Genomic DNA, 51241 nt, shown 5'->3' on the forward strand with positions numbered 1-51241 from the left:
TCGCCGGCCATGGCGTTGGGCAGCTTGCAGGGGTTTTCCGGGTTGGCGCAGCCCAGTTCGATGGCGGTGGGGGTGCGGCTGCCTTCGTTGTAGCCGGCGTAGGCATTCCAGCTGCGCGACGGGGTGAAGGTGACGCCGACGGCCGGGTTGAAGCGGTTGAAGCTGTGGTTGCCGTCCAGGGAGTCGGAGCCGCCGCCGGGGTTCAGGTTGTCGCGATTCTTGACCGTAGTGCGGTTGTAGCGCCCGGACATGGTGGCGTGCCAGTAGTCGTTGAGCGACAGGGTGTCGGTGGCAAACACGCTGACCGTGCGGGTGCGGCCATTGAGGCTGACACGGGAGTCCAGTGCGGTTTCGCCGGCACCGGCGTTCTGGCTGCCGTCGGCCCAGGCGTCGACCGGCGTCACGCTGCGGTCGGCGTTGATGTAGCCGTACTGGCCGGACTGCTGGAAGTGCAGGTTGCTTTGATCGTAGCCTGCACCGACGATGAACAGGTTCTTGCGGCCGGCCAGTTCCCCCGCCACCGACGCCTGGCCCGACATACCGAAGTTTTCCTGGTCGGTACGGGAGCGGTTGATCAGACCGGTGCACTTCTCGTTGGGCTCGTCGGCCAGCAGGGCGTTGGCGAGACAACGCCAGTAGGGAAAGGGCGTGTTCGCGGCATTGGCACCGCTGGTCGGAAAGCCGCTGTAGCCGGCGGCCGTCAGGGCGTTGCGTTCGCTCAGGCTGGGCTGGTAAACGGAGTTTTCCAGGGCGTTCTCGTTGATGTCGCCGTTGTAGGTGGAGCTGGTGATCTTGCGATAGTAGATGTTGCCCGACAGCAGGGTCTGGTCGTTGAGGCTGTGCTTGCCGGTCAGGTTGAGGAACATCGACCGGTTCTTGGTGATGTCGGGCTGGGTGTAGATGCTGCTGTAGTCCTGCTCCAGCAGGCGCTTCTCCTGCAGGCCGTTGCCGTTCATCTTGTTGTCGGCGTAGGCCACGCTCAGGTCGAGGTCGGTGCGGGCGTCCTGCCAGCCGAACTTGCCGAACACCTGGCGCACGTCAGACGGTGAATTGGTGCGCCAGCCGTTCTCGTGGAACTGGTTGGCGGTGACGAACCATTCCAGCCCCTGGTCGTTGAAGCCACCGTGTTCAAACTCCACCGCCCGCCGCCCGTAAGAGCCGGCGCTGGCCTGCACCGACGTGCCGGCGTGGGTGCGCCCTTCCTTGGTCTGGATGGCCAGAGCCCCGCCCAGGGTGTTGAGCCCGAACAAGGGGTTGGAGCCCGGCATCATGTTCATGGATGCAATCGCCGAGCGGGGGATCAGATCCCAGCTCACCACGTCACCGAAGGGCTGGTTGATGCGCACCCCGTCAAAGTACACCGACAGGCCCTGGGGCGTGCCGAGCAGCGGCGAGGCGGTGTAGCCCCGGTAGTTCACATCAGCCTGGAAGGGGTTGCCCTGCGTCTCGTTGATATGCACGCCGTTCAGGCGGCGGTTCATGAAGGCGGAGATGTCCAGCGCCATGCTGTCGTCGATCTCCCGGGCGCTGAAGGACTGAACCGGTGCCGCAATGTGGCTGACCGGCTGCTCGAGACCCGGCAGAGGTGTCTGGCCGATCACCGTGACGGTGGGGGCCACGCTCTGCACGCTGTCGGCTGCGTTGGCGCTGGTGGCAAAGGCGGCAGCCAGTGCCAGCACCAGGGGACGCACGCGGGGATGGGACGAGGGGGAAGGATGGCGTTGCATGAAGGGCAGTCTCCATATTCTTTTTGGTGGAACGCAGACTACCGGCACCTTCCCCCTTCGACCATGGGAGAAATTCCCGACCTTGCTCCCCTACCCCGCCAGTACCGTGCCTCGGTGCCTGGTGGCGCCGTTGCAGAGCCCGGCAAATTCCGTTGACGCGTCGCAGCACAGTCAATAAAATGCGAATTGTTCGCATTTGTATTCGCGCGGTGCCGGCCCGGCCGCGCAGCGGTGCCACTCTCAGCCAGCCAGCCACTTGCCAGCCAGCGCATGTTGCAAGCCAGCCAGGAACACACCTTCACTGGATGGAGATCGACATGAATCTTGCCCTCACTGCGCAGGGCCCCGCCGGGGTGGATCTGCCTGCACCCTTTCTGGTTCAGCAGCGGGCCGGCGCGGCCGCCGGGGGCACACGCCGCACCGCTGTCGGTGTCGGCGTCGCAACCCTGCTCCATGCGGGAATGCTGGCGGCCATCGTGCACACCATATCCCAGGGCAGCCCGCCGGTGGTCATTCCCCCGCAGCCCCTGATGACGGTCAGCCTGGTGACGCCCGAGCCCCAGAAGCCGGCCCCGACACCCCGTCAGGAGCCGGTAAAGGCACCCGAGAAGAAGCTCAAGCCGACCGTCCAGCCCAAGGCCCCCGCTCCGCAGGTTCGCCAGAACACGCCGCCAGTGCTCACTTCGGCGGCCACCACGACCAATCCGGTGGAAGCCACAGCGCCGGCTGCACCCCCAGCGCCGGTTGCCGCGCCGGCGCCCAGCCCGGCCCGCGAGGCCCCGGTGGCCGTGGTCGCCCCGCGTTTCGACGCAGCCTACCTCTCCAACCCCATCCCGGAATATCCCCGCCTGTCGCGGCGCATGGGTGAGGAAGGCCGGGTGATGCTGCGGGTGCACGTCGGTGCCGATGGCAAGCCCCTCGAGGTGACCATCGCCAAGAGCAGCGGCTTCGCCCGCCTCGACGAGGTTGCCCGCGACACGGTGCTGCGCAGCTGGCGCTTCGTCCCGGCCCGCCAGGGCGATCAGGCGGTGGCCGGCACTGTCCGCGTCCCCATTGATTTCTCGCTGAATTCCTGACCCGTTTTCCCTTCTCCCTTCTCCCTTCTCACCTTCCCATCAGGCTCATCCCCGCAAAGGAACTCTCATGAACGAAAACACTTTCAGCATCGGCCAGATCTGGGCCCAGGGGGATGGCGTCTCCCACGCGGTGGCGATCATTCTGGTCGTCATGTCCCTCGCCTCCTGGTCGGTCATCCTGGTCAAGGCCTGGGGGCTGATGCAGCTGCGTCGCATGAGCGCCGGGGCAAAGAAGTTCTGGCACACCACCAGTTTTGACGAAGGCATGGCTGCCCTCGAACCCCAGCAGGCCGACAACCCCTTCCGGGATCTGGCCAGCCGCAGCACCGAGGCCGTCACCCACCACGTCAATCACCAGAACGAACTGCACGGCGTGCTCAACCTCAACGACTGGGTCACCAGCACCATGCGCCAGTCCATCGACGACACCACCAGCCGCATGCAGTCCGGCCTGTCCATCCTCGCCTCGGTCGGTTCGACGGCGCCCTTCATCGGTCTCTTCGGAACGGTCTGGGGCATCTACCACGCCCTCATCGGTATTGGCGCCGCTGGTCAGGCCACCCTCGACAAGGTCGCCGGCCCGGTGGGTGAATCCCTGGTGATGACTGCGGGCGGCCTGGCCGTGGCGATCCCGGCGGTGCTGGGTTACAACGCCCTGGTGCGTGGCAACAAGGAGATCCTGGCCCGCCTCAAGCACTTCGCCCATGATCTGCACGCCTACCTGGTGACCGGCGGCAAGGTTCGCAAGAACCCGGCCAGCGTCCATCCCCTGCCGGCCCGGAAGGAAGCGCAATGAGCTTCCAGAGCAGCGACTTCGACGACGACGGAGATGTGATGTCGGAGATCAACATGACGCCCCTGGTGGACGTCATGCTGGTTCTGCTGATCATCTTCATCATCACCGTGCCGGTGATAAATCATGCGGTCAAGCTGGACCTGCCCAAGGCCAGCAGCCAGAAGGAAGAGATCAAACCGGAGAAGATCAACCTTTCCATCAATGCCGATGGTGGCCTGAGCTGGAACGGTGAGAGCGTGGCCCTCGACGCCCTGGATGCCCGCCTGGGCACCACGGCCGCCCTGCAGCCCCAGCCCGAGCTGCACCTCCGGGTGGACAAGCACGCCGAGTACGACCATGTGGCCCAACTGCTGTCGGCGGCGAGCCGGCATGGCCTGGGCAAGGTGGCCTTCGTGACGGAACCGGCAAAGAACTGAAGCCCGGGTCAGGTGACCGTCAATGGCCGGAGGACGCATCAGCAACGATGCATCCTCCGGCCATTTTCATTGCGCCCGTGGTCAGTGTTCGGCGCCCACCGAACGCTCTCCGGCCCACAGGGACACCCGGTTGCGGCCGTTCTGCTTGGATTGGTAGAGGGCGTTGTCGGCCTGGTCGATCAGTTCGGCCGGGTCTTTTGCGCCGAGGCGGATGGAGGCGACACCGAAGCTGGAAGTGATGCGGATGCCCGGAATGTCGCGCACCGCCGCGCCGGCGTGCTGCTCGATGGCCAGCCGCAGCCGCTCGGCCACGTCCAGCGCCTGCTCGGGGGTGGAGCCGGGCAGCATGATGCAGAACTCCTCGCCGCCGTAGCGGCACAGCATGTCCACCTCGCGCAGCTCGGAGCCCAGGCACTTGGCCACCGACTTGATCACCTGGTCGCCCACCGCATGGCCGTAGCGGTCGTTGAATGACTTGAAGTGGTCGATGTCGCTCATGATGCAGCACACCTCCTCTCCGTTCTCTTTCAGCTGGGCGTAGAGCGGGTCGGCGCTGCCGAAGAAGGCACGGCGGTTGAGGCAGCCGGTCATCGGGTCGCGGGTGGCCAGACGATGGAGCTCCTCGTTCTGGCGCCGGATCTCTTCCCGGGAGCTCTCCAGGTCGGTCAGGGTGACAAGCAACTGGTCGTTGATGCGATGAAGCATCGTGACATCGGAAAAGCTCACCAGGCACCCCCGCAGCCGGCCGTGACCATCGAGAACCGGCGAGCAGCCGACGATGGTGCGAACTGGCTCCTCTTCACCGGGGCGGGCGATCTCCAGGGTTTCGTCGCTGATATTGGTTCGGGAGGCCATGGCCCGGGACCAGGGGAATTCACCCGGTGCCACATGAAAGCCCCCCACCAGCCATTCCATTTCAACCACGGGCTTGCCGGTGATCTCTTCCTGAGCCTGGGGGTGAAGATTGCGAAATGCCCGATTGGCCAGCACCACCCTGCTCTGCTTGTCCAGGATCAGCACACCCTCGGCCAGGGTGTCGAAGGCTGTACGCACCCGGTCGGGAATGGCGGTGGACGGATCGAGGTACTCCAGCACCCGCCGCATGTAGAGATAGAAGGCCAGAAAGGTCCCCAGGCCTATCGTGCCCAGGGCCACCAGGGGGGGATAGCTGAGCCATCCGGCCAGGGTTTCGGGCAGCACAGGACGGAAGCTCAGCTCGACCTCGCCCCAGGGCTTGCCGTCGGAGAGGACGGGTACGCGGACCTGGGTCAGGGTGGATGAGCCGTCCTCCGGCGGTTGCCAGTAGCGCTCGTGCTCCCCGGCGCGGGCAACGATGCCGCCACCGTGCTGTCGCACCGCGAGGGAACGCAGCTCCTTGTTGCGGCTCAGCACCTCCCCGAGGGTCTGCTGCAGGGTCGGGACATCTCCCGCCTGCAGCAATGCGGCCGACTGCACGGCCAGACCTTCGCTGATCTGCTGGCGGATCTCCCGGGCCAGATCCGCCCGGTCGGGGATCAGGCCAAAGACCATGTCGACCACCATCAGCATGGACAGCACCAGGGCCACGAGGCCCAGGGCAATCCGGGAGATGGGGTTGAGGGTGGGAAACGGAATCTTCATCGAGCCAGCCCTTCTCTCTCCTGGTCGAACAAGTCGGCCACGCCGATCTCGTCCCGGGTCATCTCGTCGTCCATCTGGCGGCCCCAGTCCCGTTCATCCTCGTCTTCGGGGCCCAGCACCGGCAAGGGGTCGAAGGTGCGCCAGGCCGGTGCCACCATGAGCAGGCCGGCCACCAGCCCACCAGCCCGGGTCGCCCACCACACGGCCCCCACCGACAGGACGATGCCGGAGAGCTCCACCGCCCGCAGCGCCATCTGGACGTCGGCGTAGGGCTCGGCAAGGGGCGCCTGCTTGGTGCGATCCGTATCGATGCGGGAGCTGGCGGAGGTGCCGCCGCTTGCCGGGTCCTGGCCACTGAGCATGAATTCCATCAAGGCGCCGTCCGGGCTGGCACCCAGGGTGAGGGTGATCTGGGCCTGAGTGAAGCGCACCAGGGATGCCAGGGGGTAGCGACGGTTGGGGCCCGCGCCGTCCGCCGCATCATTGCGCTGCAGCCCGTTGCCGCCCTCCCCGTCTGCCGGATTGTCCATCAGGGTCAGGGGCGTACCGCCAGGGCCGGGTGAGGCCGGCTTGGGCAGTGTCGTTGCAGAGGGTGCCGGCGTTTTGGGCGTGTTGAGCACGGGGCCGGGCACGGGCGCCGCGGCGGGCAACTCCCCGGTGTCAATCGAGCCGGCGGGTGTGAAGCCCACGGTGACAGCCATTTCATTGCCGGTCGTCTGCCCGTCGCTGACCTGCAGCACCACCACCGGCTTGTCGGCAAAGGCGTTGTGGCGGAAGACGACATGGCCGGCCAGCAGGTCGGCCTGGGAGAAGGCGGAGGCCAGCTGGCCGGGGGCCGAACTCAGCTCGAAGTGTCCGTTCTCCGTGCGGACGACGGTATAACGCAGATCGCCTTGGGCAGAGTCCACGTCCGTGGCCTGGATGGCATCGCCTCCCAGGGTCACGTTGCCGCCCGAACTGACCTGAAAGGTGGCCTTCACCAGGCTTGGCGCATCATTGACAGGGGTGACGGTGAGTTTGACCCGTACCGCTTCCCCGGTCTCCTGGCCATTCGTCGGGCGGTAGCTGAAGCTGTCGGTGCCGTTCCAGTCGGCATTGGGGGTGTAGCGGAAGCTGCCATCGGCGGTCAGTTCCAGTCGCCCGTTGGCCGGCCCCTCCACCAGCTCGGCGCTCAGGCGCATGCCGTCGGGGTCGGTGTCGTTGGCCAATACCCCGCCCTGCGCAATCTGGAGGCTGTTGTCTTCGTCCAGGGTGTAGGCGTCTTCCACGCCCACCGGGGTGTCGCTGACCGGTGTGACGTTGATGCTCAGGGTGTGGGTTCCGGCTTCGGTATCCACGCCTCCGTTTGCCGTCCCGCCGTCGTCCCGCACCCGGAAGCCCAGGGATGCGAAGGCCGTTCCGTTTTCGTCGGCCGGCGGGGTGTATCGCAGTTGCCCGGATGCGATGTCGGTCGCTGCGATCCACTGGCCCGCAGCGACCGCCTGACCATTCAGGCTGAGCACACCACGGGAAGGCAGGCCCACGATCTGCACGGCGGCCAGGCGGTTGGTGTTGTTGTCGCCCGGGTCGGAGAAGCCGAAGTCGCTGGTGCTGAAGGTGTGGCTGTCGTCCTCGTCCAGAACAATGCTGCCATTGCTGCCCTGGGGGGCCTCGTTGAGCGCCGTGACCTGGATAGTCAGGCTCTGCGTGGTGTTCAGTGTGCCGTCCGATACCTGGACGATCACGTCGTAGACGTTGTTCCTGCCCGCATCCGCCGGCCGCTCGAAGTCGGGCGGCGTTACGAAGCGCAGCACACCGCTGGCCCCGTCGATCACGAACCGGGCAGCATCTGCACCACCGACGATGCTGAAGCTCAAGGTCTGTGCCGGCTGGTCGGCGTCGGTGGCCGTTACGGTCATCACGGCGGTGGTGTTCTCGGCGACGTTGGCCGTGTTGCTGCTGGTGATCAGTGGGGGGCTGTCGTTGGACGAATACACCGTTACGGAGATGGCCTGGGTGTCGGTGCTGCCCTGGTCGTCGGCGACCTGCACGATCACGTCATAGATGTTGTCGCCACCGGCGTCGGTGGGCGCCTCGAAGTCGGGGGCCGTGATGAAGCTGAGCGCGCCGGTGCTGGCGTCGATCTGGAAGTGGGCGGCGTCGGCACCGCCGACGATGCTGTAGGTGAGCGTCTGCGCGGGCTGGTCGGCGTCCGTGGCGGTGACGGTCATCACCGCCGTGGTGTTCTCGGCGACATTGGCGGTATTGCTGCTGGTGATGACCGGGGCGCTGTCGTTGGCGGAGGTCACCGTGACGGCGATGGCCTGGGTATCGGTGCTGCCCTGGTCGTCGGCGACCTGCACGATCAGGTTGTAGATGTTGTCGCTGCCGCTATCCGTAGGCGCCTCGAAATCAGGCGCAGTGATGAAGCTGAGTACGCCGGTGCTGGCGTCGATCTGGAAGTGGGCGGCGTCGGAGCCGCCGACGATGCTGTAAGTCAGGGTTTGCGCGGGCTGGTCGGCGTCGGTTGCGGTGACGGTCATCACGACCGTGCTGTTCTCGGCCACGCTGGCGGTGTTGCTGCTGGTGATGACGGGCGCGCTGTCATTGACCGACGTGACTGTTACGGCGATGGCCTGGGTGTCTGTGCTGCCCTGGCCGTCGGCGACCTGCACGATCACGTTGTAGACGTTATTGCCGCCGCTATCCGTGGGGGCTTCAAAGTCGGGAGCGCTCAGGAAACTGAGGGCGCCGGTCGCGCTGTCGATCTGGAAATGGGCGGCGTCGGCACCGCCGACGATGCTGTAGCTCAGCGTCTGGGCGGGCTGGTCGGCGTCGGTCGCCGTCACGGTGATCACGGCCGTGGTGTTTTCGACCACGCTGACAGCGTTGCTGCTGGTGATGACGGGCGCGCTGTCATTGACCGAGGTCACCGTCACGGCGATGGCCTGGGTGTCGGTTCCGCCTTGACCGTCGGCAACCTGCACAATCACGTCGTAGACGTTGTTGCCACCGGCGTCGGTGGGTGCCTCGAAGTCGGGGGCCGTGAGGAAGCTGAGGACGCCGGTCGTGCTGTTGATCTGGAAGTGGGCGGCGTCGGCACCGCCGATGATGCTGTAGCTCAGGGCCTGGGCAGGCTGGTCGGCATCCGTCGCCGTCACGGTCATGACGACGGTGGTGTTTTCGGCCACGTTGGCGGTGCTGCTGCTGGTAATGACGGGGGCACTGTCGTTGACCGGAGTGACCGTCACGGCGATGGTCTGGGTGTCGGTTCCTCCCTGACCGTCGGCAACCTGGACGATCAGGTCGTAGACGTTGTTGCCGCCGCTATCCGTGGGCGCTTCGAAATCAGGCGCGGTCAGGAAGCTGAGCACGCCTGTGCTGGCATTGATCTGGAAGTGGGAGGCGTCGGCACCGCCGACGATGCTGTAGCTCAAGGTCTGGGCCGGCTGGTCGGCGTCGGTGGCGGTAACGGTCGTTACGGCCGTGGTGTTCTCGGCGACGCTGATCGATGCTGTCGCGCCGCCGCCATCGCTGCTGATCTCGGGGGCGTTGTCGTTGGACGGAGTAATGGTGACGGAGAGGCTCTGGGTGCTGGTGAGGCCGGCGCCGTCGGCAACCTGCACGGTGACTTCATAGGTGTTGTCGGCGTTGGCGTCGCCCGGCGCCTCGAAATCGGGTGGTGTGTCAAAACTCAGCACGCCGCTTGCCGCGTCGATACTGAAGAGCGCGCCATCGACGCCGCCGACGATGGCGTAGCTGAGGGTCTGGGCGGGCTGATCGGCGTCGGTGGCGGTCACCGTGGTGACCACGAGTGTGTTCTCAGCAAGGTTGATGGCGGCGCTTGCCCCACCGCCATTGCTGGTGATCTGCGGTGCATTGTCGTTGGCCGGGGTGACACTGACCGACAGCGCCTGGGTGTCCACGCCACCACTGCCATCCGATACCTGGACGATCACCTCATAGACATTGTTGCCATCCGCATCCGTCGGGGCTTCGAAGTCGGGCGCGCTGACAAAACGCAGCACGCCGGTGTTGCTGTCGATGGTGAATTTTCCGCTGTCGTTGCCCCCCGCGATGCTGAACACCGCCACGGGCCCGTCGGGGTCCGAGACCGTCACGGTGGTGACGAAGCTCGCATTCTCCTCGACGCTCTGGGCCGCCGTTGCGCCGCCACCATCGGAGGTGATCAGCGGCGCATCATTGGCCGGGATGGGGGTGACCGTTCCGCTGGCGATGGCGCTGCTGCCGCCGTCGCCGTCCTCCACGTAGGCCAGCAGGTTGCGCACGGTGCCCGAGGGCGCATCGGAGACGTTCTGGTAGGTGATGTTGCGTGCCACGGACTGGACCGCAGCCTGGGTGGCGCTGGCGTTGAAGCTCACGACGAAGGGCACGGCGCCGTTCTGCCCGCCGCTCCAGCTGCCGATCTGCACGCCGCCGAAACTCACCGTATTGCCGCTCACTCCGACCTGCCCGGCGCCGGAGCCCTCGTTGCGGAGGGCGATGCGGTCTTCGGTCTGCCCGCCGGACGAGAAATAAACCACCAGCCGGCCTCCGTCGAAGTCGGCGGAATCGGGGTCGGTCACGCTTGCCGTCGGGGCAAGGATGACTGCGCCAGCGTTCTCGGCGTAATCCAGGTTGCCGGACAGGAAGCTGAAGGCCGGATCGTCGTTGACGTTGGTGACGCTCACGCTGATGGCCTGGCTGTCGGTGCCCCCGAGGCCATCGCTGGCGCGCACGATCACCTCGTAGAGGTTGTCGCCGTTGGCGTCGGCCGGGGTTTCGAAATCGGGTGCCGCCGCAAACTCCAGCAGACCGGAGCTGGCGTTGATCGTGAAGTGGGCGGCGTCGCTGCCACCGACGATGCTGTAGGTGATCGTCTGGGCAGCCCCGTCCGGATCGACGGCCGTTACCGTCGTCACCACTGTCGTACCTTCGGCCACGGAGACTGCCGCGCTGCTTCCGCCGCCATCACTGGTGATCACCGGGGGGTTGGTGGGGATGCTGGCGGAGAACTCGGAGGTCTCGATGAAGTTGCTCGACGCGTCCAGGCGGGTGGCGGTGGATGAAATCCAGTACTGGCTGCCCGCCGGCAGGGCGCCCGCATAGGTCGGGCTGAAGCTAGCGTTGCCGCTGGCGTCGGTGAGAACGTCGACGAAGCCGATGTAGCTGCGCCCCTCTCCGTAGCCGGAGGCGTGGGGGCCGGGGTTGGCAAAGAACTCGATGCGGAAACGCGTGTTGGCCAGACTGTTGAGGGTGCCGGACAGGGCGATGTCGCTGCCAGTGAGCAACGCCGACAGCAGCTCCGGCGTGTTCTGCAGGTTGTTGGCGCCCACGTCTGCGTCGCCCGGATCATTGGCGGTGACCCCGTCGCCCTCCAGGTCGATGCCCAGGGCACCGCTGCCATAGATCGAATTGCCGATGATGACGACGCCGGTGGCCCCATCGGACAGGCTCACCCCCGGAAGCAGTGCTCCGGTGTTGGCGATGACGTTGCCTTCGCCCGGGTTGGCGCCCCCGATCATGACGTTGGAGGCCTGGGAGACATGGATGCCCTGTTTGGCGTTGCCGTTGGCACTCACACCATCGGCGGCTACGCCAATCCAGTTGCCGCGCACCACGGTTCCGGTGGTGGTGAAGCCGTAGATTCCGATGCCTTGCATGGCGTTGCCGGAGATGATGTTGCGACCGCCCGGCGTGGCATCACCGATGACGGTATTGGTCGCCCCACCCCACACCTGGATGCCCTCCTCTCCGTTGGCAACGATGGTGTTGCCGTAGATGAAGTTGCCGTCGCTCGCCGTTTCCACCAGCACGCCGTCACCGGCGTTACCCGAGATCAGGTTGCCTCCGCCGGCGCTCAGGCTGCCGATGGTGTTGCCCGCTACGCCCTCCAGCTCCACGCCGCGCCCGGCATTGCCGATGTTGGCGGTGCCGGCCGCGTTGGTGCCGATGTAGTTTCCCGAGACGGTGTTGAAGTCGGTGTAGGTGCTGTAGATCCGCACACCCGAGCCGGCGTTGCCGGAAATGACGTTGCGCTCGGCCGGGGTGGTGCCACCGATGAGGTTGTTGCGCGCCGAGGCGGTTACCGACACCCCGTCACCGCCGTTGCCCAGGTTGAGGGTGCCGGTGCGGTCAAGGCCGATGTAGTTGCCCTGGACGACGTTATTGGTAGCGGTTGCGCCGCTCAGCACCAGGCCCCCGCCGGTGTTGCCGGAGATGATGTTGCGATCCGCCGCCGAGGTGCCGCCGACGAGGTTGTTGCCCGATTCCGAGATGAACAGGCCGATGCCGTTGCCTGCCGCGGTCCCGCCGCTCAGGTCGGTACCGAGGTAGTTGCCGGCGATGGTGATGGTGGAAACCTGGTTGACGTGGATGCCGTAGAGGCTGAAGTTGCCGATGGCCAGCCCGCGCACACTGCTGCCACTGCTGCCCGCGCTGAATTCCAGGCCCGCCGCCCCGGCGCCGACCGAAGCGCCGTCGAGCATGACCAGGGGCGTGCCGGCGTAGCCCGTCTGGGAGGTGCCTTCGATATGGATGACGGAATTGATGGCCGGCAGCACAGTACTCAGGTGAATGATCTGCGGCCCTGTGTCGATGGCGAAGGTGATGGTGTCGGTGCCTGCCGAATTGTTGGCGGCGAGGATGGCCTCACGCAGGGAGATCTTGCCGTCGCCCCCCTTGTCGGCGAGCAGCGCGGTGATGCTGGAGGTGTCGCCATCGGCGAGGTCGGCGGCGGTGGTGACGACCAGCTCATTGACCACGTCGTTGATGGTGACCGTGAGGGCCTGGGTGTCCGTCAGGCTGCCGTCGCTGGCCTGGACGATGACCTGGTAGACGTTATCTGCATCGGCGTCGAGGGGCGTCTCGTAGTCGGCGGCCGAGATGAACTGCAGGACGCCGGTGGTCGGGTTGATGGCAAAGAGGGCTGCGTCGGCCCCGCCGGCGATGCTGTAGCTCAGGGTGCTGGACGGGATGTCGGCGTCGGTGGCTGTCACCGTGGTCACTGCGGTGCTGTTCTCCGTCATGGAGATCGACGCGCTGCTCCCGCCGCCATTGCTGGTGATCACCGGTGCGTTGTCATTGACCCCGGTGATGGTGATGGCAAAGCTGGCTGCCGAGACGCTGCCGGCACCGTCATCCACGGTGAACGAGAAGCTGTCAGCGGTGTTTTCGCCGCCACCGTGGGTGTAGGTGAGCAGGTTGTTGTCCACGTCCGCCTGGGTGAATGTCCCCCCTGCCCCCAGCGCCACGCCGTTGCGGTACAGCGTGCCCACCGTGGGGGCACTGCCCAGGGTGTAGACCAGCTGGGCGGCGGTGTTGTCCACATCGGTGGTGCGCAGCATGGTGCTGGTGACGAGATTGCCCACCGAACCTTCGGCAAAGGTGGCGCCGGTATTGGTGACGAGGGTCTGCTCGTCATTGACGGCGCTCACGGTCAGGGCGGCGGTATCGGTGGCGCTCGAAAAGGCGGTGGCGCCGCCATTGGTACTGGTGTCGGCCAGCCCTCCGTTACTGCCGCTGGTCCTGTCCCAGGCCCGGAAGCTGAGGGCGTTGGCGATGCTGCCGTTGAAATTGCTGCTCGGGGCAAAGTACACCCGGGTTTGGGTATCGGCGGCGAGCAGGCGTGCGCTGGCCGTCGAGGGTGTGCCGAGGGCGTTCCAGGTGCTGCCGCCATTGATCGTGTAATACCAGGTGCCGGAGGCGGCATTGGCGCCGACCAGCGCCAGGCCGGTACTGGCTCCGGCATCGGGGTCCGAAACGTTGTCCCAGCCACCACCGCCGGCTGCATCCACGAGGGCGGATACCAGAGTGCCGACGGCCCCCACCGGCGCGCCGGCGTCTTCGGCGACCGGTGTCAGGGTGACCGCCGGCGTGGCATTGAGGACCGGCGCCTCATTGACGTTGCTGACGGTGACGGCAATGGCCTGGGTGCTGGAGAGGGAGCCGTCCGAAACCCGGACGATCAGGTCGTAGATGTTGTTGGCGTCGAAGTCGCCTGGCGCTTCAAAGTTGGGGGCCGTGACGAAACTGAGTACGCCGCTGCTGCTGCCGATCGAGAAGCGCGCGGCATCGTTGCCGCCGGAGATGCTGTAAGTCAGTGTCTGGATGGGCAGATCGGCATCGCTGGCGGTGACGGTGGTGACCGCGGTGGTGTTCTCCGCAATGCTGATGTTTGCCGTTGCACCGCCGCCGTTGCTGGTGATGACCGGGGTGTTGTCATTGAGCGGGGTGACGGTGACCGAAATTGCCTGGGTGTCGGTGTTGATGCCATCCGACACCTGCACGGTCACGTCATAGACGTTGTTGGCGCCGGCGTCGGTGGGCGATTCATAGTTGGGGGCGGCCACGAAACTGAGCTGCCCGGTGCTGCTGTTGAGGGCAAAGCGGGCCGAGTCCGCACCACCGATGATGGTGTAGGTGAGCGTGGGGGCGGGCAGATCGGCGTCGGTGGCGGTCACCGTGGTGACCGCGAGGGTGTTCTCGGCCAGGCTGATGGCCGCCGTTGCGCCGCCTCCGTCACTGGTGATCACCGGTGTGTTGTCATTCACCGGCGTCACCGTGACGGCGATGGCCTGGGTGTCGCTCAGGAAGCCGTCACTGACCTGGACGATCACGTCGTAGACGTTGTTGGTACCCGTATCGGTGGGCACCTCATAGTTGGGGGCGGTGACGAAGCGCAGGACGCCGGTGCTGGCGTTGATGCTGAACTTGCCCGAGTCTGCCCCGCCGACGATGCTGTAGCTCAGTTCTGCGGCGGAGCTGTCCACGTCGCTTGCGGTCACCGTGGTCACTGCCGTGGTGTTCTCGGCAACGTTGATGCTGGCGGTCGCACCACCGCCGTTGCTGGTGATGGTGGGTGCGACCGGCGCGGTGTACGAAATGATCAGGTAGGGCCGCAGGCTGACCGTGGCGTACTCCGACGAGGCAAAGGTCCAGTTGTCGGCACCGGGGCTGGCCGAGGCCAGCAGCCAGCCCTGGTTGGCGCCATTGTCGGCCCACACCTGCACCGAGCTGGCCAGCCCGTTGATGGTGTTCCAGCCGGACACGCCGGCGCTGAAGGTGTTCAGGGGCGAACTGGCGGCCTCGGTGCCGTTCATCTGCACACCTGAGGTCAGGCTGTCCCAGGTCGAGGCCTCCGACCACGCCCCGAGCATGGTGTACAGGGACACGGTGTCGGCAGCGTCCCGGTTGATGACGTAGAAAGACAGGGAGGCTGAATTGATGGTGGCGCCGAAGGGGATCTGCCCTGCCCCGTTGCCAAACATGCTGTCGAAGCGCAGCAGGCCCTGATTGACCGGTGAGCCGTCGTCCACGATCACCGTGGTGGCGTTGCCGAAGCTGCTGCCGGTGGCCCCGTCGCTGACATAGGTGTCGACGGTGCCGGTATAGCCGGCCACATCCTGCTGGAAGCGTACCGCCCCCACCTGAATGGCAATGCTGTCGCTGTCGCTGAGGACTCCGCCGTTGCCGGTGTTGCCCAGGTCGCTGGTGGCGATGCTCAGGCTGGCGGCGCCGTTGTAGCCGGCGGTGGGGGCATACACCAGGCCGTCCAGGGCCGCGTTGATGTCGGCCAGGCTGCCGGTGAAGGTCATCGCGCTGTCCGCCGTGCCGTCGCCGGCGGTGAAGCCCAGGCCGGTGATGCGGCTCAGGCTGAGCGTGCCGTTGTTGACGCTCAGGCTGACCTGCAGGTTGCTGCTGCCCGCATCGACGTCGCTGACCGAGATGAGGTTGCCGTTGGCCGACGAGAAAGCCAGGGACGTGCTGATCGGGGTGCTCTGGGGGCCCGGCAAGGTGTGGATGGGCGCGTCGTTCTGGGCCACGACGGCGATGGTGATGGTGGCCGGATCGCTGGTCCAGCCGGTGCCGTCGGAGAGCGTCAGGCGCAGGGTGCGGCTCAGGGTGGAGGGGGCTTCACTGGTGTCCCGGTAGGTCACCGCCCTTACCAGGGCCTGGGTGGCGGCCACGCTGGCGTTGGCATTGAGGGTCACTGTGAGCGGCGTACTGCCGTTGCCGAACACGCCGCTGAAGGTGCCGATGATGCCCCCTCCGTAGGTGACGTTGGCGCCGGACACACCGATCTGCCCCGCACCGACCCCGTCGTTGCGGATACCCAGCTCATCCGTCGCCGTGCCGTTGGCGGTCAGCTGAACGATGAGCTGGCCACCATTGAAGACGGTGGTGTTGGGGTCCGTCACCGTGGCCCCGGCATCGGACAGGCCGGCGGCGTTCTCCACGTAGGTGGCGCTGCCGGTGGACAGGGTCAGCACCGGCGGAAAGCCGTAGGTGTAGTGCTGCATGAAGACGCCGTCACCATCGCCGCTGCCGTTGCCCTGCCAGGCGATCACCATTCGGCCGTTCTGGTTGGAGATGATGCTTGGCGAATACTGGTCGCCCGTGGTGGTGGTGTTGACCCGCGTTTCGGCGGTGACGGGGTTGCCCGATGCGTCATAGAGACGCATGTATACCCCCTCCAGGTTGCCGTCCTGGGCCGTGCTTTGCCAGGTGACCGCAAAGCTGCCACCACCGGTCATGGTTACCACCGGGTTCTGCTGGGCGTTGGCTGTGGTGGTGTTGATGCGGAACTCCCCCCCCTGGGCGACGCCGCTGCTGTCGTAACGCTGGCCGTAGATCCCCTGGAGGCTGCCATCCTGGGCGTTGCTTTCCCAGGTGATGACGAAGTTGCCACTGCTGTCCATGGCAACGGTGGGAAGGTTCTGGTTGTCCGCCGTAGTGGTGTTGACGTGGAACTCGCCGCCCTGGGCCACGCCGCTGGCGTTGTAGCGCTGGGCGTAGATGCCGTCGGTGGCGCCTTCCTGACCATAGCTTTGCCAGGCAATGACGAAATTGCCCGCCGAGTCCATGGCGATGCTGGGCTCCATCTGGTCGAAATTGAGGGTCGTGTTAACCACGAACTCGGCCCCCTGGGCCACACCGCTGGCGTTGTAGCGGGTGGCCAGCACCCCCCAACTGCTGTTGCCCGACGCCCATGCCTGGTAGGTGACCACGAAGTTGCCGTTGGCGTCCATGGCCACCGCGGGTTCGCGCTGGTCGTCGGTGGTCAGGGTGTTGACGCGGAACTCGCTTCCCTGGGCCACGCCGCTGGCGTTGTAGCGCTGGGCGTAGATGCCGTAGTTGCTGCCGTCCTGCCCCATGCTCTCCCACACCACGACAAAATTGCCGTTGGCCGCCATGGCCACCTGGGGGTTGCGCTGGTTGTCGAAGGTGTAGGTATTGACCCGGAAGGCGTTGCTCAGCGCCGTTCCGTTCACGTCGTAGCGCCGGGCGTAGATGCCCTGGCCGCTGCTGTCGGCACCGGATCCGTCGATCCACACCACGACGTAATTGCCGCTGCTGTCCATGCCCAGCGTCTTGCTCGACCAGTGATTGCCCTGGCTGCCGCCGGTATTCTGATTGACCAGGGTTTCACCACCCTGGGTGACGACGCCGAGCACGCCGCCCCATTCGGCCTGCAGGCTGGCGGAGGCGAAGGGCTGGGCTTCGATGCCGCCGGTCTGGCGTTCGAGGTCCCAGTCACCACCGAGCTGCGCGCTCCCGGTGGTGTCGATACTGGCGGCCACGTCGGCGCCGGTCAGCTGGCTCAAGGTGGTGACCAGGGCTTCGCCGTCGCTCCCGGCAGCCACATCACAGCCGTAGAGCAGCAGGTCCCCGCCAGCGACGATGGCATCCCCCCAGCCGGCAATCTCCTCGGCCCGGCGCAGCAGCACGTCCATGTCCAGCCGGCTCGCGCCGAGCTCGATCAGGCCCTCGCTGCCATGCCCCACCAGGTGCACCGCGGCCACATCGTGATGCCCGGCCAGCGCATCGGAGATCCTGGCAATGCCGTCCTCGTCCTGGTCGATCAGGATGATTTCCAGATCCCGACCCGCCTGGCGCTGGGCTTCCAGGTCATCCAGCAGGAGTTGCAGATCCGGGGTCCGGGTATCCACGAACACCAGTTCGACACCGCCGCCATCTACCGTCGCGCCGTCACTGTTCTGTTCGAAGCCCACCAGGGCCGAGGCAAGCGCAGGGGACGGAAGCGGGTCCGCAGAATAGAGAATGCGCTGCTCGAAGGTCTCGATCAGCGCCCGGCGTCGGTGATGGCTGTCCATGGCATCAGGGGCGCGGCTTTGGTCGTACCGGACTGAGCGTCGCCTCCAGGCGCAGGCCGCCCTGCAGGCGGCGTTCGGCTGCGGGTGCGGGCTGGGCCGGCTCGGCAAACGTGATCCGGCAGCGCAGACCGGCCGGCAGCCGGTTGTTGGGATTGGGCAGGTGCAGGCGCACCCGGAAGGTGTTGCTGGCCGCATCCACCACCTTGTCCACCAAGGTCACGGCCGCCTCCTGGGGGGGCGTGTTGGGCAGATCCGGTGCGACGCTGGCCAGATCCCCGGTCTGGATGGTGCCGAAGCGTGCGGCCGGAACAATCACCTCGACCCGCAGCGGGTCGATGCGGGCGATCTTGAAGATCGGCTTTTCCTCGACGCGCTCGCCCTGGGCGAGGTAACGCTCAACCACCACGCCATCGAAGGGACTGCGGATGCTGCGCAGCCCGACCTGGGCCTGGGCGACGCCCAGTTCGCGCCCCCACACCCGCTGCTGCTCCCGGGCCTGCTGGTATTTCTGCTCGTTGACCTGCAACTCCGTGCGGGCCTGGTCGAGGGCCTGCTGGGCGAGGAAGTTGCGCGCCACCAGATCTTCGGCACGCTTCAGCTTCTGGCGGGCAAAGTCCCGGTTCGCCTCGGCGGAATTGAGATCCGCCTCGGCCATGGCGCGGGTCCGGGCCACCTCGGCGGTGGCGCGTTCCACGTCGCTGCGCAGCATGGCCAGCACCTGGCCCTTGCGCACGACATCGCCCCGATCGACGCGCAGGCCCTCCAGCACCCCGATGACCGGGCTGCCCAGATCGGCCACCCGGTCCGGTTCGATCAGACATCCGAGGGCCGGCGCCGGGGAGCTCGACGGCGCGGCGACAGCCAGCCCCGTGCAGCTCCATATCACCCAGGCCGCAAACCATCTGTTCATAGCTTCATTCTCCGGGACCGCCGAACGAGAGCCCTCGCTCCCATTGACGATCCGCCTCCAAAAGCGCTCGGCGAGCCCGCCTTTCCCGGCGGCTCTGCCTCCATTGGTTCAGGCCCAGCAGCGCATCAAGCAGCCACGGCCCCAGTCCGATCCGTCCGTCCTTCCCCTGCCCCGCCCAGCGAGTCAGGGCCAGCAGCCCGGACACTTCGCCGACCCGCGGCGTGTCCAGGCTGATCCAGCGCTCCGCACTCCCCGGGTCGCCCTGGCGGGCGCTGCGCCCCTCGAGCTGGCGATCAATACGCCGGGATGCGGTGAACTGGCAGTTCAGCACATGCAAACCCCCTGCGGCTGCCACACCGGCAGCCAGGGGAATATCCGTTCCGCGCCCTGCCATATTGGTCGCCACAGTGACCTGCCCGGGCTCACCGGAGAGCGCCACAATGGCCGCTTCGCGCGCGTCATGGCGGGCATTCAGCAGGCTGTGGGGGATGCCCGCTACCGTCAGGCAGGCAGACAGGCTCTCGGACTCCGCAACCGACGCCGTCCCGATCAGAACCGGGCGACCTGCGGCATGACATTCGGAAACCCTCTCGGTGACGGCACCCCACAAGGTACGACGCGTGTCATATATACGGCAGGCAAGGGACTTCCTTGAGTTCGGCCGCCGCGATGGAACGCACACCACATCCAGCCCGTAGATTTCCCGCAGCTCTCCCCGCACCTCGTGCAGGGTGCCGCTCATGCCGCCGAGGCGGTGGTAGCGGGGGAAAAAGCGTTGATAAGTGATCTGGGCCAGGGTTTCGGTATCCGGCGTGGGTCGGCAGCCTTCCTTCAGCTCCACAAAGGTGTGCAACCCCCGGGACCACACCCGGCCCGGTGCAGCGCGGCCACTCACGTCGTCCACGATCTCCACCTGCCCGTCCCGGACCAGATAGTGCACGTCCCGGAGGTAGACATGCCGGGCGGCCAGGGCGGTGCATACCACCTCCTCGCGCAGGCGACGGGAGCGCCAGCGCCCGCCCAGCGCAGCGCACAGCGCCGCCAGCCGGGCGCTCCCGGCGGATGTCAGGTTGACGCGCATGGCCGCCGGGACGGGGGTGAAATCCTGCCCGGCCACGAGCTCGCCGGCCAGGGCCCAGGCCTGCCAGGTGAGCGCCCGGGCAGCGCCACCGCGTACCTGGCGGGAGAGGATCAAGGGGGTCATGGCCTCGTCGATCAGCAGGCTGTCCGCCTCATCGATCAGGGCCATGCACAAGCCCCTCAGCAGGGCTTCGCCGCGGTGCTGGGATGCGTTGCGGCGTTGCAGGTCGGCCCGCACGAAGCCCCGCCGCTGCCCGTCCCGCAGGTAATCGAAAACCACTTCCCGGGCGGTCACGTAGCAGATCGGTGCGGCATAGGCGGCGCGGCGCTCGGCCTCGCTCATCGGGCTGGTGACAAAACCGGCGTGCAGGCCGAGGCAGGTGTACAGGGGGGCAAGCAGGGTGGCGTCGCGTTCCACCAGGTAGTCGTTTGCCGTGAGCACGTGCACGGGCGTTCCGGCCAGGGCCCCGACGCTGGCCGCCAGGGCCGCCGCCAGGGTCTTGCCTTCGCCCGTCGCCATCTCGGCCAGGCGGTTGTCGAGCATGATCAGCGCGGCGTGGATCTGGGTATCGTAAGCCTGCAGGCCGAGCCCCCGGCGGGCCGCCTCGGCCGCCGCGGCCAGGGCTTCAACCGTGCGTCGGGGTGTCAGGCCGTCACGGCCGATGTGGGCCCGCAGGCTGCGCAAGCGGGTGGTGTAGGCATTGTCATCGAGGCCCTGCCAGTCATCCATGGCCCGGCGCACCGCGGATACCTGGCGCGGGTAGGGAGCCCGGGCCCAGGGCCAGCGGATCGGCGGCGGCTCCCGCCGTTCCGGATAGGTACCCCAGACCAGCCCGGGCAGAGGCATGCGTGAGCTCAGGTGGATGTTCATGAACTGGGGTGGAACTGTCGCAGGAAGAGCTGCCTGAGGCGCCGACCCCACTGCATCGCGAGGGGGGCCGAGCCGTGTTCGAAGCGCACCCAGGCCCTGCCCCCTGCCCGCTCGAGCACGGTATCGTCGACACCGATATCGAAGATGAAGACCGGTGCAACGGCCTGCTGATGATCCTTGTCAGCGGGATCCACGGCGATGTCCCCGCCGGCGTGTTCACCAAGCGCCGCGCTGGGCAGCTTCTCCGTGGCAGCCGGTACCGCCCGCAACAGGTGCCCGGCGCGGGGCTCACCCGGCGCCTCGGCCAGTTGCACCGAGACGGCTCGGGTTTCACCGCGGACCAGTGCGGCCTCGTCCTGTTCCACGGCCACCCGCACCGTCGCTGCCTCCCCCGTGAGGATGTGGCCGAGCAAGGCGCCGCGGGGCACGAACGCGCCTTGCACGTCCGCCTGCCGGGGCATCACCAGGCGCCCGGAGACACCAGCGCGCAGCACCAGCAGGCTTTGCAGCTCTTCGACACGGTGCAGCTGGGCGCGCAGGCGTGCCACCTCCTCTTCGACATTGCGTGCCTTGACCGGGTCCCGCAGCATGGCCTGGTAGAGGTCCACGTCGAGGGCTTCGAGCTGGCTGCGCAGCTTGAGCGCCTCGGCCACCAGGCGGCTGTCGGACATGCGCACCAGAACCTGCCCGGCCACCACCTGTTCGCCATGGGCGGCATCCAGATGCTCGATGAAGCCATCGGTGCCAGTGCGGAGCTGTGCCTGTTCGGGCACCCACACCACGCCACGGCCTACCGTGGAAAATGGCAGCGGCACCAGACAGAACAGGGCCAGGGCGCCGACGCTCAGGGCCATCGCCCCCGTCAGGGCACGCTGGCGCACCGGTGTCGGCAATGCCATGGCGAGCAGACGGCGCCAGAAGCGGTAGACCGGCCACACCAGCAGCGCAAAGGCGAGGCCGGCACCGGCGATCAGTCCAAGGGGCATTGACCAGCTGCCGATCCAGGCCACGATCGCGATCGACAGGCCGAGCCGATAGATGGCCGAAGCCGGCGCGTAGAGGTAGAGCCAGAAGCGCTCCCCCCTCCCCGGCTCCGGCGAGGCGAACTCGGCCAGGCCCAGGCGCCGGTTGAAGATCACATAACGCCACCAGGCCTGGCTGCGGGGAGCCAGATTGGGCAGATCGAGCACATCGCAGAGCACGTAATAGCCGTCGAAGCGCAGCAGCGGATTGCCGTTGAAGGCCAGGGTGGATATGCCGCAGATGAAGGCCACCACCAGGGCCAGATCCCGCACCGCGCCGGACTCGACGAGCACCCACAGAATGACGGCCAGGGCCGCGATGACCAGCTCCACCAGGATCCCCACCCCGCTGACCATCAGGCGCTGACTGGCGTAACGGAAGGCTGAAGCCGCGGAGGCATCGACGAAGGGTGCCGGCATCAGCAGCAGCAGGCTCACGCCCATCTGGTGGACTTCGCCGCCCAGGCGCCGGATGGCCAGGCCGTGCCCGAGCTCGTGGACGGCCTTGATGAAGGGGTAGGCCAGCCAGGCCATCAGCAGGAAGCGTGGTGTGCCCATCCAGGTGCGCACCTGCAGGGACAGCTCCGAAAAGTTCATCGCTGCCGTGGTCACGCCCATCAGGATCAGCAGCATCCAGAAGATCAGCACCGGCCACGAAAACAAGAGGCGCAGCCAAGGATCGAAGCGCTGCAACAAGGAGGTGGGGTCACCGAGCCGGACCCGGAAAGACAGGGGGTTGATCGCCAGACGACGCTGCTGGCGCTGGAGCTGCTCTTCCCGGTGGAAGATGGCTTCCACATCCGGGGTCAGCTCGCACTGGATCAGGCCCCGCTGATTGAGCTGGACCAGCAGACGCACGATCTCGTCCTGGGTCAGGGCCGAGTCGGGGGCATGGGCCAGCAGGGCCTCGCTGATCTGATCGGCCGTATGCAGCCCGTCGCAGCGCCCGACAAAGGCGTAGGCAGCGGCATTCATGCGATGAAAGCGCCCGCTGACCGGATCGGCCAGAACGTGCCAGACCTCGTTGCGATAGATCTGGCGTGTCACCCGCACCTGGGCCCGCAGCCGGGGGTGAAGGCCGGCGACCCGGTACCACTGGCTGCTGAAGACGCTGCCGCTCATGCTAGCTGCCCCACAGGCCCCAGGCTTTGAGGCGCAACCAGTCGGTCAGGCGGTGGGTCCACGCCCACAGCAGCGGCGCTTCTCCCACCGAGATGCGGGCCACGCCGCGCAGGCCCGGGCGCAGGCTGTCGGGCTGCTCGTCCAGGGCGGCCTCCACCTCGAAGACGTTTTTTCCCTCTACCGGGCTGGCCAGCGGGGTGATCCGGCTTATCCGCAGGGGCAAGGTATCCCAGGGCAGGGCCGACAGCGCCAGGCTGCCTTGCTGGGCCACCCGGATCCGGGAGATGTCCCGCTCATCCACTTCAACGATGACCCGAAAGCGATCCTTCGGGGCGATGGTCAGCAACACATCACCCCGCTGGACCGGTGCCCCGAGGGACTGGCTCAGGTCGCCGCGGATCACGATTCCGTCAAACGGGGCTTCCAGGCGGATGCGGCCGAGCTGCTCGTCCACCAGGGCCAGCTGTGCCCGTGCTTCATCGGCACGGGCCTGGCTGATGACCAGCTGCGTCCGGTCGGCCCGGGCCATGGCGGCGGCGTAACTGTTCTCGTGCTGGGCGAGCTCGCTGCGCCACTTGTTGCGTTCGAGCTGCAGATCCTGTTCGGCCAGCTCGGCGAGAACCTGGCCGGCCTTGACCTGATCCCCCGGCCTGACGTGGTTCTGGCGGATGAAGCCATCGGCTGGCGCCACCAGCACCCGCTGGATGGCGCCCTCCACGCGGGCATTTCCGCCTACCCGGTACTCCATGGGCACGGCCACCAGAACGCCCAGCACCAGCACCAGCCCGGCGAGGCCAAGTCGCAGGCGTCCGTTGCCGGGGGCGCTCAGGTCTGCCCGGATGCGTTGCGCACGGTCACGCAGGCGCTTGCGCCACGGCCGCTCGCTGCGCCGCATGAAATGCAGCACGGGCCCCAGCAGGGCGACGGCATGCTCCCAGTCGGCAAGTTGTTCGGGCGGTACAGGCCTGGGCTCGCGGAACTGGAGCTGCACCGCCCCCACCAGCTGCTGCTTTACCGCCAGTGGCAGCGTGCAAACCATCCCCCCGTCCCGGCGCAGAAGCTCCTCATGGGCCAGCACGATCTGTGGCACATGGTCAGCGGGGGGCGGCAGCATGACAGTGGCGGCCTGTTCAATGGACTCATCCATCGCTGCGCCGATCACCCGCAGCATTTCGGTTCCGTTCGCGCCGATGGTACCGTGGGACAAGGCCACCACCCGGCTGAAGTGGTCCTCGACAAAACCCACCGAAACGCGCTCGCAGCCCAGACGGGTCGCGAGTTCGGAGGCAAAGGCTGTCGCAGACTCTCCCAGGCGGTCGTGGGACACCATCGCCGCCTGCAGGGCAAGCACGTCGAGCTTGATCGGTCCGGCTGCAGCAAGGGAGGGCGGCGCGTTCAGAGCTTCAGTCCTGAAAGAATGTCGTCCTCGTATTGACGACGCATTCCCGGGAAACTTTAAGTCTGAAGGCATGGCACCGTGTCATACGACACATTTGCCGATAGGGTTGTCCGGAGGCGGATGAAGCGATGAGGGATGAACGCAAAAAAGAAGGGGACCGTGTTTCCACAGTCCCCTTCTTTTGTGTCTGGCGCGCCCGGCAGGATTCGAACCCACGACCCCTTGGTTCGTAGCCAAGTACTCTATCCAACTGAGCTACGGGCGCACTTGAGAGACCGAGATTATACACACGCTCGGAGAAATTGGAAGCCTTTCGATGCATTTAGTTGTTTTTATCGCTGACCCCGTATTTTTGCCCCCGGACGCGGGGCACATTACGGGGGTCAGACCACCCGCCAGATGATCAATGCACTTGGCCGGTGTTGTCCCTTGCCAGCAGGGCAAACGCGCCCTCCCCCGCTCCACCGATCAGGACTTCCTCCATGCGTGCTTATATATGTAATGCTTTTGGCTCCCTCGAAACCCACGGCCCGGGTGATCTGCCCGAGCCCCGGCCAGCCGACGACGAGGTGATCATCGACGTGGCGGCCGCAGGTGTTAACTACTACGACACCCTCATCGTGCAGGGCCGATACCAGATCCGTCCGACCCTTCCCTTCTCTCCGGGGGGTGAGTTCGCGGGCACCATCGCGGCCCTGGGCGCCGGGGTGAGTGGCTTGCATGCAGGGCAGCGGGTGCTCGCCTTCAACTCCTTCGGTGGTTATGCCGAAAAGGCCCGTGCCCGGGCAAGCCAGGTTTTCCCCCTGCCCGATGCGGTCTCCTTCGACCAGGCGGCGGCAGCCCTGGTGGCCTACGCCACGGCCTGGTTCGCCCTTTACGACCGGGGGCGCATGAAGGCCGGCGAGACGGTGCTGGTGCTGGGGGCAGCTGGCGGCGTCGGACTCGCTGCCGTGCAGATCGCCAGGGCCGCGGGCTGCACGGTGATCGCCGCGGCCAGCACCGCCGACAAGCTCGCCCTGTGTCAGCAGGCTGGGGCTGCGGTCGGCATCAACTACCGCGAAGCCGACTTGAAGGAAGCCGTAAAGGCCGCCACGGCGGGCCGGGGGGCTGACGTGGTGATCGACGTGGTGGGCGGCGCCTTTACCGAGGCCGCGGTGCGGGCCACGGCCTGGCGTGGCCGGGTGCTGGTGATCGGTTTTGCTGCCGGTGACATTCCCCGGGTGCCTGCCAACCTGCTCCTGCTCAAGGGGTGCGAGCTGTCCGGCGTGTTCTGGGACGAGTTTCTGCGTCGCGAGCCGGATGCCTGCCGTGCCCAGGTTGCCGCGATTCTGGCGGGCATTGCCGATGGCACCCTCGTTCCACCCATCCACGGCCGCTACACTATCGAACAGGCGGGTGAAGCACTCAGGGTGCTTGCTGAACGCCGGGTGACGGGCAAACTCCTGATCACCCCCGCCGGGTAAGCCGCCCCCGGCCCCTCTCTAACTGCAGATCGGGAAATCCACCCGCCTTTCGGCGAAGGGGGTGTCGGAATCGGGAGTGCTGCCGCCCAGCGGATAGAAGAAACAGTAGGCTGCCCGCCCGGAGCGCTTGGCCTGATACATGGCCGTGTCGGCATGGCGCAGCAGGGTATCGGGGCAGCCATCGTCCATCGGAAAAAGGGTGACCCCGACACTGGCCGAAAGCCCTGCCGGCTCCTGCGCCAGGGGCGCCGCCGCAAGGCTGTCGAGGATGCGATCAAGCACCGCCTGGATGTCGGCAACGGTACCAGGCTCCGCAAAGAGCATGACGAACTCGTCCCCACCAAGGCGCGCTACCGTGTCGCCACTGCGAACCTCACGGTTCAAGCGCCTGGCCACCTCTACAAGCACGCTGTCACCGACGTGATGGCCAAGACGGTCGTTGATTCTCTTGAACCCATCGACGTCCAGATAGCACACCGCCACTTGTCGCCCGTGCCGCTGGGCGGCTGCACACATCTGACCCAGGCGGTCCATCAGCAGCATGCGATTGGGCAGGCCGGTCAGTGAGTCGAAGTAGGCCAGCTTCTCGAGGCGACGCTGACGCTCTTTCAGAGCTTCGATATCGGAGAATACGCAGATGTAATGGGTCAGTTGCCCGATGCGGTTGCGGACAGCGCCGACAGTCAGAAAATCGGTCGCCAGGGAACCGTCCTTGCGGCGCGTCACCAACTCCCCACGCCAGATCCCGGCGTTTCGCAGGGACTGCCACAGGCAGGCATGGAAATCGGCCGCGTAGGCACCGGACTTCAGGAATTCGGGCGTGCGGCCCCGCACTTCGGCAGGAAGATAGCCCGTGGCCCGGCAGAAGGCTGCATTGGCCTCGAGGATCATGCCGCGCGGGCTGACGATCAGCATGCCATTGCAGGCATCGGAGAACAGATGCCTGGCGCGCAGGGATGCATGCGCTGGTGACCACGCCGGCGCCATGAGGTGTGACTCTCCGGGCCACCGGGGCATGGATGCCTGTTTGCGCATTCAGGCTCCACCCTCCGGGCCGGGGAAACGCTCGGGATAGAGGATCTCAGCCTCGCTGATCAGGGAGGGGCCGATCACGCACACGAGCCGTTCGGCGAGCTCGGCAGACGCCCGGCACAGCCCGGTTTCGACCGCGGAAATGTGCGCCTGGCTCACGCCGGCCGCCAGGGCGAGTGTCGACTGGGTTATTCCTATCCTTCTACGGGCGCGACGCAGGGGTGTCATTGATGACTTGTGCTTATCCTTTATGCGTATGCAAATATAGGCTTGAGCCATGGGAAGGTCAATAGGTCAAACTTATTTCCTGTTTATAGGTTTTACCTATATTTTTGACCCATGAAAATCGGAAACAGAATCCGGGAGTCGAGGGAAGAAAAGACGCTCAGCCAGAGCGAGCTGGCGCGCAGGCTAGGGGTTTCGCAGCCCACGGTGTCCGACTGGGAAAATGGCAAGACCGAACCCTCTGTGGACAATCTGCGCACGCTGGCCGTGGAACTGGACGTGTGGTTCGAATGGATCGTCACCGGGCGGGGCCCCCGCAATTTCACACCGGAAGTCCAGGAAAGCCAGCGTGAATACCGGGTCGAGCGAGAATTGCCCGAGGATGAGCGCCATCTTCAGGCCGTTTATCGCCGACTGTCGCCGGCCCGCCGGGAAGCCCTCCTCGCGTTTCTGAAACAGTGGTCATGAGTCCGTGCTCCACGGGGGGCTACGGCCCTTCGGTTTCGTTGTTTGCCGTCAGGCTCTCTCCATGATCGCCCGCAAGTACCTCTATCTCATCGCCCTCGCCCGGGAGAAGCACTTCGGCCGTGCCGCTGAGGCCTGCCATGTCTCGGCGTCGACCCTGTCGGCGGCTATCCGCGATATCGAGTCGGAGCTGGGTGTCACCATCGTGGAGCGGGGCCAGCAGTTTTCAGGGCTGACGTCGGAGGGAGAGCGGGTGCTCGAGTGCGCGCGCCAGATGGCCGCCCGCGCCGAGGGCTTGCGCCAGGAACTCGCCCAGATGCAGGACGGACTCACCGGGCGTCTGCGCCTGGGGGTGATCCCCACCGGCCTCACCGCCGTGGCTACGCTGACGGCGGCGTTTTCCCGCCGGCACCCGCTGGTGGATGTGGAAGTGCTGTCCATGAGCACCCAGCAGATCCTGGCCGGGCTGCGCGGCTTCGAACTGGACGGCGGCATCGCCTATCTGGAATCCAGGAGTCCGGAGCTGGAGGCACAGCCCCTGTGGTGCGAGAACCACGTCTTGCTGACGCCCCAGAGCGGCCCGTTCGAGGGGCGTGACTGCGTCACCTGGCAGGAGGCGGCGCAGATTCCCCTCGGCTTGCTCACCCCCAACATGCACAACCGTCAGACCATCGATGCGGTCTTTGCCAGCCTGGGCCAGAAGCCCCGGCCGACCCTGGAGACCGACTCCATCATCAGCATCCTGGCCCATGTCAGCGCCGGCCACTGGTCGAGCATCGTCCCCCGGGCGGTGCTGGATCTGATCGGCGTTCCCGCCGGCACCCGGGTGTTCGATCTGCGCGAACCGGTCGTCGAATGGGCCACCGGCCTGCTCGTGCTCAAACGGCAGCCTCGCTCACCCATGGTCGATGCCCTGATGAATGAAGCACGGGCCCTTGGGCATGGCATGCACGACAGCACCCGTATCGTGTGAGGCTTCCCTGGCTCATCCCGGGTACCTGCCCTATTCTGGAGCAGGTGCAAATGGCAAATCAGCCAAACATGGCAAAACCATGGACTGACGCACTGTGTTGGTGCAAAATTACGGCCTTATACCTCTTTGTTAGTAGATCCGGTTCCGCAGGCTGTCGGCCAAAGCTGGAATCCGGCGCTAAGCCGCACTCCCTCTTGCATTCAGTGATCAAGCTCCAGTGGTGAAGGAACCCGGCCTCCAGGCGATCGGGGTTCCTGCGAAGACGTCCAGACAATGGCTGCGTTTCGCGCTTCCCCTGATCGTCCTTTCCCTACTGATCGGCATGATCGGCAGCGTGGGCTACCGCTACCTGAGCGAGGAGATCCGCCGCGAGACCCACCGTACCCTGGCGGTCATCGCCGAGCAGAAGCGGCAGCAGATCGAAGTGGCACTCGGCGCCACCCGCATTGACGCCGGCCTCTACTTCTCCCGGCATTCCCAGCTTGAAATGCTCTACGGCCAATGGCTGGACGGCGGTCGCCGCAATGCCGCGATCCTGGAGCGCATGCAGTTCCTCATGGCCGAGCTGGTACGGGTACGGGGCTGGAGCGGGCTGGCGGTGCTGGATGGGGACGGCAAGCCGTCCCTGATCGTCGGCGAGGCCGATTTTCGGAACCATGCCGGGCAGGTCCGCAGCATCCTGCAGCAACCGCGCATCGAACTCGTTGACCTGCACCGGGACAGCCATGGCCAGGTGATCTACGGCATCCTCGCGCCCATCGGCGGCGCCGGGGGCACACCGCGGGGCGTGGTCTATCTCACCTGGCGGGCAGACAAGGCGCTGTACCCACTCGTCGAATCCTGGCCGGTCCCCACCCGTACGGCCGAGACCTACCTGGTCCGGCGGGATGGCGAGGGGGTGCGCTTCCTCACGCCCCTGCGTCACCGCCACGACGCAGCCCTGACGCTGACCCGGCCCCTGGATGCCCCCGACCTGCCCGCTGCCCGGGCGGTAAAGGGTGAACACGGGATCCTCGAGGGTGGTCGTGACTATCGTGCCGTACCCGTGCTCGCCTACGCCGCCGCGGTGGCCGGGACCCCCTGGCTGATGCTTGCCGAAATCGACGAAACCGAGGCCTACGCCGGTATCCGTACCATGGCCTGGGCCACCGCGCTGGTGGTGGGCTTCGGCCTGCTGCTGGTGTATTCGGCGAGCTACCTGCTGTGGCGTCGCAACCGGGAGCGCCAGGAGTTTGCGGCCTTGCAGGCCCAGCGGGCCGCCGAGGCCCGCTTCCGGGTCATCTTCGAGCAGGCCCCCCTGGGGGTGGCCCTGCTCGACTCGCGCAGCGGCTGCATCACCGAGACCAACTCACGTTACGCCGAGATCGTCGGTCGCCGGCCGGAGGCTCTCGCCGGCCTCGATCCGGTACGCCTGACCCATCAGGACGACATCAACGAGACGCTCGAGCAGATCGCCCGCATGGGGCGCAAGGAGATCAGCGGCTACCGCCTGAACAAGCGCTATCTGCGTCCGGACGGCTCGGTGGTGTGGGCCAGCGTCACCTGCGCCCCGGTGCAGGTGGACACCGAAGAGGCCCCCCGCTACCTGGCCATTGTCGAGGACATCACCGCCCGGCGCATGATGGAAGAGCGCCTGCGCATCAGCGAGGAGCGCCACCGTCTGCTCGCCGACAATGCCATCGACGTGATCCTGACCATGGACCTGGAGGGGCGCTACTCCTACGTCAGCCCCTCCGTCGAAAAGCTGCGCGGCTACACCACCGACGAGGTCATGGAGCAATCCATGGAAGACGCCCTCACCCCGGAATCCCTCGTCATCGCCCGGGCCTACTTTGCCCGGCTGCACGCCAACCTGGCCGAGGGGCTGCCGCCGGAGCCCTTCCGGGGCGAGCTGGAACACCGCTGCAAGGATGGCTCCACGGTGTGGACCGACGTCACCGCCAGCCCGTTGCTGGGCACTGACGGGCACTTCGTGGAGATCCTCGGGGTGATCCGCGACATCAGCGAGCGCAAGCGCTACGAGCACGAGCTGCGCCAGGTCTACGACGCCGCCGAGGCCGCCAACTCGGCCAAGAGCGAGTTCCTGGCCCACATGAGCCACGAGATCCGCACCCCCATGAACGCGGTGCTCGGCCTGGCCCAGGTGCTCGAACGCGAACCCCTCGCCGACAACCAGCGTGACATGGTCGAGCGCATCCGCAGCGCCGGCCAGTCCCTGCTCGCCATCCTCAACGACATCCTCGACCTCTCCAAGATCGAGGCCGGCCAGCTGCGCATCGAATCGCGCCCCTTCGACCTGCCCGCCCTGCTCGCCAATCTGGACAGCCTGATGGGCCAGGTGGCCCGCAGCAAGGGCCTGTCCCTGCGCCTTGAAGCCCCCTCAAACCGCCTCGGCCCCTTGCTCGGTGACGGGCTGCGCCTGGAGCAGGTGCTGTTCAACCTCACCGGCAACGCCATCAAGTTCACCGAGCAGGGCGAGGTGGCGGTGCACGTCAATACCCTGGAGAGCAGCGCCACGGAACTGCGGCTGCGCTTTGAGGTACGCGACACCGGCATCGGCATCGCCCCCGATGCCCTGGCCCGCCTGTTTGCCCCCTTTGCCCAGGCCGACGCCGGCATCAGCCGCCGCTTCGGCGGCACCGGGCTGGGCCTGTCCATCTGCAAGCGCCTGGTCGAGCTGATGGGCGGGGCCATCGGTGCCGAAAGCCAGATCGGTCAGGGCAGCAGCTTCTGGTTCGAGCTCCCCTTCGCCCGGGGCAGTGAAAGCGAAGCAGGCAGCACCCTGGCGGCCGCTGCGCCGCGGGCGCCAGCCGGCCCGCGCCTGGTGGGCGCCCATCTGCTGGTGGTGGACGACAGCGCCATGAACCGGGATCTGGTGGAGCGCGCCCTGCACCTGGAAGGCGCCACCGCCACCCTGGCCGCCGATGGCCTGCAGGCCGTGCAGCTGCTTCAGACCAGGCCGGAGCGCTTCGACGCGGTGCTGATGGACGTGCAGATGCCGGTCATGGATGGCCTCGCCGCCACCCGCATGATCCGCGGCCAGCTCGGCATGATCGAACTGCCCATCATCGCCTTTACTGCCGGTGTGCGCGACGACCAGCAAGCCGCTGCCCGGGCCGCCGGTGCCGACGACGTGCTGGCCAAGCCCATGGACCTCGAACAGATGGCCGTGCTGCTGTCGAAATGGATCCAGCCCCGCCAGGCCGTCTCCCTGCCCCCGGCCCGGGTCGAGCCCGCCGCCGTCGAGGCATTTCCGGAGATCGCCGGCATCGACAGCGAAAGGGCCAGCCAGCGCCTGAGCCGTGACCGGGACATGTTCATCGGTCTGCTCGAACTCTTCGTGCATGACAACACCGAGGCGGTCGCCCAGACCCGTGAGGCCTTGGCCGCGGATGACCGGGAAGCCGCCGCGCGACGCATGCACACCCTGGGCAGCAACGCCGGCTTCCTCTGCGCGCTCGACCTGATGGCCGCTGCCCGAGCCCTTGAGCAGGCCATCGACCAGGGCGAGACCGCGCTGGATGAACGCCTTGATGCCCTCGAGCGTGACATCGCCGATCTGGTGGAAGCCAGCGCGCCCTGGCGCTGAGTGGCGGGCACCTTCGCTCCAGCCGAACACATCTTCGATATTTCCTGATTCCCCCGCCCGGAGCAGGGGCATACCATCCTTGATGAATCCGCAGCGCGCCCAGCCTGCTGCCCTGATCAAGGAATGCCATGCCCCAGGCCGACATCACATCCCCTTCCCTGAGCGAGACCGCACGCGAGGCGATCCAGCGCGCACTCGATGCCCACGCCTCCCGCCCCGGTGCGCTGTTGCCCATCCTCCATGCCATCCAGGATGCGATCGGCTGGGTGCCGGCACAGGCGGTGCCCCTGATCGCCACCGCTCTCAACCAGAGCCGGGCCGAGATCCATGGGGTGATCAGCTTCTACCATCACTTCCGCAGCACGCCCCCGGGGCACACGGTGGTCCAGGTGTGCCGCGCCGAGTCCTGCCAGGCCCGGGGAGGCGCAGCGCTGGAGGCACACGCGAAGCGCAGCCTGGGCATCGACTGGCATGAAACCACCGCCGACGGTGCGATCAGCCTGGAGCCGGTGTATTGCCTGGGCAATTGCGCCTGTTCGCCGTCCATCCGCGTCGGCGACGAGATCCTCGGGCGGGTCAGCTGCGAGGGCTTCGACGCCCTCGTCGACGGGCTGAGGGCCGGGCCAGCCCGCCCGGCCGATGCGCCGCAGGCCACCAGCACGCTAGGCGGCATCCGCATCTTTGTGCCCCTGGATTCCGGCGCCCTCGCCGTGGGTGCCGATGAGGTCGCCCAGGTCATCGCGCACGAGGCCACCGCCCGCGGCATCGAGGTGGAGCTGATCCGCAATGGCTCCCGCGGGCTTTACTGGCTGGAGCCGCTGGTGGAGGTCGAGACCCCTGCCGGGCGCCTGGCCTACGGCCCGGTGACGGTTGCCGACGTTCCTGCCCTCTTCGATGCCGGCTTTCACACCGGCGGCATGCACCGCCTGGGGCACGGCCTCACCGAGCACATTCCCTTCCTTGCGGGGCAGGAGCGGCTCACCTTCCGCCGGGTTGGCATCACCGCCCCCCTGTCCCTGGACGACTATCTGGCCCACGGCGGCTTCGAGGGGCTCAGGCAGGCCGTGACGATGGACGGCGCGGCCATCGTCAAGGAAGTCACCGATTCCGGGCTGCGCGGTCGCGGCGGCGCGGCCTTCCCCACCGGCATCAAGTGGAACACCGTGCTCCACGCCGCCGGCCCCACCAAATACGTGGTGTGCAACGCCGACGAGGGCGACTCGGGCACCTTCTCGGACCGCATGCTGATGGAAGGCGACCCCTACTGCCTGATCGAGGGCATGGCCATCGCTGGCCTGGCGGTCGGTGCCGCCCAAGGCTACATCTACCTGCGCTCCGAATACCCCCACGCCTTCCACACCCTGCAGCAGGCCATCGCGCTGGCCCGCGAGGCAGGCTGGCTGGGGCAGGACGTGGCGGGCTCCGGCCGGGCCTTCGAGCTGGATGTGCGCCTGGGCGCCGGCGCCTACGTGTGCGGTGAAGAGACCGCCATGCTCGAGAGCCTGGAGGGCAAGCGCGGCGTGGTGCGTTTCAAGCCGCCGCTGCCGGCCATCCAGGGCCTGTTCGGCAAGCCCACCGTGATCAACAACGTGATGAGCCTGGCCGCCGTGCCGCTGATCCTGGCCCGGGGTGCAGCGTTCTACCGGGACTACGGCATGGGCCGCTCCCACGGCACCCTGCCCTTCCAGCTGGCGGGCAACCTGCGCCACCCGGGGTTGGTGGAGAAGGCCTTCGGCATCACCTTGCGCGAGCTGCTGCTCGATTACGGCGGCAGCTCGGCCAGCGGGCGGCCGATCCGCGCCGTGCAGGTGGGCGGCCCGTTGGGCGCCTTCGTGCCGGAGTCGCAGTTTGATGTGCCCCTGGACTACGAGACCTACGCCGCCATGGGCGCCATGATCGGCCACGGCGGGCTGGTGGCCTTTGACGACAGCGCCGACATGGCGCAGCTGGCCCGTTACGCCATGGAGTTCTGCGCCACCGAATCCTGCGGCAAGTGCACGCCCTGCCGCATCGGCTCCACCCGGGGCGTCGAGGTGATCGACCGGATCATCGCCGGCGAGGCCCGGGACGCCAACGTGGCCCTGCTGGATTCCCTCTGCGACACCATGCTCCACGGCTCCCTGTGCGCCCTGGGCGGCATGGCCCCGTATCCGGTCAAATCCGCCCTGACCCATTTCCCGCAGGATTTCGGCATCGTGCCGGTCACTGCCGAGTAAGGAAGCCCCCATGTCCCTGCCCCGCGAAACCGACTTCGGCACCCCGGCCTGCGACGGCGAGCCGTCCGTCAGCCTGCTCATCGACGGCCAGCCCGTGTGCGTGCCTGCCGGCACCAGCATCATGCGCGCCGCCGGCCAGAGCGGCTGCGCCATCCCCAAGCTGTGTGCCACCGACAGTCTGGAGCCTTTCGGCTCCTGCCGCCTGTGTCTGGTGGAGGTGGAAGGCCGCAAGGGCTATCCGGCCTCCTGCACTACGCCGGTGGAGGCCGGCATGGTGGTACGCACCCAGACGCCGAAGCTCGCCGACCTGCGCCGCAACGTGATGGAGCTGTACATCTCCGATCATCCCCTGGACTGCCTCACCTGCCCCACCAACGGCAACTGCGAGCTGCAGGACATGGCCGGCGTGGTCGGCCTGCGCGAGGTGCGCTACGGTTTCAAGGGCGACAACCACTTCACCGACGCCTGCAAGGACGAGTCCAACCCTTACTTCAGCTACGACCCGGCCAAGTGCATCGTCTGCAACCGCTGCGTGCGCGCCTGCGAGGAGACCCAGGGCACCTTCGCCCTCACCATTTCCGGTCGGGGCTTCGATTCCCGCGTGTCGCCGGGGCAGAGCGAATCCTTCATGGATTCGGAGTGCGTGTCCTGCGGCGCCTGCGTCAATGCCTGCCCCACCGCCACCCTCACCGAAAAATCGGTGATCCAGCTCGGCCAGGCCGAGTGCAGCGTCACCACCACCTGCGCCTATTGCGGGGTGGGCTGCTCCTTCAAGGCCGAGGTCAAGGGCAACCAGGTGGTGCGCATGGTGCCGGCCAAGGATGGCGGCGCCAACGCCGGCCATGCCTGCGTTAAGGGCCGCTTCGCCTGGGGCTACGCCACCCACGCCGACCGCATCACCACCCCGATGATCCGCCCCAGCGTGGACGCACCGTGGCAAAAGGTGAGCTGGGACGAAGCCCTCACCTATGCCGCCGGCGAGTTCAAGCGCATCCAGGCCAAGTATGGCCGTGGCGCGGTGGGCGGCATCACCTCGAGCCGCTGCACCAACGAAGAGACCTACCTGGTGCAGAAGCTGGTGCGCACCGCCTTCGGCAACAACAACGTGGACACCTGCGCCCGGGTCTGCCACTCGCCCACCGGCTACGGGCTCAAGCAGACCCTGGGGGAATCGGCCGGCACTCAGGACTTCGCCTCCGTGCTCCAGGCCGACGTGGTGGTGGTGATGGGGGCCAACCCCACCGACGGCCACCCGGTGTTCGGTTCCCTGCTCAAGAAGCGCATCCGCCAGGGGGCAAAGCTCATCGTCATCGACCCCCGCGCCATCGACCTGGTGCGCTCGCCCCACGTGGCCGCGGCCCATCACCTCAAGCTGCTGCCCGGCACCAACGTGGCGATGGTCAATGCCCTCGCCCACACCATCGTCACCGAGGGGCTGGTGGCTGACGCCTACGTGGCCGAACGCTGCGAAGGCCCGGCCTTCGAGGCCTGGCGCGAATTCGTGTCCCGCCCCGACAACTCGCCGGAAGCCGCCGAAGGCATCACCGGCGTGCCAGCGGCCGAGATCCGCGCCGCCGCGCGTCTGTATGCCAGCGCCGGCAACGGCGCCATCTACTACGGTCTGGGCGTCACCGAGCACAGCCAGGGTTCCACCACCGTGATGGGCATCGCCAACCTGGCCATGGTCACCGGCAACGTGGGCCGCCCCGGTGTGGGCGTAAACCCCCTGCGCGGCCAGAACAACGTGCAGGGCAGCTGCGACATGGGCTCCTTCCCCCACGAGCTGCCCGGCTACCGCCATGTGTCCGACGCCACCACCCGGGCCCTGTTCGAGGACGCCTGGAAGGTACGCATCGACCCCGAGCCCGGTCTGCGCATCCCCAACATGTTCGAGGCGGCGCTGGACGGCAGCTTCAAGGGCATCTACATCCAGGGCGAGGACATCGTCCAGTCCGACCCCAATACCCAGCACGTGGAAGCCGCCATGGCGCAGATGGAATGCGTGGTGGTGCAGGATCTCTTCCTCAACGAGACCGCCAAGTGGGCCCACGTATTCCTGCCCGGCTCCAGCTTCCTGGAGAAGGACGGCACCTTCACCAACGCCGAGCGGCGCATCTCCCGGGTGCGCAAGGTGATGCCGCCGCTGGCCGGCAAGGCCGACTGGGAAGCCACCCTGGCCCTTGCGGATGCCCTCGGCTACCCGATGCATTACAGCCACCCGTCCGAGATCATGGCCGAGATCGCCCGCCTCACGCCCAGCTTCCACGGCGTCACCTACGACTTGCTGGAGTCGAAGGGCAGCATCCAGTGGCCGTGCAACGAGGCCGCGCCGGAGGGCACGCCCACCATGCACGTGGGGGGCTTCATCCGTGGCAAGGGGCGCTTCATGCTCACGCCTTTTGTTCCCACCACCGAAAAGGTCACCCGCCGCTTCCCCCTGATCCTCACCACCGGGCGCATCCTCAGCCAGTACAACGTGGGCGCCCAGACCCGCCGCACCGCCAACGTGGCCTGGCACGACGAAGACCGCCTGGAGATCCACCCGGTGGACGCCGAAGACCGGGGCATCCGCGAAGGCGACTGGGTCGGCATTGCCAGCCGGGCCGGCGAGACGGTGCTGCGTGCCACCGTGACCGAACGGGTCCAGCCCGGCGTGGTGTACACCACCTTCCACTTCCCGGAATCCGGTGCCAACGTGATCACCACCGACAACTCCGACTGGGCCACCAACTGCCCCGAGTACAAGGTGACGGCGGTGCAGGTCACCCTGTGCGCCCAGCCTTCGGAGTGGCAGCAGCGCTTTGCCACCCGCCGCGAGCAGCAGCAGGGCTTTCTCAAACCCGCCACCACCGACGCAGGCTGACACTGCCATGAACTCCGACTACGTGCTGCGCATGGCCAACCAGATCGGCGACGCCCTGGGCATCAATCCCGACCAGGACCAGGCCGTTCGCGACCTGGCCGACCACCTCAAGCGCTTCTGGGAGCCGCGCATGCGTGGCGCCCTGCTGACCCTCGCCGATACACCCGATGGGGCCGCGCGCCTTTCGCCCCTTGTCCACCGGGCGCTGACGAGCCTGCGGCCCTCACCTTGAGGGCGGCGGCCCTCCGGGCTGGTCCACCGCGCGGTACCCGTCCTATACTTGCCGGCCGGGCCGCCGTAAGGTGTCCTGTGACCTGCCCGAATCCGCCAATGCCCCCTCCGGAAGACTCCCCCGCCACCGCCGAGATCCCCGCGTCGCCCGGCCTGTCGACCCTGCAGCGTGTCCTGCTCACGGCTGCGGGGCTGATTGCCCTGTTCCTCGGCCTGCTTGGAATCATCCTGCCCGGTTTGCCAACGACGCCTTTCGTTCTCCTCTCCGCCGCCTGCCTGGCCCGCTCCTCGCCGCGTCTGCACAACAAGCTCATCAGCAACCGGCATCTCGGCCCCCTGGTACGCGACTGGGAGGCCAATCGCTCCTTGCCCCTGAAGGTCAAGTGGATCTCCACCACCCTCATGGGTGGCATGGTGATCCTGTCGGCCTGGCAGTTTTCCGGGCGGCCGCTGCTGCAGATCCTGGTGCTGGCTCTGGGCGTGATCGGCGCCATCGTGGTGTGGCGCATCCCCACCCGCCGCCGGAGCCCGGGTTGAGGAGGCATGATGTGGTGAGGCCGTGACGATTTTCACGGTGAGGAGGGTGTTGGATGAAATAAATGCTGCATTGCACAATTTTTTCATCTATCATTTGAATCGTCTCCTCCACCCTCCTCCTTTGGTGTGGATTTCAACCCGAGCGCCTCGCGGCCCTCGGGTTTTTTTCTGTCTTTCTCCGGCAGCACCTGCCGAAGCCCGGGCTCTTCCGCCCGCGCCCCGCACCCGGTTCAGAAATCCCCCCGGCATCCGTTAAACCTCCGGACTGCCTTCTGCCTACGCGTTCCTCCGCCACCGCCCTGCCCCGACCTTCGAGACCTCAGGCCCCTGCGCTCCGGGGGCAATTCCGCCATGAGCTTCTTCTTCACAGTGCTTGACGACAGCCTGCGCCCCCGCGGCAGCCGCGACCCCCTGGGGGCCGAGCTGCTGTGGTCCCGCGTGGGGCGCAGACTGGTGGGCAACCTCACCACCGTCACCGCCCATCTGGACAACTTCATCCTCACCCTGGTGGGCTTTCATCTCTGTGGGGACGCCAGAAACGGACAGACCGACTGGGCCTCCTTCGAGCGTTTCGAACAGCTGACCGCCCGGGCCCGTGTGGCGAAGAAGCTGCCCGGCGTGATCGGCGTGCGGCGGATCCTGCGCAGCCAGGGCTTTCCGGTCCCCCTGGGTAGCGGGCCCGACGCCCGCATCCTTGATGATCAGCGCCAGGCAGGCCTCTGGGGCCTTTACTCGTCGGCCCTGGAGGCGTCGCTGCTCACCGACGCCATGCGCCGCCCCACCGAGCGGGGGGCCGGGATTGCCCGGCAGTTCCTGGCTGCGGCGCCGGACGAGGTGTGGCAGCTGGCTCTGGACAAGCAGGTCAGGCAGCTCGGTGACGATGACCTGAGCCGCGCCGCCGACTGGGTTTCCGCCCTCCTGGGTGACTCCGCGAGCCGCGAGACCCTGGCCAACTGCCTGCTCTCGGGGGGTGAAAGGCCTGAGCCGTGGCAGGGAGAAGTCTTTTCCCAGGGGCGCCGTTTCATGGCCGGCAAGCGCACCCCACCGCCGGCCCGGGATTTCCTGCTGTGGCTCACCGGGCAGTCCGACGCACTCCGCGACTATGCCGCCCGGGTCTTGCAGTTCGATGAAGCCCTGGTGCTGGCCAGCCTGTGCTTCGACTGGCTGCTGGGCTGCCATGGCCGGACGGTAGCGCAGATTGAAGAGGGCATGGGCGGGCTCGCCAGCTGGCCGTTCAACACTCCCGTCATCCCTGATTTCAGTGCCGAAATCGACGACGCGGAATGGCGCCGCCGCAGCACTGGCCTGGCTGCATTCTGCACCGCCATGGCCGCCGGCCAGTGGTACGAAGCCACCGAGCATCTGTTCGCCCACCATGCCTCCATCGCAAAGGCGCGGGGTGGCTCGCCCTGGTGTTACTGGGAGGCGGGGCAGATCAAGGTGGTGATGAGCACGACACCCGGCACCCTGCCGGTAGCCGCGGAGTTTTCCGGCGAGGCCTTCGCCGGGTGGATGGCAAAACGCAGCAACGGCTTCTTCCTGGATGCCTTCCTGGCCATCCTGCACCAGACGCAACCTCCAGCCCCGGTGGAGCGCAATCCATGAGCCAGAACACCCAATGGAACATGCTCAAGGATGCCCTGCGGAGTGCCATCGAGGCCCTGCCCGGCCACCGTGTCACCCACGCCCTGTTCACCACCTACGCCTTCGAGCCGGAGTTTTTCGAAACTGCCATCCTGCCCCTGCTGCTGCCGGACGGCGGCGCGGGCCTGTCCCTGCATTCGGTGGTGCGCCGGCTGCAGCTCGAATCCCTGCTGCGGGAGTCACCCATCACCATCGACGTGTATTTCGATGCCCGGGTGGTCGTGCCCGGCTGCCCCTTCCTGCCCTACGGCATGCTGCCGGTCCGGCTTGCCCACGAATTCCACGGCAAGCTCATCCTGCTGCGCCTTGAAGATGAGCATGGCAAGGCCTGTTGCGTGCTCGGCACCGGCTCGGCCAACCTCACCAAGGCAGGCTGGTGGGAGAACCTCGAAGCCTGGCATTTCACCGGCGCTTTCGACCCCGCCCGGCCTCCGGCGGGCCTGCTGCCAGGAATCCGGACCTTGCTCGGCTTTCTTGCCGAGCGTGCCCGGCCGGGTGCGGCGACGGACTTCTTCACCGACAGCTTTTCCACGGCACGCCCCCGACGTCATGCCGCGGGCGAACCGCTTCTCGGCGTATTCACCCCGGGCGGCGACACCTTTCTGGACTGGATCAGCGAGCACGCGGACGAGGCCGAGACACGCCTCGAGGTGATCTCGCCCTACTTCGCCGAGAGCGGCCATGCCGCGCTGGTCAGCGATCTGCTGGACGCCACGGGTAGCCCGGGTATCGACCTGTGGTTGCCGGAAGACCCGTGGCAGGCCGGTGGGCCGGCCGTGCTGATGGACGAAGCCGCCTATGTGGACCTGAGCGAGGTGGACAGCCTGCGCTGGTGCCGGATGGCCGATGCCCGGCTTGCCGAGGCACGCCGCAAGGAGCAAACGCCGCGCTTCCTCCACGCCAAGCTGATCCGCAAGCCGGGCAGCTTCTGTTTCATGGGCTCGGTGAATTTCAGCAACAAGGCCTTCCGCCACAACTTCGAGACGGGCTTCCTGTTTCCGGATGCAGGTGGTGCCTGGCTGGCGCCCCGGCAGCCCGCAGCGCTGCGCTTCCTCAAGCCGGCCGAACAGGCCATGCAAGCGGACGTGGATGAATCCTTGCCGGCCCTGTGGGCGAGCTTCAACTGGCAGACCCTGGTGCTGGAGGTCGACTTCTTCCCCAACACCTCGGACCCGGCCCATCGAAACGCCAGCCTGCGCATCATTGACGCCCAGGGCGCAGACAGCGGGCTGTGCATCAAGCTGCCGGGCAGCCTGTTGCTCGAACGGGAGGGAAGCCTCCATCGCGATCTGCAGACCAACCCGTGGATCCGCCTCGCCTTTCCTGGTAGGCCACCGCTGCGTACCACCCTGGCCTGGGTGCAGCAGGAGGCCCTGGAATACCGCCCACCGCCTGTGACGCTGCAGCCCGACGCGTGGCGCATCCTGGAGATGTGGCGCAGCCTGGCCGAGGGTGAGGCGGGCTCCGGGCCGATGGACCCGGGCGCCCTCGAAGTGCTGCTCAAGCGCCGCAGCAAGCGGGGCGAAGCATCCCTGGAGGGCGAGCCCGGGCAGGATCTGTTTGAAGAGATGGCGGTTGCCCACGGCAGCTTCTACCTGCTGCGCCGACGCCTGCAGGCCGAACAGAAGAAGGGCAACCTGGCCCGCTGCGAGTACTACCTGTCCGCACCGCGGCCGGACGCCCTCACCAGTCTGCTTGCCCACATCGAGCAGCCAGGGGACGAGTACCCCGTGGAGCCCATTGCCGCCTGGGTGATGCTCCAGTGGAGCATCCAGATCTGCCAGGACCACGCGGAGCTGGACAGCGCGAAGGCCCTCGGCAGGCGGGCCGAGGACGCACTGGCCGCCCTGCTCGCCCGAGAACCCCTCTCGGCGCTGGAGCCACGCTTTCTCGACTGGGTGGGTCGCATGTTCCTGTGCCCGCCCGGCGAGGAGCGCCGCCTTGCCCGACACTTCCTGAGCGGTGAGACACCCCAGCCATGACATCCCCGATCTTCCCCGGGCAGCAGCCCTGGTCTCGCGAGGCCGCCGCCACCCTGCTGGACATGTCCGGTCAGCTACCCGGCTTCGCCGCCATCGGCGCCCGCCAGCTGGACGCTGCCGTCGCCCTGCACCGCATGCTGATCACCGGGGGCGTGGCCTATCTGGCCGACGAGGTGGGCATGGGCAAGACCTACGTGGCCCTGGCCGTGGTGGCCCTCTTCCGCCATCTGCAGCCCGGCTTCAGGGTGCTCTACCTGGCCCCGTCGCAGAACGTGCTGCAGAAGTGGCATGGTCGCGAACTGCCGGCCTTCATCCGCAACAATGTGCGGGCCCCCGACATGCGCGTGCGCGGCCCGGCCGGCCTGTCACCGGCGGCCAGCACAGCCTGTCTGCGGGCCGATGACTGGCTGGAGGCCGCCGTCACCGACCCCTCCGCGCTGGATGTCTTCCTGCCCCTCTCGGCCCTCAGCTTTCCGCTCTCCGGGGACGACGCCAAATGGTACGCGCGGGTCAAGGACATGGCGAAGCGGGCCGGCGTGAGCGTGGATCTGCGGGGTGCAAGGGAGAAGTCCACCTACAAGGACAAGGCGGCCGGTGTCATCAACCGGGCCATCCCGCGTTACGACCTGGTCATCATCGATGAGGCTCACCTCCTCAAGGGCGGAGCGGGCAAGTCCGCATCCGACCGGGCGCGCTTCCTGGCCCGTGCGCTGGGTGCAGTCGGTCACGGCCGTGGCGAAAGGCGCTTCGGTGCCGCCCTGCTGCTGTCCGGCACGCCCTTCGACCGGGACCTGCTCCAGCTGGCCCGCCAGTTCGAGCTTTTTGCCATTCCCGGGTTGCCGGTTGCGCCTCACAAGGACATCGTAGCCCTTGCCGCGCGGCGGAACGCGGGGGGCAGCTGGAGCGAAATCCAGGCCGGCCTCAAGCCCTACATGATCCGCCGGGTGCAGAAGCTGGACGTGGGCGACACCACCCTGAGCCGCAACCAGTACCGTACCGAACTCCGCGCCGGGGCCGGCATCAGCCTGGCCGGGGACACCCGCCCTGAGGCCCTGCGTCAGCGCCTGTTCACCGCCGTGGTGCAGAAGCGCCTCATCGAGCACCTGGACAGCGAAAACGCCGGCCGCTTCCCGATGGCCATGTTCTCGTCCTGGGAGGCCTACGCCCCGCCCGGCCCCCCGCCCCAAGGCCGGGCTGCGGCGGGCCCGCTGGCCGGCAAGGCAGACGATGGGGACGGAGAGACGCAGCCCCCGGCCGGCAATGATGTGCTTGATATCTTCAGGGATACCAACACGCCCCAGGATGCCCGGGCCGTGGATGGCAACCTGATGGAGAACCTCGTCGGGTCCTATCGGGACGTTTTCGGCACGGCACCACCGCACCCCAAGCTCGAAGCAGAGTCCCGCCGCCTGGGCCGGGAGGCCTTTGCGGAGGGCAACAAGCAGCTGGTCTTCGTGCGCCGCCTGAAGAGCATCTATGACCTTTACACCCGGCTCAACGAGACCTACAACAGCTGGCTTGGCGCCTACCTGGAAGCGGAAGGCATGCCTGGCTGCCCCGGGCCCTTGCTGGACGCCTGCCGCCGCGCCGCCGGCAACGAGCGCCCGCCAGGCCACGCTGCGGCAGCCGCGCCCCTCATCAATGGCGAAGATGAGGGTGACCCGCCCGCCCAGGTGGACACCCTGTTCAGCTGGTTTTTCTCGGGCACCCTCGACGCGGCGGGCAAGGCTTTTGCCGACAGCCACGGCCTGCCGGCTCCGGCGGGCCTGCGTGAGCGCCTGCGCGATCCGGAACGTATCGAGTCGATCATCGGTGAGCTCGACTGGCGGGGTTTTGCCACCGAGCACGCCCCCGGCCTGCCCGACATCCCGCTGCCGGCCCTGGCCGAGCGGGCCTCGCAGCTGCCAGGGCCGGCGGGGGTTCTCTGGCGCCATCGCCGCCTGCAACTCGCCTGGGTGCAATTGCTCGCTGAAGGCATGTCGCCTGAGGCAGCGCGGCCTTTCCGCCTCCTCGAAGCCCATCTGAAGGCGCTGCTCACCGGCCCGAGCCCAATCCGCGAGCGAATCGACAGCAGCACCGCTGCCAGCCTGCTGAGCCTGCCCACCATCGGCCTGGGCTTGTGGCGCAAGGGGCTGCAGGCCGTCGCCCTGCCCGACTGGCTCGCGCTGTGGCAGGCCCTCACGGGCATGACGACCGATGGCGACGAGCAGGCGCTGGACGCCCGCCTGCGTGCCCTGGACCTGCAACGTGAGGTGCTGTTTGCCGTGTTGCGCCTCGATCACCCCTTCATCGACCTCTACCTGGGGTGGCTGGGCGCCCAGCGGGACGATGCCCGGGCCACCGCCCAGGCCCTGGTCGATCGTATTGCGGCCGTGTGCGAACGGCCTGACGCCGGGGCCCGCTTTGGCACCGCCAGCATCCTGCGCAACCTGGCAGAGGCGTGGGAGCAGATTGCCAAGACCAACTTCGCGGAGTTCCTGAAAGGCAGCAATCGGCTGGAGCGGACCCGCTGGCGACAGGCGATCCAGCCCTATTTCGCGCGTCTCCCGGTGGAAACGGCCAGCGGCCAGAACACCGACTCCCGCGCCGCCATCGCCCGGCGTTTCCGCATGCCGGGCTACCCCATGGTGCTGGTCGCCACCAGCGTGCTGCAGGAGGGCGAAGACCTGCACGTGTGCTGCGACCGGGTGACCCACTTCGGCATCTCCGGCAGCCCCATCGGCATCGAACAGAAAAACGGCCGGGTTGACCGCATCGGCTCCCGGGCCCAGCGGCGCCTGCTGGATGGCAAGGGAGTGGCCGAGGCCGGCATCCGCGTGCGCTTTCCACACCTGTCGGAAAGCCTGGAGTGGTATCAGATCCGTGATCTTTCCCAGAGCATCAACGACTATCTGCACTCCATGCACGAGGTCGGGGCCAGCCAGGCCCTGGAGGACATCAGCCTGGCCAGCACCATGGCCAATCGCAACCCCATCCCACCGCTGCTGGCCCAACACCTGAGCTCCCCTTTCGAGCCCGAGCTGGCCTCCTGCGAAGGGGCTGTCACGGTTGAGGAAGTGAAGGCCCGTGTCGACGAGGCGCGTCACATCATCGAGCATGCCAACGCCTTGCTGGCCGAGGTGGCCCGGGAGGCCGGCTTCCACTCCGACCCCGGCCGTGCCGACTGTTTCGTCCATGCACGGCACGATGCCCTGCTGTCGCTCCAGCCCGCCCACATGACCGGGGAGCTGACCATCCAGGCCTCCCGCACCCTCGACGAGAATGATGGATGCGACTGGCTTCTCGGCGGCCGGGTGGTCAAGGACCCACCGGCGCCGGAGGTCCTGCGCGTCCTGGGTGCCGACCCCCGCCGCAAGCACGCCCTGCACCGCGTCGACGGGGGAGTGAGCCTGCGTGTCCATGCGGCCTGCTTCGCCCGTGGCGCCGCCGAACTCCAGCGCAGCGAAATCGAAGACCTGCTCGAACGCATCGACATCGCCCTGCCCCAGCCGCCCACCCCGTCCACTCCGGCACCCGATGCCCTGACCCGCATCATCCAGGCGTTGATGGCGGCGGACGACAAGGGCGAATTCCAGTGGCGCCCCGGGAAGACCGCTGGCCGTCACTGGCTGCGCAGCCGCGGGCAACGGATCACTCTCGAGCTGCGGGCGCGCTGGGTCGTGGCCAGCCGCGTCGTCGAGGCCGCCCCCAACCCGGACCCGGCCAATCTTCTGCTTCGCACCCTGCTGCGCAATGCCAGCCCGTCGGGGCCGGATTTCTTCTACACCGCCCGGGGTGAAATCAAGGCCCGCATGATCCACCCGGTTGCCGATCTGGGCGTGCCGGAACTCACCTGCATCCTGCGGGAGCTGCTGGCTCTTCCGGCGCAGGCCGTGCAATGAGAAGGCCGGGCCTGGCCCGGCCTGCATGCGGCATGGGTCACTTCAGGCCGATGGCCTGAGTCAGCTGCTCGGCAGTCCTGGCGTAGTCGATACGGCTCACCTTTCCGTCGTCCACGCGCAGTATGGTTGCAGCCCCTTTCTGGCGCGGCAGATCAGCCAGCTGGGCGCTGTCCCGCCCCAGCCCGACGGCAAAGGGCATCTCCCGCAGCGCCGGCAGGGCAAACATCCGTGTGACGAGGGCAGGCATTGCGCTGATATCGGCGAAATAGACGGCCTGGAGGCCATCCAGCACTCCTGCAGGCTGGGCAAGCAGGACCTCATTGATCAGATCGCTGGCGGCCTTGTCGGCTGCAAACAGCACAATCCGGGTGCCCGCGCGGGTCGTCACCACCTTACCGTGCTGATCCTCGAGGGCAAGCGACGGCAGGCTGGCGCCGGGAATCACCGGCGCGGCGGCGGCCACCAGTGGAATGACCAGGGCGACGAGCCCGGCAAAAAGACGCGACCTTGCTGCTCCCTCGAACTTCATGTTTCTTCCTCTCCCGCAAATCGGATCCGTAAACAACCGCGCCGGTTGCGCAGCGTGCTGGCCTGGCAGGAGACAGCGGCGAAGCCCCTGTGTTCCCGCCGGGATGGAGCCCTTGACCCGCATAGTTTGAGCCGATCCCAAGCATCACTTGAACTAATGATCACTCATGTATTCTGTTTCTACGGTTGGAACGCCTGCTGAACCAGGCGTGCCGGACATGGGGCCGTGACTGGCCGGATTCCCATGCGAAGAATCACGAGACCCGGGGCAATACCCGGGGCCGGATTCCGCCGGCGCGGCAGCCAACTCAAACACGCCAGAACGACAGGAGACGGAGATGAACGGAAACACGACCAAGACCGGCCAATGCCCGGTGATGCACGGCAGCATGACCGCGACCGGCAAATCCAACACCGACTGGTGGCCCAATACCCTCAATCTGGACATCCTCCACCAGCACGACAGCAAGACCAACCCGCTGGACGCCGGTTTCAACTACCGGGAAGCGGTGAAGACACTCGATGTGGACACGCTCAAGAAGGACTTGCGCGCCCTCATGACCGACAGCCAGGACTGGTGGCCGGCCGACTGGGGCCACTATGGTGGCCTGATGATCCGTATGGCCTGGCATGCCGCCGGCTCCTACCGGGTGGCCGACGGCCGCGGCGGTGCCGGCACCGGCAACCAGCGCTTCGCCCCTCTCAACTCCTGGCCCGACAACGCCAACCTGGACAAGGCCCGGCGCCTCCTCTGGCCGATCAAGCGCAAGTACGGCAACAAGCTCAGCTGGGCCGACCTGATCGTGCTCGCCGGCAACATGGCCTATGAGTCCATGGGCCTCAAGACCTTCGGCTTCGGCTTTGGCCGCGAGGACATCTGGCATCCCGAGAAGGACATCTACTGGGGCTCGGAGAAGGAATGGCTTGCCCCCACCGACAATCCCGACAGCCGCTACTCGGGCCAGCGTGACCTCGAGAACCCCCTCGCCGCCGTGATGATGGGCCTCATCTATGTGAACCCCGAGGGCGTCGATGGCAAGCCCGACCCGCTGCGCACCGCCCAGGACATACGCGTCACCTTCGCCCGCATGGCCATGAACGACGAGGAAACGGTGGCACTCACCGCCGGCGGCCACACGGTGGGCAAGGCCCACGGCAATGGCAGCGCGGCCAATCTTGGCCCCGCCCCCGAAGCCGCCGACGTGGACGAGCAGGGTCTCGGCTGGAACAACCACAGCACCCGCGGCGTGGGCCGCGACACCGTGACCAGCGGCATCGAAGGCGCCTGGACCACCCACCCCACCCAGTGGGACAACGGCTACTTCGACATGCTCCTCAATCACGAGTGGGCGCTTGCAAAGAGCCCGGCCGGTGCCTGGCAGTGGGAACCGGTGGATATCAAGGAATCCGACAAGCCGGCCGACGTGGAGGACCCGTCGATCCGCTACAACCCCATCATGACCGACGCCGACATGGCCATGAAGATGGACCCGGAGTACCGCAAGATCTCCGAGCGCTTCCACCAGGATCCGGCCTATTTTTCTGAGGTGTTCGCCCGCGCCTGGTTCAAGCTCACCCACCGGGACATGGGGCCCAAGGCCCGCTACATCGGCCCCGATGTGCCCCAGGAGGATCTTCTCTGGCAGGACCCGGTGCCCGCCGGCCGAACCGACTACGACGTGGCCGCCGTCAAGACGAAGATCGCCGCGAGCGGCCTTGGCGTGAGCGATCTGGTCAGCACCGCGTGGGACAGCGCCCGCACCTTCCGGGGTTCGGACATGCGTGGCGGCGCCAATGGTGCGCGCATCCGTCTCGCCCCCCAGAAAGACTGGGAAGGCAATGAGCCCGCGCGTCTCGCCCGGGTGCTGGCGATCTACGAGAAGATCGCCGCCGACACCGGTGCCAGCGTGGCCGACGTGATCGTGCTCGGCGGCAACGTCGGTGTCGAACAGGCGGCGAAGGCGGCGGGTGTGGATATCACCGTACCCTTTGCGCCGGGCCGGGGCGACGCCACCCAGGCCATGACCGAGGTGGAATCCTTCGAGGTGCTCGAGCCCGTGCATGACGGTTTCCGCAACTGGCTCAAGAAGGACTACAAGGTCAGCGCCGAGGAGCTCCTCCTCGACCGTACGCAGCTCATGGGCCTCACCGCTCCCGAGATGACCGCCCTGGTGGGCGGCATGCGGGTGCTCGGCACCAACCACGGGGGCACGGCCCATGGGGTGTTCACCGACCGGGTCGGCGCCCTGAGCAACGACTTCTTCGTTGCCCTCACCGACATGGCCTACACCTGGAAGCCGGCGGGCCGAAACCTCTACCACATCGTCGAGCGCAAGACCGGCACCACAAAATGGACGGCCACCCGCGTCGATCTGGTGTTCGGTTCCAACTCCGTGCTCCGGGCCTACGCCGAGGTGTACGCCCAGGACGACGGCAAGGAGAAGTTTGTGCGTGACTTCGTGGCGGCCTGGACCAAGGTCATGAACGCCGACCGCTTCGATCTGAACTGATCCCGGCCATCCGGCAACAGCCCCCGGTCATGTACCTGCATGGCCCGGGGCTTTTTCATGGGCCCGGATGGAATCAAGCAGCCCCTCTCCCACAATGACCAACCCACGCCACTCGCCTCGAACTGACCCGGACAGGCGCCACGCCGGCCTGTTGCTGTCCGTCGGCCTCGCCCTGGGTGTCTCCGCCAATGCGCTGGCGGCCGACCGCTGCGACCAGCTGCCCAGCCCGTCGGTCAGCCTCAAGCGCCATGAAGAGCCGGTCTCCCTGGACATCCGAACCAGCTACCGCACCCTCACCCTGATCGGCCCACGCAACCTGCCGGCGGGCAAGCAGGTCCTGGGGCTCACCCGTGGCACCGCCAGCGTACGTTTCGAGTCGCGCATCAGTGCCTACACCGACCCGGCCGGCCGCTGGGAATGCGCCAGCCCCCAGCTCACCGTGACCTATGGCTTCAGCCCGATGACGGTTTATGTGGCCAGGGAATTTCCCCAGGGTAGCTGTGCCTACAAGGAGATCCACGAACACGAGCTGCGCCATGTTCGCGCCTACCAGGCGCATCTGCTGCGGATTGAACAGGAGCTTGCCGACACCCTGAAGCGCCGCTTTGTCACCGACGGCCCCTGGCGCGGCCCCGTCGGCCAGACCCGCACGCGCCTCCAGCAGGAGCTTGAAGAGCGCTGGGGGCCCTATATCCGGCGGGAGATGAACAAGGTGGATGCGGCCCAGGCCCTGATCGACACACCCGAGGAGTACGCCCGGGTAGCCGAGAGCTGCGGTGGCGAGGTGAAGCGCCTGACCCGGTGACGGCCACACGCCCGAGGCTCAGTGCCGCACCGGCCAGTACCAGCTCGGTACGCCCTTGCGACCACCCCCGACACCCTGCCGGTAGCGGCTGCGCAGGTGGCCGTCTACCACCGAGATCCACGGCGCCAGCTGCATGTCGGCCAGCTCCAGGTCCACGAACAGCTCGGGCAGCCGATACGCGAACCAGCGATAGGCAGCCAGCAGGCGGACGGTGGTCTCGGCCTCTTCGAGGGAGGCGCGGCGCGGCGAGTCGGGGAGAAAGTCCAGCCGGATGGACTTGCCCTGGTTGGCCGCATAGGCCCAGCTCCGCCAAACGCCATCGATGGTCTCGTTCTGGGCGGCCATGGGCGCCATGGAAAACACATGCTTGAGGTGCAGTGACAGCTTCTTCATCCGGTCCAGCTGGCTTGCCCGGGCGAGCTGCTCTTCCGGCACATGGGGCCGGAAGAAGCCGTCGCCGCAATCGGCGTGGAGCTGGAACAATGACAGCAGGGCCTCGAGACGGGTGTCGCCGGACATGGCCGCCAGCTGTTCCAGGTAAGCGCTGCCCGGTGTGATCTGAAAGCCCATGGCCTCCAGCGGGGGCTGCGGGGCCTTCATCAACGAGGTGACGACCTTGTGCTCGGCGGGGGTCAGGCCGGCCACCAGCCCCTCTTCTTCCTGGTGCCCGAAGCGCCCGGCCCGGCCACCGATCTGCTGCAGCAGCGACGGGGACAGGGTGTCGCGGGTGGTGCCGTCGTATTTCTGCACGGCAGTGAACACGACCCGCTGGATGGGGAGGTTCAGGCCCATCCCGATGGCGTCGGTGGCGACGAGGATGTCGGCGTCACCCCCGGCAAAGCGGTGTGCCTCGCGCTCGCGCACCTCGGGCGACAGGGCGCCGTAGATGCAGGCCACGGATTTGCCCAGAGCCAGCAGATCATCACGCAGATTGAGAGCGTCGCGCCGGGAGAAAACGATGAACGCGTCCCCCGGCCGGGCCCGGCGCAGGGCCGCTGCCGCATCATTGGCCAGGAGCTGGCCGACGGACAGCGGGTGCTTGCGCGTCTTGCGCCGGATCTCCAGGGGCAGGCCCAGACGCGCCGCCAGGGCCACAATGGCGGGTTCGGCCGACAGGGCGCCGACCAGCCACACCTCGCGGGCATTGGCGCCAACGACAGCCTGGGTCCACGCCCAGCCCCGGTCCGGGTCGCTGAGCATCTGGATCTCGTCGATGACCGCAACGTCGATCTCGGTGCCCGGGTCGAGCATCTCGATGGTGGAAGCGGTCACCCGGCTGCCTTCAACGATGCGACGCTCTTCGCCGGTGATGAGGGATGCGCTGACACCGAACTCCTCGTTGAGGCGGGTGAAGGCTTCCAGCGCCAGCAGGCGCAGCGGTCCCAGGTACACGCCGGACGAGGCCGTGACCAGGCGCTCGAAGGCGTCGTGGGTCTTGCCCGAGTTGGTGGGCCCGAGCACGGCAATCAACTTGCGGGCCCGGCGCCGCACCGGAAAGGTGTCGGGATAGTCGGAGAGCTTGAGGCTGCGCCCGATCTGCTCGGCCAGATCCCGGTGGCGCTGCTTGGCACGCAGATCATTGAGGGACTGGGCCAGCCCCTTGCCGACGCTGCCCAGGTCCAGATCACCACATGACCAGAACTCCCGAAGCTTGCGCAGGTTGGGCTCCAGCCCCTCGGTTTTGCAGGCTTCGAGGTAGGTGATGATCTCGGTGATGGCCGTTTCCAGGGCCTGCTCGAGCCGGGCGCCCTGCTCCTGCAGCATGCGCTGCTCGAGGGCGTCGCGAACCTCGCCGGTCCGACGCCGCCAGTGCGCTTCCTGACCCAGACACGAATCCGCGATGTAGCCAAAGATGCGGAACTCCTCGCCGAGGATCGCGACCCGCCGGCCCGCCGCCAGCCATACCCGATGGCCACTGATGGTCCGGGCAAAACGCAGGGCCTGCCGGGATGAGCTTTGTTGATCGTTCATGAGGATCCTGTGTGATGCACGCCCGGTGGTGGTGCCACAAGCGCGCCCAGCCTGTGCGGATGGGCCTGAAAAAACGCCGCGGGCGATGATCGACGACGGGGAATTTCTGCCCCAGAATCGGGATAGGGGCGGTCAGATAATCTGACCGTTCCCCTCCCACACCACCCGGCATGCGGGTCCGCACCGGGCGGT

Annotated in this window: 27 protein-coding genes and 1 tRNA gene (1 of these 28 running past the window's edge); 16 read left to right on the plus strand and 12 right to left on the minus strand. The window is 67.1% G+C overall.

What is annotated here, in order from left to right:
• Nucleotides 1–1727, minus strand: the 5' portion of a protein-coding gene (locus L6Q67_RS18850; RefSeq protein WP_296573166.1) for a TonB-dependent receptor. It extends 778 nt beyond the left edge of the window; 1727 of the gene's 2505 nt are visible here — the first part of the coding sequence; the start codon lies at nt 1725–1727; its stop codon lies off the left edge, out of view.
• A gap of 317 nt (nt 1728–2044) precedes the next feature.
• Here L6Q67_RS18850 and L6Q67_RS18855 point away from each other — a divergent pair, with 317 nt between their 5' ends.
• From L6Q67_RS18855 to L6Q67_RS18865, 3 genes are all read left to right on the plus strand, one after another.
• The gene (locus tag L6Q67_RS18855) at nt 2045–2803 is read left to right on the plus strand and encodes an energy transducer TonB (protein ID WP_296573169.1); all 759 of its coding nucleotides are present in this window, start codon (nt 2045–2047) and stop codon (nt 2801–2803) included.
• A gap of 67 nt (nt 2804–2870) precedes the next feature.
• On the plus strand, nt 2871–3599 hold the full coding sequence (locus tag L6Q67_RS18860) for a MotA/TolQ/ExbB proton channel family protein (RefSeq protein WP_296573172.1): 729 nt from the start codon (nt 2871–2873) through the stop codon (nt 3597–3599).
• A complete protein-coding gene (locus tag L6Q67_RS18865; RefSeq protein ID WP_296573175.1) occupies nt 3596–4015 on the plus strand; it encodes a biopolymer transporter ExbD in 420 nt (139 codons plus the stop codon). The genes L6Q67_RS18860 and L6Q67_RS18865 overlap by 4 nt, the downstream gene beginning before the upstream one ends.
• An 81-nt stretch (nt 4016–4096) precedes the next feature.
• Here the strand turns inward: L6Q67_RS18865 and L6Q67_RS18870 are convergent, their stop codons facing one another.
• The 7 genes from L6Q67_RS18870 to L6Q67_RS18900 all read right to left on the minus strand — a co-directional run bounded on the left by L6Q67_RS18870 (nt 4097) and on the right by L6Q67_RS18900 (nt 24399).
• Entirely contained in the window at nt 4097–5635 is a 1539-nt protein-coding gene (locus L6Q67_RS18870) for a GGDEF domain-containing protein (RefSeq protein WP_296573177.1), read from the minus strand.
• A complete protein-coding gene (locus L6Q67_RS18875; RefSeq protein ID WP_296573180.1) occupies nt 5632–17730 on the minus strand; it encodes a cadherin domain-containing protein in 12099 nt (4032 codons plus the stop codon). Before L6Q67_RS18875 ends, L6Q67_RS18870 begins: the two co-directional genes overlap by 4 nt.
• Before the next feature lie 4 nt (nt 17731–17734).
• Nucleotides 17735–18640: an efflux RND transporter periplasmic adaptor subunit gene (locus L6Q67_RS18880; protein WP_296573184.1), complete on the minus strand. Its 906-nt coding sequence runs from the start codon at nt 18638–18640 to the stop codon at nt 17735–17737.
• A 4-nt stretch (nt 18641–18644) separates the two neighbouring features.
• On the minus strand, nt 18645–20591 hold the full coding sequence (locus tag L6Q67_RS18885; RefSeq protein ID WP_296573191.1) for a preprotein translocase subunit SecA: 1947 nt from the start codon (nt 20589–20591) through the stop codon (nt 18645–18647).
• Nucleotides 20588–22735 carry a PqqD family peptide modification chaperone gene (locus tag L6Q67_RS18890; protein WP_296573194.1) on the minus strand — a complete coding sequence of 716 codons (2148 nt, stop codon included), beginning with the start codon at nt 22733–22735 and terminating at the stop codon, nt 20588–20590. Before L6Q67_RS18890 ends, L6Q67_RS18885 begins: the two co-directional genes overlap by 4 nt.
• Nucleotide 22736: 1 nt before the next feature.
• Nucleotides 22737–24086: an HlyD family efflux transporter periplasmic adaptor subunit gene (locus tag L6Q67_RS18895; protein ID WP_296573197.1), complete on the minus strand. Its 1350-nt coding sequence runs from the start codon at nt 24084–24086 to the stop codon at nt 22737–22739.
• 236 nt (nt 24087–24322) lie between these two features.
• A tRNA-Arg gene (locus tag L6Q67_RS18900) sits at nt 24323–24399 on the minus strand.
• Between the two features lie 217 nt (nt 24400–24616).
• Here L6Q67_RS18900 and L6Q67_RS18905 point away from each other — a divergent pair.
• Entirely contained in the window at nt 24617–25597 is a 981-nt protein-coding gene (locus L6Q67_RS18905; RefSeq protein WP_296573200.1) for an NADPH:quinone oxidoreductase family protein, read from the plus strand.
• A gap of 18 nt (nt 25598–25615) precedes the next feature.
• Here L6Q67_RS18905 and L6Q67_RS18910 read toward each other — a convergent pair whose 3' ends face one another.
• Together L6Q67_RS18910 and L6Q67_RS18915 are read right to left on the minus strand one after the other, a co-directional pair.
• A complete protein-coding gene (locus L6Q67_RS18910) occupies nt 25616–26632 on the minus strand; it encodes a diguanylate cyclase (RefSeq protein ID WP_296573203.1) in 1017 nt (338 codons plus the stop codon).
• Entirely contained in the window at nt 26633–26857 is a 225-nt protein-coding gene (locus L6Q67_RS18915; protein WP_296573204.1) for a helix-turn-helix transcriptional regulator, read from the minus strand.
• Nucleotides 26858–26968: 111 nt separating this feature from the next.
• On the opposite strand from L6Q67_RS18915, the gene L6Q67_RS18920 reads away from it, so the two are divergent.
• From L6Q67_RS18920 to L6Q67_RS18965, 10 genes are all read left to right on the plus strand, one after another.
• On the plus strand, nt 26969–27322 hold the full coding sequence (locus L6Q67_RS18920) for a helix-turn-helix transcriptional regulator (RefSeq protein ID WP_296573206.1): 354 nt from the start codon (nt 26969–26971) through the stop codon (nt 27320–27322).
• 61 nt (nt 27323–27383) lie between these two features.
• A complete protein-coding gene (locus tag L6Q67_RS18925; protein ID WP_296573209.1) occupies nt 27384–28292 on the plus strand; it encodes a LysR substrate-binding domain-containing protein in 909 nt (302 codons plus the stop codon).
• 322 nt (nt 28293–28614) lie between these two features.
• Nucleotides 28615–31881, plus strand: coding sequence for a PAS domain S-box protein (locus tag L6Q67_RS18930; protein ID WP_296573212.1), 3267 nt, complete (start codon nt 28615–28617; stop codon nt 31879–31881).
• Nucleotides 31882–32009: 128 nt separating this feature from the next.
• The gene (locus L6Q67_RS18935; RefSeq protein ID WP_296573216.1) at nt 32010–34097 is read left to right on the plus strand and encodes a formate dehydrogenase subunit gamma; all 2088 of its coding nucleotides are present in this window, start codon (nt 32010–32012) and stop codon (nt 34095–34097) included.
• A gap of 10 nt (nt 34098–34107) precedes the next feature.
• A complete protein-coding gene (fdhF, locus tag L6Q67_RS18940; protein ID WP_296573219.1) occupies nt 34108–36960 on the plus strand; it encodes a formate dehydrogenase subunit alpha in 2853 nt (950 codons plus the stop codon).
• Between the two features lie 7 nt (nt 36961–36967).
• Entirely contained in the window at nt 36968–37192 is a 225-nt protein-coding gene (locus tag L6Q67_RS18945) for a formate dehydrogenase subunit delta (protein WP_296573222.1), read from the plus strand.
• A 98-nt stretch (nt 37193–37290) separates the two neighbouring features.
• Nucleotides 37291–37728, plus strand: a complete 438-nt coding sequence (locus tag L6Q67_RS18950; RefSeq protein WP_296573224.1) for a YbaN family protein — start codon at nt 37291–37293, stop codon at nt 37726–37728.
• A gap of 351 nt (nt 37729–38079) precedes the next feature.
• Entirely contained in the window at nt 38080–39333 is a 1254-nt protein-coding gene (locus tag L6Q67_RS18955; RefSeq protein WP_296573227.1) for a hypothetical protein, read from the plus strand.
• Nucleotides 39330–41354: a phospholipase D-like domain-containing protein gene (locus tag L6Q67_RS18960; protein WP_296573230.1), complete on the plus strand. Its 2025-nt coding sequence runs from the start codon at nt 39330–39332 to the stop codon at nt 41352–41354. The genes L6Q67_RS18955 and L6Q67_RS18960 overlap by 4 nt, the downstream gene beginning before the upstream one ends.
• Nucleotides 41351–45235, plus strand: coding sequence for a helicase-related protein (locus L6Q67_RS18965; RefSeq protein ID WP_296573232.1), 3885 nt, complete (start codon nt 41351–41353; stop codon nt 45233–45235). Before L6Q67_RS18960 ends, L6Q67_RS18965 begins: the two co-directional genes overlap by 4 nt.
• A gap of 37 nt (nt 45236–45272) precedes the next feature.
• On the opposite strand, the gene L6Q67_RS18970 is transcribed toward L6Q67_RS18965, so the two are convergent.
• Complete coding sequence (locus L6Q67_RS18970) at nt 45273–45764, minus strand: hypothetical protein (RefSeq protein WP_296573234.1); 492 nt, start codon at nt 45762–45764, stop codon at nt 45273–45275.
• A 337-nt stretch (nt 45765–46101) separates the two neighbouring features.
• Here L6Q67_RS18970 and katG point away from each other — a divergent pair, with 337 nt between their 5' ends.
• Both katG and L6Q67_RS18980 read left to right on the plus strand, forming a co-directional pair.
• Nucleotides 46102–48273 carry a catalase/peroxidase HPI gene (katG, locus tag L6Q67_RS18975; RefSeq protein WP_296573237.1) on the plus strand — a complete coding sequence of 724 codons (2172 nt, stop codon included), beginning with the start codon at nt 46102–46104 and terminating at the stop codon, nt 48271–48273.
• A gap of 94 nt (nt 48274–48367) precedes the next feature.
• A complete protein-coding gene (locus tag L6Q67_RS18980) occupies nt 48368–49078 on the plus strand; it encodes a hypothetical protein (RefSeq protein ID WP_296573240.1) in 711 nt (236 codons plus the stop codon).
• A gap of 18 nt (nt 49079–49096) precedes the next feature.
• Here the strand turns inward: L6Q67_RS18980 and L6Q67_RS18985 are convergent, their stop codons facing one another.
• Nucleotides 49097–51049: a helicase-related protein gene (locus tag L6Q67_RS18985; protein WP_296573243.1), complete on the minus strand. Its 1953-nt coding sequence runs from the start codon at nt 51047–51049 to the stop codon at nt 49097–49099.
• Nucleotides 51050–51241 lie beyond the last annotated feature (192 nt).

The organism is Zoogloea sp. (assembly GCF_023150065.1).
In the GTDB taxonomy this organism is placed as follows: domain Bacteria; phylum Pseudomonadota; class Gammaproteobacteria; order Burkholderiales; family Rhodocyclaceae; genus Zoogloea.

Excerpts from the sequence above, each read along its gene's own strand:
- L6Q67_RS18960 (WP_296573230.1), top strand. The coding sequence starts at position 39,330 with ATGAGCCAGAACACCCAATGGAACATGCTCAAGGATGCCCTGCGGAGT.
- L6Q67_RS18875 (WP_296573180.1), bottom strand. The coding sequence starts at position 17,730 with ATGGACAGCCATCACCGACGCCGGGCGCTGATCGAGACCTTCGAGCAG.
- L6Q67_RS18905 (WP_296573200.1), top strand. The coding sequence starts at position 24,617 with ATGCGTGCTTATATATGTAATGCTTTTGGCTCCCTCGAAACCCACGGC.
- L6Q67_RS18855 (WP_296573169.1), top strand. The coding sequence starts at position 2,045 with ATGAATCTTGCCCTCACTGCGCAGGGCCCCGCCGGGGTGGATCTGCCT.
- L6Q67_RS18950 (WP_296573224.1), top strand. The coding sequence starts at position 37,291 with ATGCCCCCTCCGGAAGACTCCCCCGCCACCGCCGAGATCCCCGCGTCG.
- L6Q67_RS18860 (WP_296573172.1), top strand. The coding sequence starts at position 2,871 with ATGAACGAAAACACTTTCAGCATCGGCCAGATCTGGGCCCAGGGGGAT.
- fdhF (WP_296573219.1), top strand. The coding sequence starts at position 34,108 with ATGTCCCTGCCCCGCGAAACCGACTTCGGCACCCCGGCCTGCGACGGC.
- L6Q67_RS18930 (WP_296573212.1), top strand. The coding sequence starts at position 28,615 with ATGATCGGCAGCGTGGGCTACCGCTACCTGAGCGAGGAGATCCGCCGC.
- L6Q67_RS18985 (WP_296573243.1), bottom strand. The coding sequence starts at position 51,049 with ATGAACGATCAACAAAGCTCATCCCGGCAGGCCCTGCGTTTTGCCCGG.
- L6Q67_RS18870 (WP_296573177.1), bottom strand. The coding sequence starts at position 5,635 with ATGAAGATTCCGTTTCCCACCCTCAACCCCATCTCCCGGATTGCCCTG.
- L6Q67_RS18885 (WP_296573191.1), bottom strand. The coding sequence starts at position 20,591 with ATGAACATCCACCTGAGCTCACGCATGCCTCTGCCCGGGCTGGTCTGG.
- L6Q67_RS18925 (WP_296573209.1), top strand. The coding sequence starts at position 27,384 with ATGATCGCCCGCAAGTACCTCTATCTCATCGCCCTCGCCCGGGAGAAG.
- L6Q67_RS18920 (WP_296573206.1), top strand. The coding sequence starts at position 26,969 with ATGAAAATCGGAAACAGAATCCGGGAGTCGAGGGAAGAAAAGACGCTC.
- L6Q67_RS18935 (WP_296573216.1), top strand. The coding sequence starts at position 32,010 with ATGCCCCAGGCCGACATCACATCCCCTTCCCTGAGCGAGACCGCACGC.
- L6Q67_RS18880 (WP_296573184.1), bottom strand. The coding sequence starts at position 18,640 with ATGAACAGATGGTTTGCGGCCTGGGTGATATGGAGCTGCACGGGGCTG.
- L6Q67_RS18910 (WP_296573203.1), bottom strand. The coding sequence starts at position 26,632 with ATGCGCAAACAGGCATCCATGCCCCGGTGGCCCGGAGAGTCACACCTC.
- L6Q67_RS18945 (WP_296573222.1), top strand. The coding sequence starts at position 36,968 with ATGAACTCCGACTACGTGCTGCGCATGGCCAACCAGATCGGCGACGCC.
- L6Q67_RS18980 (WP_296573240.1), top strand. The coding sequence starts at position 48,368 with ATGACCAACCCACGCCACTCGCCTCGAACTGACCCGGACAGGCGCCAC.
- L6Q67_RS18890 (WP_296573194.1), bottom strand. The coding sequence starts at position 22,735 with ATGAGCGGCAGCGTCTTCAGCAGCCAGTGGTACCGGGTCGCCGGCCTT.
- katG (WP_296573237.1), top strand. The coding sequence starts at position 46,102 with ATGAACGGAAACACGACCAAGACCGGCCAATGCCCGGTGATGCACGGC.
- L6Q67_RS18970 (WP_296573234.1), bottom strand. The coding sequence starts at position 45,764 with ATGAAGTTCGAGGGAGCAGCAAGGTCGCGTCTTTTTGCCGGGCTCGTC.
- L6Q67_RS18955 (WP_296573227.1), top strand. The coding sequence starts at position 38,080 with ATGAGCTTCTTCTTCACAGTGCTTGACGACAGCCTGCGCCCCCGCGGC.
- L6Q67_RS18915 (WP_296573204.1), bottom strand. The coding sequence starts at position 26,857 with ATGACACCCCTGCGTCGCGCCCGTAGAAGGATAGGAATAACCCAGTCG.
- L6Q67_RS18865 (WP_296573175.1), top strand. The coding sequence starts at position 3,596 with ATGAGCTTCCAGAGCAGCGACTTCGACGACGACGGAGATGTGATGTCG.
- L6Q67_RS18965 (WP_296573232.1), top strand. The coding sequence starts at position 41,351 with ATGACATCCCCGATCTTCCCCGGGCAGCAGCCCTGGTCTCGCGAGGCC.